Origin of the sequence: uncultured Paracoccus sp. (assembly GCF_937873615.1) — a bacterium.
Taxonomy (GTDB): domain Bacteria; phylum Pseudomonadota; class Alphaproteobacteria; order Rhodobacterales; family Rhodobacteraceae; genus Paracoccus.
Map to the genome: position 1 here is coordinate 221,181 of NZ_CALMYP010000015.1, position 43,256 is coordinate 264,436.

Annotated in this window: 42 protein-coding genes and 1 pseudogene (1 of these 43 only partly in view); 35 read left to right on the forward strand and 8 right to left on the reverse strand. The window is 66.1% G+C overall.

The genetic code is table 11. The annotated features are described in order from the left end of the window. The 8 genes from Q0330_RS04625 to maiA form a co-directional block, all read left to right on the forward strand. Positions 1-354: the final stretch of a TRAP transporter large permease gene (locus tag Q0330_RS04625; protein ID WP_299475129.1), read on the forward strand. The gene continues 927 nt to the left of window position 1, outside the view; the window shows 354 of its 1,281 coding nt (coding positions 928-1,281); its start codon lies beyond the left edge, outside the window; its stop codon occupies positions 352-354. A gap of 12 nt (positions 355-366) precedes the next feature. Next, positions 367-1,134: an SDR family NAD(P)-dependent oxidoreductase gene (locus Q0330_RS04630; RefSeq protein WP_299475134.1), complete on the forward strand. Its 768-nt coding sequence runs from the start codon at positions 367-369 to the stop codon at positions 1,132-1,134. 11 nt (positions 1,135-1,145) lie between these two features. Next, positions 1,146-1,916 carry a crotonase/enoyl-CoA hydratase family protein gene (locus Q0330_RS04635; RefSeq protein WP_299475137.1) on the forward strand — a complete coding sequence of 257 codons (771 nt, stop codon included), beginning with the start codon at positions 1,146-1,148 and terminating at the stop codon, positions 1,914-1,916. 25 nt (positions 1,917-1,941) lie between these two features. Then, positions 1,942-3,825 carry a feruloyl-CoA synthase gene (locus Q0330_RS04640; RefSeq protein ID WP_299475140.1) on the forward strand — a complete coding sequence of 628 codons (1,884 nt, stop codon included), beginning with the start codon at positions 1,942-1,944 and terminating at the stop codon, positions 3,823-3,825. A gap of 10 nt (positions 3,826-3,835) precedes the next feature. After that, positions 3,836-4,708, forward strand: a complete 873-nt coding sequence (locus tag Q0330_RS04645) for an amidohydrolase family protein (RefSeq protein ID WP_299475143.1) — start codon at positions 3,836-3,838, stop codon at positions 4,706-4,708. A 53-nt stretch (positions 4,709-4,761) separates the two neighbouring features. Then, on the forward strand, positions 4,762-6,405 hold the full coding sequence (locus tag Q0330_RS04650) for a tannase/feruloyl esterase family alpha/beta hydrolase (RefSeq protein WP_299475146.1): 1,644 nt from the start codon (positions 4,762-4,764) through the stop codon (positions 6,403-6,405). A 2-nt stretch (positions 6,406-6,407) separates the two neighbouring features. Then, the gene (locus Q0330_RS04655; RefSeq protein ID WP_299475149.1) at positions 6,408-7,886 is read left to right on the forward strand and encodes an acyl-CoA dehydrogenase family protein; all 1,479 of its coding nucleotides are present in this window, start codon (positions 6,408-6,410) and stop codon (positions 7,884-7,886) included. Positions 7,887-8,010: 124 nt separating this feature from the next. Then, on the forward strand, positions 8,011-8,649 hold the full coding sequence (maiA, locus tag Q0330_RS04660; protein WP_299475152.1) for a maleylacetoacetate isomerase: 639 nt from the start codon (positions 8,011-8,013) through the stop codon (positions 8,647-8,649). A 6-nt stretch (positions 8,650-8,655) separates the two neighbouring features. Here maiA and pcaQ read toward each other — a convergent pair whose 3' ends face one another. Beyond that, a complete protein-coding gene (gene pcaQ / locus Q0330_RS04665) occupies positions 8,656-9,573 on the reverse strand; it encodes a pca operon transcription factor PcaQ (RefSeq protein WP_299475155.1) in 918 nt (305 codons plus the stop codon). A gap of 92 nt (positions 9,574-9,665) precedes the next feature. Here pcaQ and pobA point away from each other — a divergent pair, with 92 nt between their 5' ends. From pobA to Q0330_RS04705, 8 genes are read left to right on the forward strand one after another with little or no spacing between them, the layout of a single operon-like run. Next, positions 9,666-10,835: a 4-hydroxybenzoate 3-monooxygenase gene (gene pobA, locus Q0330_RS04670; RefSeq protein WP_299475158.1), complete on the forward strand. Its 1,170-nt coding sequence runs from the start codon at positions 9,666-9,668 to the stop codon at positions 10,833-10,835. Further along, positions 10,835-11,623, forward strand: a complete 789-nt coding sequence (gene pcaD, locus Q0330_RS04675) for a 3-oxoadipate enol-lactonase (RefSeq protein ID WP_299475161.1) — start codon at positions 10,835-10,837, stop codon at positions 11,621-11,623. The genes pobA and pcaD overlap by 1 nt, the downstream gene beginning before the upstream one ends. Next, positions 11,616-11,996, forward strand: coding sequence for a 4-carboxymuconolactone decarboxylase (gene pcaC, locus Q0330_RS04680; RefSeq protein WP_299475164.1), 381 nt, complete (start codon positions 11,616-11,618; stop codon positions 11,994-11,996). The genes pcaD and pcaC overlap by 8 nt, the downstream gene beginning before the upstream one ends. Beyond that, positions 11,993-12,715: a protocatechuate 3,4-dioxygenase subunit beta gene (gene pcaH, locus Q0330_RS04685; protein ID WP_299475167.1), complete on the forward strand. Its 723-nt coding sequence runs from the start codon at positions 11,993-11,995 to the stop codon at positions 12,713-12,715. The genes pcaC and pcaH overlap by 4 nt, the downstream gene beginning before the upstream one ends. Position 12,716: 1 nt before the next feature. Beyond that, positions 12,717-13,409, forward strand: a complete 693-nt coding sequence (locus Q0330_RS04690; protein ID WP_299475170.1) for a protocatechuate 3,4-dioxygenase subunit alpha — start codon at positions 12,717-12,719, stop codon at positions 13,407-13,409. Continuing rightward, positions 13,402-14,241 (forward strand): 3-keto-5-aminohexanoate cleavage protein, encoded by an 840-nt coding sequence (locus Q0330_RS04695; RefSeq protein WP_299475173.1) that lies wholly within the window; start codon positions 13,402-13,404, stop codon positions 14,239-14,241. The genes Q0330_RS04690 and Q0330_RS04695 overlap by 8 nt, the downstream gene beginning before the upstream one ends. Next, positions 14,241-15,542: a lyase family protein gene (locus Q0330_RS04700; RefSeq protein ID WP_299475177.1), complete on the forward strand. Its 1,302-nt coding sequence runs from the start codon at positions 14,241-14,243 to the stop codon at positions 15,540-15,542. The genes Q0330_RS04695 and Q0330_RS04700 overlap by 1 nt, the downstream gene beginning before the upstream one ends. Continuing rightward, entirely contained in the window at positions 15,539-16,273 is a 735-nt protein-coding gene (locus Q0330_RS04705) for a sulfite exporter TauE/SafE family protein (RefSeq protein ID WP_299475180.1), read from the forward strand. Before Q0330_RS04700 ends, Q0330_RS04705 begins: the two co-directional genes overlap by 4 nt. Positions 16,274-16,276: 3 nt before the next feature. Here Q0330_RS04705 and Q0330_RS04710 read toward each other — a convergent pair whose 3' ends face one another. From Q0330_RS04710 to Q0330_RS04740, 7 genes are all read right to left on the reverse strand, one after another. After that, positions 16,277-18,352 carry a 3-hydroxyacyl-CoA dehydrogenase NAD-binding domain-containing protein gene (locus tag Q0330_RS04710; RefSeq protein WP_299475182.1) on the reverse strand — a complete coding sequence of 692 codons (2,076 nt, stop codon included), beginning with the start codon at positions 18,350-18,352 and terminating at the stop codon, positions 16,277-16,279. Positions 18,353-18,460: 108 nt separating this feature from the next. Next, entirely contained in the window at positions 18,461-19,189 is a 729-nt protein-coding gene (locus tag Q0330_RS04715) for a copper homeostasis protein CutC (RefSeq protein WP_299475185.1), read from the reverse strand. Continuing rightward, positions 19,186-20,454: an MFS transporter gene (locus tag Q0330_RS04720; RefSeq protein WP_299475188.1), complete on the reverse strand. Its 1,269-nt coding sequence runs from the start codon at positions 20,452-20,454 to the stop codon at positions 19,186-19,188. The genes Q0330_RS04715 and Q0330_RS04720 overlap by 4 nt, the downstream gene beginning before the upstream one ends. Beyond that, on the reverse strand, positions 20,451-21,899 hold the full coding sequence (locus Q0330_RS04725) for a M81 family metallopeptidase (RefSeq protein ID WP_299475191.1): 1,449 nt from the start codon (positions 21,897-21,899) through the stop codon (positions 20,451-20,453). The genes Q0330_RS04720 and Q0330_RS04725 overlap by 4 nt, the downstream gene beginning before the upstream one ends. Before the next feature lie 18 nt (positions 21,900-21,917). Further along, positions 21,918-23,822: a family 20 glycosylhydrolase gene (locus Q0330_RS04730; protein ID WP_299475194.1), complete on the reverse strand. Its 1,905-nt coding sequence runs from the start codon at positions 23,820-23,822 to the stop codon at positions 21,918-21,920. An 18-nt stretch (positions 23,823-23,840) separates the two neighbouring features. After that, positions 23,841-24,611 (reverse strand): SDR family oxidoreductase, encoded by a 771-nt coding sequence (locus Q0330_RS04735; protein ID WP_299475197.1) that lies wholly within the window; start codon positions 24,609-24,611, stop codon positions 23,841-23,843. A gap of 41 nt (positions 24,612-24,652) precedes the next feature. Next, complete coding sequence (locus Q0330_RS04740; RefSeq protein ID WP_299475200.1) at positions 24,653-25,600, reverse strand: MurR/RpiR family transcriptional regulator; 948 nt, start codon at positions 25,598-25,600, stop codon at positions 24,653-24,655. A gap of 113 nt (positions 25,601-25,713) precedes the next feature. Between Q0330_RS04740 and Q0330_RS04745 the strand changes: the two genes are divergently transcribed. The 19 genes and pseudogenes from Q0330_RS04745 to Q0330_RS04835 form a co-directional block, all read left to right on the forward strand. Further along, on the forward strand, positions 25,714-26,217 hold the full coding sequence (locus tag Q0330_RS04745; protein WP_299475203.1) for a hypothetical protein: 504 nt from the start codon (positions 25,714-25,716) through the stop codon (positions 26,215-26,217). After that, positions 26,217-27,710, forward strand: a complete 1,494-nt coding sequence (locus tag Q0330_RS04750) for a M81 family metallopeptidase (RefSeq protein ID WP_299475206.1) — start codon at positions 26,217-26,219, stop codon at positions 27,708-27,710. The genes Q0330_RS04745 and Q0330_RS04750 overlap by 1 nt, the downstream gene beginning before the upstream one ends. Further along, entirely contained in the window at positions 27,707-28,795 is a 1,089-nt protein-coding gene (locus tag Q0330_RS04755) for a D-TA family PLP-dependent enzyme (protein ID WP_299475209.1), read from the forward strand. Before Q0330_RS04750 ends, Q0330_RS04755 begins: the two co-directional genes overlap by 4 nt. A gap of 122 nt (positions 28,796-28,917) precedes the next feature. Beyond that, positions 28,918-30,078 carry a Gfo/Idh/MocA family oxidoreductase gene (locus Q0330_RS04760; protein ID WP_299475212.1) on the forward strand — a complete coding sequence of 387 codons (1,161 nt, stop codon included), beginning with the start codon at positions 28,918-28,920 and terminating at the stop codon, positions 30,076-30,078. Then, the gene (locus Q0330_RS04765; protein ID WP_299475215.1) at positions 30,075-30,959 is read left to right on the forward strand and encodes a sugar ABC transporter permease; all 885 of its coding nucleotides are present in this window, start codon (positions 30,075-30,077) and stop codon (positions 30,957-30,959) included. The genes Q0330_RS04760 and Q0330_RS04765 overlap by 4 nt, the downstream gene beginning before the upstream one ends. 9 nt (positions 30,960-30,968) lie before the next feature. Beyond that, positions 30,969-31,841 carry a carbohydrate ABC transporter permease gene (locus Q0330_RS04770; protein WP_299475218.1) on the forward strand — a complete coding sequence of 291 codons (873 nt, stop codon included), beginning with the start codon at positions 30,969-30,971 and terminating at the stop codon, positions 31,839-31,841. A 22-nt stretch (positions 31,842-31,863) separates the two neighbouring features. Further along, positions 31,864-33,081: an extracellular solute-binding protein gene (locus Q0330_RS04775; RefSeq protein ID WP_299475221.1), complete on the forward strand. Its 1,218-nt coding sequence runs from the start codon at positions 31,864-31,866 to the stop codon at positions 33,079-33,081. A gap of 64 nt (positions 33,082-33,145) precedes the next feature. Further along, positions 33,146-34,276 (forward strand): sn-glycerol-3-phosphate ABC transporter ATP-binding protein UgpC, encoded by a 1,131-nt coding sequence (ugpC, locus tag Q0330_RS04780; RefSeq protein WP_299475224.1) that lies wholly within the window; start codon positions 33,146-33,148, stop codon positions 34,274-34,276. A gap of 143 nt (positions 34,277-34,419) precedes the next feature. Then, a complete protein-coding gene (locus tag Q0330_RS04785) occupies positions 34,420-35,220 on the forward strand; it encodes an urease accessory protein UreD (protein WP_366518302.1) in 801 nt (266 codons plus the stop codon). Positions 35,221-35,229: 9 nt separating this feature from the next. Continuing rightward, positions 35,230-35,532 (forward strand): urease subunit gamma, encoded by a 303-nt coding sequence (locus tag Q0330_RS04790; RefSeq protein WP_299475231.1) that lies wholly within the window; start codon positions 35,230-35,232, stop codon positions 35,530-35,532. 8 nt (positions 35,533-35,540) lie between these two features. Further along, on the forward strand, positions 35,541-35,723 hold the full coding sequence (locus Q0330_RS04795) for a hypothetical protein (protein WP_299475234.1): 183 nt from the start codon (positions 35,541-35,543) through the stop codon (positions 35,721-35,723). Continuing rightward, a complete protein-coding gene (locus tag Q0330_RS04800) occupies positions 35,720-36,025 on the forward strand; it encodes an urease subunit beta (protein ID WP_299475237.1) in 306 nt (101 codons plus the stop codon). The genes Q0330_RS04795 and Q0330_RS04800 overlap by 4 nt, the downstream gene beginning before the upstream one ends. Further along, positions 36,025-37,728 carry an urease subunit alpha gene (gene ureC / locus Q0330_RS04805; RefSeq protein WP_299475241.1) on the forward strand — a complete coding sequence of 568 codons (1,704 nt, stop codon included), beginning with the start codon at positions 36,025-36,027 and terminating at the stop codon, positions 37,726-37,728. The genes Q0330_RS04800 and ureC overlap by 1 nt, the downstream gene beginning before the upstream one ends. Positions 37,729-37,739: 11 nt before the next feature. Further along, the gene (locus Q0330_RS04810) at positions 37,740-38,207 is read left to right on the forward strand and encodes an urease accessory protein UreE (RefSeq protein WP_299475244.1); all 468 of its coding nucleotides are present in this window, start codon (positions 37,740-37,742) and stop codon (positions 38,205-38,207) included. Then, the gene (locus Q0330_RS04815) at positions 38,179-38,838 is read left to right on the forward strand and encodes an urease accessory UreF family protein (RefSeq protein ID WP_299475247.1); all 660 of its coding nucleotides are present in this window, start codon (positions 38,179-38,181) and stop codon (positions 38,836-38,838) included. The genes Q0330_RS04810 and Q0330_RS04815 overlap by 29 nt, the downstream gene beginning before the upstream one ends. Then, positions 38,835-39,452, forward strand: coding sequence for an urease accessory protein UreG (gene ureG / locus Q0330_RS04820; RefSeq protein ID WP_299475250.1), 618 nt, complete (start codon positions 38,835-38,837; stop codon positions 39,450-39,452). The genes Q0330_RS04815 and ureG overlap by 4 nt, the downstream gene beginning before the upstream one ends. A gap of 285 nt (positions 39,453-39,737) precedes the next feature. Further along, positions 39,738-41,021 (forward strand): urea ABC transporter substrate-binding protein, encoded by a 1,284-nt coding sequence (urtA, locus tag Q0330_RS04825; protein ID WP_299475253.1) that lies wholly within the window; start codon positions 39,738-39,740, stop codon positions 41,019-41,021. 56 nt (positions 41,022-41,077) lie between these two features. Beyond that, positions 41,078-42,979, forward strand: a complete 1,902-nt coding sequence (gene urtB / locus Q0330_RS04830; protein ID WP_299475256.1) for an urea ABC transporter permease subunit UrtB — start codon at positions 41,078-41,080, stop codon at positions 42,977-42,979. A gap of 3 nt (positions 42,980-42,982) precedes the next feature. Then, positions 42,983-43,256, forward strand: a pseudogene (locus Q0330_RS04835) (urea ABC transporter permease subunit UrtC); the annotation flags it as partial.

Below are 43,256 nucleotides of genomic sequence, written 5' to 3' on the forward strand. Positions count from 1 at the left end.
CAATTCGTCGAGGGGCTGGGCCTGAACAGCTTCATGCTGCTGCTGCTGATCACGCTGATCTACCTGGCCATGGGCATGTTTCTGGAACCCATCGGGGCGCTGCTGCTGACGCTGCCGCTGTTCCTGCCGCTGATCCAGGCGCATGGGATCGACGTGATCTGGTTCGGCCTGCTGGTCGCCAAGCTGCTGGAGATCGGCATGATCACCCCGCCTGTCGGCCTCAACGTCTTCGTCATCCATTCCGTCGCGCGCGATTATGTCCGGCTGGAGCAGGTCTTTGCGGGGATCATCCCCTTCCTGCTGGCCGATTTCGCGCTCGTTCTTACCATGCTGCTGACCCGCGGCCTTTTCTGAGGAGCCTCTGCCATGAAGATCGACAAGCAGATTGCAATCGTCACCGGGGCCGGCAGCGGCCTGGGCGAGGCGACGGCACGCCGGCTGGCCGCGCAGGGCGCGAAGGTGGCGGTGCTGGATCGCAGCCTCGATGCCGCGAAGGCGGTCGCGGGCGGGATCGGCGGGCTGGCGCTTGGCGCCGATGTCACCGACCAGCAGGCCATCGCGCAGGCCTTTGCCGAGATCGAGGCCGAACTGGGCGCTGCCCCCCGCATCGCCGTCAATTGCGCCGGCGTCGGCACCGCCGGGCGCATCCTGCCGCGCGAGGGCGACCTGAACATCGACGCCTTCGAACGCACGGTGAAGATCAACCTGATCGGCACCTATACGGTCATGGCCCATGCCGCGCGCGGCATGGCGGCGCAGGACCCGCTGGACGCCGACGGCGCGCGCGGCGTGATCGTCAACACCGCCTCCATCGCCTATCAGGACGGCCAGATCGGGCAGGCGGCCTATGCCGCGTCCAAGGGCGGCGTCGCCTCGATGACCTTGCCGGCGGCGCGCGAACTGGCCCGTGTCGGCATCCGCGTGATGACCGTGGCCCCGGGCCTGTTCGAGACCTCGATGTCGGCTGGGCTGACGCCCGAATTCAAGAAATCGCTGGAAGCCAGCCTGCCCTTCCCCTCGCGCATGGGCTTGCCCGACGAATTCGCCATGCTGGTTCAGCAGATCGTCGAGAACCCGGTCCTGAATGGCGAGGTGATCCGTATCGACTGCGCCGTGCGCATGGCCCCGAAATAAGGAAAAGCAAGATGACCAAGGGCAAATATACCGAAGGCCGGATCGACGGCCGCATCGCCGAGCTGGAACTGATCCGCGAGGAAAAGCGCAACGCCATGTCCGATGGGCTGATGGCCGAGATCGAGGCCTTCTATGCCGCGCTTCCGTCCGATGTGCGCGTGGTGATCCTGCACGGGCGGGGCGGGCATTACTGTTCCGGGCTGGACCTGGCCGAGCATGTCTCGCGCAGCGCCGAGGAAGGCGTCTACCATTCACGCAACTGGCAGCGGGTCATGGACATGATCCAATATGGCGGCACCGTCACCGTCAGCGCCATGACCGGCGCGGTGATCGGCGGCGGGCTTGAACTGGCCTCCTCGACCCATGTGCGCATCGCCGAGCCGTCGGTGATCTTCCAGCTGCCCGAGGGCCGGCGCGGCATCTTCGTCGGCGGCGGTGCCTCGGTCCGGGTGGGCCGGATCATCGGCCCCGACCGCATGGTCGAGATGATGCTGACCGGGCGCAAATACAATGCCGAGGAAGGGCTGCGCCTCGGCCTTGCCCATTACGCCGTGGGCGAGGGCGAGGCCCTGCCCAAGGCCCGTGAACTGGCCGCGACCATCGCCGATAACGCGCCGATGTCGAACTATTTCATGGTCCAGGCCCTGCCGCGCATCCATGACATGTCGCGCTCGGACGGGTTCTTCGCCGAAAGCCTGGCCGCCGCGCTTGTCCAGACCACGCCGGATGCGGCGGAAGGGCTGAACGCGTTCCTTGAAAAACGTCAGCCGGTCTTCCGCTGACCTCGCGCCCCGAAGGGAGATGACGATGACCGATATCCCGCCCCTGACCCCCGACAATATCGAAGAGCGTGCCGCCTGGGCGCGCGCCCATACCGCGACCGAATGGGTGCCCCATGACACGTTGCGAGAGGATCGGGCCGATGGCACCATCATCCTGCGCGCCGCGCAGCCGATGGACGAGGTTGCGCCCAATACCGGGCATTGGCTGCATCTCTGGGCCGAACGCACGCCCGACAGCGTGGCCCTGTCCGAACGCGCCGATCCGGCGGCGGCGGGCGGGGACTGGCGCAATGTGACTTATGCCGCGCTGCTGGCCCATGTCCGGGCGGTGGCCTCGGGGCTGCTGGCGCGCGGGTTGGGGCAGGGCGACACCATCGCCTTCATGTCCGGCAACAGCGTCGATCACCTGATCCTGTCCTTGGCCGCGCAATATGTGGGCGTCCCGGTGGTGCCGCTGGCCGAGCAGTATTCGCTGATCGAGGAAGCCCATGGCCGGCTGGTCTTCGTGCTGGAGAAGGTGCATCCGAAACTGGCCTTCGTGGACGATGCGGGCCGCTATGCCGCCGCCCTGCGCCTGCCCGAGCTTGCCGGGGTCGAGATCGTCGCCAGCCGGACCGAAGGCGCGCCGCGCGAGGTGACCGCCTTCGCCGATCTGCTTGCCACCGCCGATCAACCCGATCTGGACAAGGTCCATGCCGGCGTCGGGCCGGAGACCCTTGCGAAGATCCTGTTCACGTCCGGTTCCTCCAGCGAGCCCAAGGGCGTGCTGACCACCCATGGCATGATGTGCGCCAATCAGGCCCAGCACAGCCCGATCATGCCCTATCTGCGCAGCCACCCGCCGCGCGTCACCGACTGGCTGCCCTGGAACCATGTCTTCGGCGGCAGCGCCAATGTGAACATGATCCTCTCGAACGGCGGCACGCTGACCATCGACCTCGGCAAGCCGACCGCCCGGGGCTTTGCCACCACGCTTGCGAACCGGCGCGAGCATCCGGGCACTTTGGCGTTCAACGTCCCCGTGGGCTTCGCCATGCTGACCGAGGCCGCCGCCGAAGATGCCGAGATCCGCGCCAAGCTGTTCAGCGAGTTGGACCTGATCTTCTATGCCGGCGCCTCGCTGCCGCAGGAGGTCTGGCTGCGCCTCGAACGCTTCTGCATCGAGGAACGCGGGGGCCTGCCGATGATGGCCTCAAGCTGGGGGCTGACCGAGACCGCGCCGGCCTGCGTCATGGTCCATGAACCCATCGGGCGCTCCGGCGTGATCGGGGTGCCGATGCCGGGGGTCGAAGTCAAGCTGATCCCCGATGATGACATGCGCTGCGAGATCCGGGTGAAGGGGCCGAACGTCACCAAGGGCTATTTCAACGACCCCGAAAAGACCGCCGCCGCCTTCGATGAGGAAGGCTTCTTCATCACCGGCGACGCGGTGCGTTTCGTGAATCCCAAGGACGCCTCGCGCGGGCTGATCTTCGACGGCCGCGTGTCCGAGGATTTCAAACTGCTGACCGGCACCTGGGTGCAGGCCGGCACGCTGAGGATGCAGGTGCTGGACCGGCTAAAGGGGCTGGTGCAGGACGTGGTCGTCTGCGGTCACGACCGGGGCGAGGTCGGGCTGTTCATCTTCCCGATCCCGCGCAGCGTCTCGGACGCCACCCAGTCGCAGGGCGCGCTGATCGAGCCGCATCTGGCCGCGAGGATCGAGACCGAGTTGCGCGACATGAACGCCGCCGTCACCGGATCGGCCAAGCGCATCACCCGCGCCATGATGCTGGCCGAGCCGCCCTCGCTGGCCGATCACGAGGTTACCGACAAGGGCTCGCTCAACGTCAAGAAGATCCTGACCCGCCGCGCCGATCTGCTGGAACGGCTTTATGACAACGAAGACCCGGCGCTGATCCGCGTCTGAGGAGGTAAACATGGTCGATTTTTCCAAAGTCCGCGCCATCGACATCCACACCCATGCCGAGGAACCCTGCGGCTGCCATGCCGATGACGGCTATGACGATCTGCAGACGACGATGGCCAGCTATTTCGGCGCGCCCTGGCAGCATCCGCCGACCATCCCGCAGACCGCCGCCCATTACCGCGAACAGAACATCGCCGCCGTCATCTTCCCCGTCGATGCCGAGCGCGAGACCGGCTATCGCCGCTATTCCAATGACGAGGTGCTGGAACTGGTGAAGAAGAACGACGACGTTCTGATCCCCTTCGCCTCGATCGACCCCTGGAAGGGCAAGATGGCGGTCCGCGAGGCCCGGCGCCTGATCGAGGAACACGGCGTCAAGGGCTTCAAGTTCCACCCGACCATGCAGGGCTTCTACCCGAACGACCGCATGGCTTACCCGTTCTATGAGGTGCTGGCCGAACACAAGTCGGTGGCGCTGTTCCATACCGGCCAGACCGGGGTCGGCTCGGGGATGCACGCCGGCAACGGGATGCGGCTGAAATATTCCAACCCGATGTATCTCGACGATGTCGCGGTGGATTTCCCCGACATGAACATCATCGCCGCGCATCCTTCCTTCCCCTGGCAGGAAGAGGCGCTTTCCGTCGCGCAGCACAAGCCCAATGTCTATATCGACCTGTCGGGCTGGTCGCCGAAATACTTCCCGCCGATCCTGCTGCGCTATGCCAACACCATGCTGAAGAAGAAGATGCTCTTCGGGTCGGACTGGCCGATGATCTCGCCGGAAAAATGGCTGGATGCCTTCGACAAGGCCGATTTCCGCGACGAGGTGCGTCCGCTGATCCTGAAGGAAAATGCCATGCGCCTGCTTGGCGTGGCCTGATTTCGTTACCTGATTTCGCGGCGCGAGGAGGCGCTGCCATAGGAGGAATTGCCATGAAATCCGTTCTCTACAGCAGCGCGGCGCTGTTCTTCGCCGCACCTGCCTTCGCGCTCAGCTGCGACGGGCTGACGCCCGAAGCGCTCGGGCTGGAGGGCGTGACTTTCACCGAGGTCGCCGCGGTGCCGGCGGGCGAAGACAGCCCGGCCGCGCAATGCCGCATCAGGGGCCGCATGGCCGAACGCAGCGGCAGCGATGGCCGCGACTATGCGCTGTCCTTCGAGCTTGCCTTGCCCGAGGACTGGAACGGCGATTTCGTCCACCAGTTCAACGGCGGCAACGATGGCGTGGTAAAGCCCGCCACCGGGGCGCTGGAATCCGGCACCGGCGATCAGTCGCCGCTGGCGCGCGGCTTTGCCGTCATCAGCAGCGATGCCGGCCATGACGGGGCGCTGTTCAAGGATCGCGGCCTCGCCGGCGGTTCTGCCTTCGGGCAGGATTTCGAGGCCCGGCAGATGTATGGCTACAAGGCCGTGGCCACCCTGCAACCCGTGGCGGAACAGATGGTCGAGGGGTTCTATGAACAGCCCATCGCCCATCGCTATGGCATCGGCTGCTCCAATGGCGGGCGTCACGCCATGGTCGCGGCCTCGCGGATGCCGGACACGTTCGACGGGCTGCTGATCGGCGCGCCCGGCTTCCACCTGCCGCGCGCCGCCGTCCAGCACGCGCTCGATGCCCAGAGTTTCGCCGCCGTGAACGCCGATATCCGCAAGGCTTTCGCGCCCGAGGATCTGCGGCTGGTCGCGGATGGCATCCTTGCCGCCTGCGACGGGCTCGACGGGCTGCAGGACGGTCTGGTGAACGACACCGCCGCCTGTCAGACGGCTTTCGACGTGATCGCGCTGCAATGCGCAGAGGGGCAGAATTCGGCCTGCCTCTCGCCCGGGCAGGTCACTGCCTTGCAGACCATCCATGCCGGGCCGAAAGGGGCCGAGGGCCAGCAGCTTTATGCCGACTGGGCCTGGGATCCGGGCATGGCCGGGGCTGACTGGCGCTTCTGGAAGCTGGAAAGCACCGTCCCGCCGTGGGAGAACATGCCAATCATCGCGGTGATGGGCGCCTCCTCGCTGGCGCAGGCCTTCACGGTGCCGCCGACCGAGGTGGGGGGAACGCCGCAGGACCTGCTGCAATTCCTGCTCGATTTCGACATCGCCACGCAGGCGGGCGAAATCGACGCCACCAGCGACGCCTTCCCGGAATCGCCGATGCAGGTCATGGCCCCGCCCGGCTCTGACAACCCGGAACTGACCGAATTCCGCGATGCGGGCGGCAAGATGATGATCTATCACGGCGTCGCCGACCCGGTCTTTTCGGTCAATGACACCGCCAACTGGTTCGCGAAGCTGAACGCGAATAACGGCGGCGATGCCGGTTTCGCCCGCTTCTACCCGGTGCCGGGCATGAACCATTGCCATGACGGGCCGGGCGCCGACGCTTTCGACCTGCTCACCCCGCTGGTCGCCTGGGTCGAGGACGGAACCGAGCCCGGCCTCGTCACCGCCACCGTCCGCGCCGATAACGAGGATGCGCCCGAGGCTCTGCGGGGTGCCACCCGTCCGCTTTGCGCCGCCCCGCAGGTGGCGCGCTTCAAGGATGGCGATGCGGCAAGCGCTGCCAGCTTCGCCTGCGAGGAGTGACCATGACCGAGTTCCACGCGCCCGTTGACGATATCCTGCAGTCGCTGAACCTTGCCGGGCGCGACCTGCCCGGCTGGGACGGCGAGACGGCAGCCGAGATCGTCGGCCATTTCGCCAGCTTTGCCGAGGGCGTTCTGGCGCCCCTGGACGAGATCGGCGACCGTCAGGGTTGCCGGCTGGAAAACGGCCGGGTGCGGATGCCGGACGGCTTCGGCGACGGCTTCCGCCAGCTTGCCGAAGGCGGTTGGCAGGGGCTGCGCGTGCCCGAGGAATTCGACGGCATGGGGCTCGATGCGATGATTGCGGCGGCGGTGTCCGAGATCTTCTCGGGCGCGAACCACTCCCTGCAGATGGTGACCAATCTGGTCCCCGGCGCGGTCGAGGTGCTGCTGCATTTCGGCAGCGACGAGCAGAAAGCGCGTTATATTCCCGCGCTTGCCGGGGGCGAGTTGCTGGCGACCATGGCCCTGACCGAGCCGGGCGCGGGATCGGACCTTTCGGCGATCCGCACCCGCGCCGTGCAGGATGGCGGGGGTTGGCGGATCGAGGGCGAGAAGATCTTCATCTCCGGCGGCGATCAGGACATGTCGGCGGGGATCCTGCATCTGGTTCTGGCGCGTTCCGGCCCTGCCGATAGCGGGGTGCGGGGGCTGTCGCTGTTTCTGTGCCCCTCCGATCTGGACGGCGCGCGCAACGCCGTCACCGTCACACGCATCGAGGAAAAGATGGGCCTGCACGCCTCGCCCACCTGCCAGTTGGCCTTCGACGGAGCGCAGGCGGACCTGATCGGAGAGGAAGGCGGCGGGCTGAAGGCGATGTTCACGCTGATGAACCATGCCCGCATCGACGTGGCCCTGCAGGGCGTGGCCCATGCGGCACGGGCCGCCGATCTTGCGCGTCGTTATGCGGCCGAACGGGTGCAGGGCCGTGGGGCGGATGGCCAGCCCGTCACCATCGACCAACACCCGGACGTGGCCCGCATGATCGCCGAATGCGACCGCATCGCCCGGGCTGGCCGGCATCTGTGCCACCTGACCCAAGCGGCGATCGAGCGCGGGGATGCGCGCGATTTCGTCGATTTCATGACCCCGATCTGCAAATATGCCTGCACCGAGGGCGGCATCCGTGCCGCCGATCTGGCGATACAGGTGCTGGGCGGTTACGGCTATCTGCAGGAATACCGGGCTGAGCAGAACTGGCGCGACGCCCGCATCTGCTCGATCTACGAAGGCGCGAACGGCATCCACGCCCGGATGACCGCGACCCGTGGCCTGTCGCTGAATGGCGGTGCGGGCGCGCGGGCCTTCGCGGCCTTCCTGCGCGAAAGCGACGCCGCGATGGTCGATGCGGCAGCGGCGTGGGAGGCTGAGGCCGCGCGCCTTGCCGCCCTGTCCGATCCGCTGCCCGAGGCCCATGCCTTCATGGAGATGACCAGCGATCTGGCGCTGCGGGCGAGCGCGGCGCGCCTTGCTGCCGGCTGAGCGGTCTTGATCTGATCGGGTCCGGCGGCGCAGATTGTCCGAAAAAGGATGCTGCCATGACCCGGACCACACCCCCAGACCACGCCGCCAACGAGGCGGTCAATCCGCACCCCAGGGGGCAGGCATGAGGTTTTACGGCTATTTCCGCTCGTCCTCGGCCTATCGCTGCCGGATCGCCTTCAACCTGAAGGGCATCCGCCCCGAGACCGAATTCGTCAATTTGCGCGACGGTGTGCAGCGTCTCGAATCGTTCCGGCGGATGAACCCGCAGGGTCTGGTGCCGGCGCTGGATACGGGCGAGGGGGTGCTGACCCAGTCGCTTGCCATCGTCGAATGGCTGGATGAAACCCACCCCGCGCCGCCATTGCTGCCGCCCGATGCCATTGCCCGCGCCCATGTCCGCGCCTTCGCCCAGATCATCGCCTGCGAAATTCACCCGCTGCATAACCTGCGCGTGCTGAACCATATCAAGCAGGCTTACGGTCAGGATCAGGATGGGGCGGATGCCTGGTGCCGGCGCTGGATCGGCGAGGGGCTGGCGGCCTGCGAGGCGATTGCCGCCGCCCGCACCCATGCTGGCGCCTTCACCTTCGGCGATACGCCCGGGCTTGCCGATATCTGCCTGATCCCGCAGATGTTTGCCGCCGACCGTTTCGGACTGGACCTGCAACCCTTCGGCCGGTTGCGAGAGATCCGCGCCGCCTGCGACGCGCTTCCCGCCTTTGCCGAGGCACATCCCGCGAAGCAGCCCGATGCGGTCTGAGGCCGTTCAGGCAAGGCCGAGCCTTGTCACCGCTTCGCCCGCCGCGCGGGCGAAAAGCCGCATCTCGGGCGTTTCACGGTCCGAGGTACGGCGCATCAGCCCGACCGGCCCCTCGGTGCCCTGCGCATCGAAAGGCAGCCGGACCAGCCGTCCATCGGCAATCTCGTTTCCGACCACGCCCGAGGAAATCACCCAGACCGCATCGCTGCGTGCCGTATGGACTCGACCGAAAGCGCCCGAGACGGTCTCGATCCGGCGCAGGGGGATGGGGATGCCTTCTGCGATCAGCCAACGTTCGACGAAAGGCCGGATCGCGGCCCATGGCGGCGGGAAGATCACGGTGAATTCCTCGGTCAGGCGCTGCAATGAGGGGTTTTCCAGGATCGGATGGCCGGGGCGGGTGACGAAGACCACATCCTCCAGATAAAGCTGCGCGAAGCTGAGGCCGCGCATCGTATCCGGCGCCCCGAGCCGGCCCAGCACCAGATCGAGGCTGCCGGCGCGAAGCTGGTCGGTCAGGTGCTCGTGCGAGCCGTCGGCGATGGTCAGCAGCAGGTCCGGCGCGAGGTCTTCCAGCACCGTGACCAGTTCCGGTAGCAGCCGCGCCGCGACCGAGGGCAGCGCCCCCACCCGCAGCCTTGGCACCGATTGGCGCAACTGGTCCGAGGCCCCGTCGAGCCCGCGTTCCAGCGCGCCGAGGCCGGCCTGCGCGAAATCGAACAGCACCTCGCCCTGCGGTGTCAGATCCACCCCGCCGCGTCCGCGCGTCAGCAGGCAGCTGCCGAGGATCTCCTCCAGTTCCGCCAATGTGCGTGAAATCGCCGGCTGGGTCAGGTTCAGCCGCTCTGCCGCGCGTTTCAGGCTGCGCGCCTTGGTGATTTCGACGAAGGCCTCGATATGGCGGAGCTTGATTCTGCGATCCATTACTTACCTGTTTTGGTAATCATATGGCGCATAATCTCAATTTTCATGCCGATTTCCATATGCAATCCTGCATGGGAGGGAGGAGTTTTCACATGCGCACACAAGTCGTCATCATTGGCGGCGGTCCGTCCGGGCTGCTTCTCGGTCAGCTTCTGCACAAGCAGGGGATCGAGGCGGTCGTGCTGGAACGCAAGACCCGCGATTATGTTCTGGGCCGGATCCGTGCCGGCGTGCTGGAAACCGGCCTTGTCCGGCTGATGGAGGAGGCCGGCGTTGCCGATCGCCTGCACAAGGAAGGCTATGTCCATGACGGCACCCAGGTCGCCTTCGGTGGCGAGATGTTCCATGTCGATTTCAAGGCCCTGACCGGAACCCCGGTCATCGTCTATGGCCAGACCGAGGTGACGCGCGATCTTTACGATGCGCGCGAGGCCGCAGGCGCCCCGACCGAATTCGAGGTCGATCATGTCGCCATCCACGATGCCGATACCGATGCGCCTTATGTGACCTATGAACAGCACGGCCAGCAGAAGCGCATAGATTGCGATTTCGTTGCCGGCTGCGACGGGTTCCACGGTGTCAGCCGCAATACCATCCCGCTGGGCGTGCGCCGCGAATACGAGAAAACCTATCCCTTCGGCTGGCTTGGCGTCCTGTCGGAAACCCCGCCCGTCCATGACGAGTTGATCTATGCCAATTCTGAACGCGGCTTCGCGCTGTGCTCCATGCGCAACGAGAATCTGTCGCGCTATTACATCCAATGCGCGCTGTCCGATCATGTTGAGGACTGGACCGACACCGCCTTCTGGGAAGAGTTGAAGCGCCGCATTCCCGAAGACATCGCCGCGAAGCTGATTACCGGCCCGACCATCGAGAAATCCATCGCCCCCCTGCGCAGTTTCGTGACCGAGCCGATGCGTTGGGGCCGGCTGTTCCTGTGTGGCGATGCCGCCCATATCGTGCCGCCGACCGGGGCCAAGGGCCTGAACACGGCGGCGAGCGACGTGCATTACCTCTATCACGGGCTGGTCCAGTTCTATCGCGACAAGGACAGCGAGGGCATCGACCGCTATTCCGAAAGGGCGCTGCTTCGGGTCTGGAAAGCCGAACGTTTCAGCTGGTGGTTCAGCGGGCTTTTGCACCGTTACCCGGATATGAGCCCCTTCGATCTGAAGATGCAGGCCGCCGATATCGCCTTCCTGCGCGACAATGAAAGCCAGCAGCGCGCCTTCGCCGAAAACTATGTGGGATTGCCTTACTGATGCAGATCATCGACACAAACGGGATCGGGCTGCATGTCGCCGATCAGGGGCCGAAAGACGGCAAGCCGGTGGTTTTCGCCAATTCGCTGGGGACCGATCTCAGGCTGTGGGACGCGCTTTTGCCGCTGCTGCCCTCGGGCCTGCGTCTGGTGCGTTACGACAAGCGCGGCCACGGGCTGAGCGCCAATCCGGCGGGACCCTATACCGTTGAGCAACTGGCGGACGATGCCGCCGGGTTGATCGGCGCGCTCGGGCTGAAGGATGTGGTCTTTGTCGGCCTGTCCATCGGCGGGCTGATCGGGCAGGCACTGGTGCTGCGGCACCCGGACCTGCTGAAGGCGCTGGTGATCTCGAACAGTGCCGCCAAGATTGGCACCGATCAGATGTGGAACGACCGCGTCAATGCGATCCGCGAATTCGGGCTGCAGGTCGTGGCCGCGCCGACCATGGAACGCTGGTTCTCGCCCGCCTTCCGCGCCACGCCCGATCTGGCCCTGTGGCAGCGCATGTTGGAACGTCAGCCGGCCGATGGCTATATCGCCTGCTGCCAGGCCATCGCTGCCGCCGACCTGCGCAAGCAGGTGCCAGGTCTGAAACTTCCGGTGCAGATGATCGCCGGCAGCCTCGACGGCTCGACCCCGCCGGAACTGGTCCGGGCCTCGGGGCAGCTTATCCCGGGCGCGGGTTATTCCGAAATCGACGGCGCTGGCCATCTGCCCTGCGTCGAGGCCGCGCCGGCCTATGCGAAGATTCTCAATGCATTCCTGAAGGAGGTCGGACATGTCTGATCGTTACGATGCCGGCATGAAGGTCCGGCGCGAGGTTCTGGGCGATGCCCATGTCGACCGGGCCGAGGCCCAGAAGACCGAATTCGACCTGCCCTTCCAGGAAATGATCACCGAAGGTGCCTGGGGCACGGTCTGGGCGAGCGACGGGATTTCCCGCCGCGAACGCTCCATGCTGACGCTGGCGCTTCTGGCCGCCACCGGCAATTTCGAAGAAATTCCCATGCATATCCGTGCCACCGCCCGCACCGGTGCCACCAAGCGCGACGTGTTGGAAGCGTTCCAGCATGTGGCGATCTATGCAGGGGTCCCCCGCGCGAACCATGCCCTGAAACTGGCGAAGCAAACCTATACCGAAATGGAGGGTAGCCAATGAAACCTGCAGAATTCTATCAACGCGACCGCCACCGGCATCCGCCGGCACTGACACCCGATTACAAGACCTCGGTGGCCCGCTCGCCGCGCTACAGCATGATTTCGCTGCAGCAGTCGGTCTCGGAAATCACCGGGCCGGTCTTCGGTCATAACGATATCGACCCGATCGACAACGATCTCATCAAGAACTACGCCAAGGACGGCGATCCGGTTGGCGAGCGGATCATCGTCCATGGCCGGGTTCTGGACGAGAATGCGCGCCCGGTGCCGAACACGCTGGTCGAGGTCTGGCAGGCCAATGCCGGTGGTCGTTACCGGCACAAGAAGGACACCTATCTGGCCCCCATCGACCCGAATTTCGGCGGCTGCGGGCGGACCATCACCGATGAGAACGGCTATTACTTCTTCCGCACCGTCAAGCCCGGCGCCTATCCCTGGCGCAACTGGGTGAACAACTGGCGCCCGGCGCATATCCATGTCTCGGTCTTCGGCTCGGGCTTCTGCCAGCGGTTGATCACCCAGCTTTATTTCGAGGGCGACCCGCTGATCCCGCTTTGTCCGATCGTGGCGACGATCCCGGACCCGGATGCGGTTCAGCAGCTGATCGCGAAGCTGGACATGAACGCCTCGGTGCCGCTCGACTGCATCGCCTACAAGTTCGACATCGTGCTGCGGGGTCGCCGCTCGACCCTGTTCGAAAACCGGCTGGAGGGGAACTGAGATGACACAGAAACTCGATTACCTGAAGGAATCGCCCTCGCAGACCGCCGGGCCTTACGTCCATATCGGGCTGGCGCCGGGGGCTGCGGGCTTCGACATCTACAAGCAGGAACTCGGCTGGGACATTGCCGGCCACAAGGCCAAGGGTCAGCGGATCCGGGTCGAAGGCGTCGTCATCGACGGCATGGGCAGCCCGGTGAAGGACGTGCTGCTGGAAGCCTGGCAGGCCAATTCGGAAGGCCATTACGCCCATCCCGAAGGCGGCGGCAAGGTCGAGGACGGCTTTCGCGGCTGGGGCCGGGTCATCACCAATTTCGAGACCGGCGAATGGGGTTTCGACACGGTGAAGCCGGGCGCAGTTCATGCGCGGGTCAAGCTGGGTTCGGGCGTGGCAGAAAAGGTCGCCTCAAGCGATCCCGACTGGCAGGGCCGCATGGACAGCCATGCCCCCATGGCACCGCATATCAACCTGTGGATCGTCGCGCGCGGGATCAATATCGGGCTGAATACGCGCATGTATTTCGAGGACGAGACCGAAGCGAATGCCGTCGACCCGGTGCTGAACCTGATCGAATGGGAAAATCGTCGCGGCACCCTGCTTGCAAAACGGGCCGGAGAACGCGACGGTGTACCGGTCTATCGCTTCGAAATCCGCCTGCAAGGCGACAATGAGACGGTCTTTTTCGATGTCTGAACAAAATCCCTGCATCATCTGCGTGGCCATCACCGGGTCACTTCCCACCAAGGAAAACAACCCGGCGGTGCCGATCACCCTGGCCGAGCAGATCGAAAGCACGCAAGAAGCCTTCGAGGCCGGCGCCAGCATCGCGCATTGCCATGTGCGCGACGACGAGGGCAAGCCGACCTCGGACCCCGAGCGTTTCGCGGCGCTGAAGGAGGGGCTGGAAAAGCACTGCCCCGGCATGATCGTGCAGCTTTCGACGGGCGGACGCTCGGGTGCGGGGAATGCGAGGGGCGGCATGCTGCCCCTTGCGCCTGATATGGCCAGCCTTTCGGTCGGGTCGAACAATTTCCCGACCCGCGTCTATGAAAATCCGCCGGATCTGGTGGATTGGCTGGCATCCGAAATGCTGAAATACGACGTGAAGCCGGAAATCGAGGCTTTCGATCTGTCGCATATCCTGCAGGCGGCGGCGATGCACAAGGCGGGCAAGATCAAGGATACGCCTTATGTGCAATTCGTCATGGGCGTGAAGAACGCCATGCCGGTCGACCGCGATGTGTTCGATTATTACATCCACACCGTCAAGCGGCTGTTCGGCGACGATGTCGCCTGGTGCGCGGCCGGGATCGGGCCGAACCAGATCGTGCTGAACGAATGGGCGATCTCCTCGGGCGGCCATGCCCGCACCGGGTTGGAGGATAACGTCCGTCTCGACAAGGATCGGTTGGCCCCGTCCAACGCCGCGCTGGTGAAGCGTGCGGTCGAGCTTTGCGAGAAATACGAGCGCCCGGTCGCCAGCTTCGCGCAGGCGCGCCAGATCCTCGGGCTTCGGGCCGCCTGATGGTCTCTGCCCTGTTCGCGAGGCTTCTGGGCGACGCCGAAATGGCGGCGCTGATGGGGGATGAGGCGGCGATCTCGGCCATGCTGCGGGCCGAGGCGGCGCTGTCGCGCGCGCAGGGCAGGCTGGGCATCATCCCGAAGGATGCGGCGGCGGCGATTGCCAAAGCCGCTGAGACCCTGCGGCCCGAACCTGATGGGCTGGCGGCGGGCGTGGCGCGTGCCGGCATCGCCGCGCAGCCGGTGATCGGCGCGCTGAAGACGGCGGCGGGCGATCATGCGGTTTGGGTGCATTTCGGCGCCACCTCGCAGGATATCGTCGATACCGGGCTGATGATCCAGCTGTCGCAGGCGCTGGCGCTGCTGCGCTCGCGCCTGTCGGATATGTCGGATCTGCTGGCCGCGAAGGCCCACGAATATGCCGATCTGCCGATCCCGGCCCATACCCGTTTCCAGATCGCCGCGCCGACCACACTCGGCGCCAAGATCGCCATCTGGCGCGCGCCGCTGCTGCGGCAATTGCAGCGGCTGGACGAATTGCTGCCGTGCCTGCTGAATGTCTCGCTTTACGGCGCGGCCGGGACATCTGCCGCCTTGGGCGAGCAGGCCGGCGCGATCCGGCAGGCCATGGCGGCGGAGCTGGAACTGGGCGCGCCCGAAACGCCTTGGCACAGCACGCGCGACATGATCGCCGAACTCGGCGGCTGGCTGTCGCTGACCACCGGCGCGCTTGGCAAGATCGGCGCCGATCTGGTGCTGTTGGGACAATCGGAACTGGCGCAGGTCAGCGCCGGGACCGGGGGCGCGTCTTCGACCATGCCGCAGAAATCGAACCCGGTGGCGGCGGAAACGCTGGTCACGCTGGCGCGGCTGAACGCGGGCGATCTGGGGGCGCTGCATCAGGCCATGGTTCACGCTTACGAGCGTGACGGTTCGGTGCTGGAGATGGAATGGGCGCTGCTGCCGGCGATGCTGGAACGCACGGCGGCGGGTCTGGCCATCGGGCAGGACCTCGCCCGGACGCTCCGTGCCAATCCGGCCCAGATCGAGGCCGCGTTTGCCGCCGACCGTGGCATGATGCTGGCCGAAGCGGCGGGTTTCCTGCTGGCGCGAGAGATGCCGCGCCCGCAGGCCCTTAAGATCGTGGCCGAGGCGCTTGCCGCCATGCAGGCCGATACCTCGCTGACGCTGGCCGAGGCGCTGCAACCGCTGGCCCCCGGGCACGACTGGGCCGCGCTGCTGGCGCCCGAGCGTAATCTCGGGCAGGCGCCGCAGATTGCCCGCGCGGTGGCCCCGCAAGCATGACCGAGGCGCTGTTGATTGCCTTCGTGGCATTCCTGCTCGGCGGCATTCTGAAAGGTGCCATCGGGGCCGGCACGCCGGTGGTGGTGATCCCGATCATGTCGATCTATTTCGACGTGCCCTATGCGGTCGCTGTCTTCGCGCTGCCGGCGCTTGCGTCGAATATCTGGCAGGGCTGGCGCTATCGGCACAACCTGCAGGATCGGACCTTCGTCTGGCGGCTGGTCGTTTCGGCGGCGGTGGGCGCGTTTATCGGCACGGCGCTGCTGGCCTCGCTGCCCTCGGACTGGCTGTCGCTGACCGTAGCAGCATTGGCGCTGATCTATGTCGGCTTTCGGCTGATGAAACCGGACTGGTCGCTGAATTACGGCATCGCCCGCGCGCTTGCCGTGCCGGCGGGCTTCGTGTCGGGGATATTGCAGGGAGCGGCGGGGATTTCGGCCCCGGTCTCGGTCACCTATCTGCACGCCATCCATATGCCGCGAGAGCGGTTCATTCCGACCATTTCGGCCATGTTCGCGGCCATGTCCATCGTCCAGCTTCCCTCGCTGGCGGGGATGGGGGTGATGACCTGGCAGGTCTTCGCGATCAGCATTGTGGCCTGCCTGCCGTTGTTCATGGGCATGCCCATCGGCGCGGCCCTGGTGCGACGGGTCGGTGCGAAACTGTTCGACAGGCTCATCATGGCGATGCTGCTGGTCATCGCCATGATGCTGATTGCCAAGGCGGTCTGAGCCTCAGTTCAGATCGGCAAAACCCTTGCCCTCGCTGACCAGCGTGCGGATCAGCGCCGGCACGGCCCAGCTTTTGGGATCCTCTGCGGCAAGGGCCTCGTATTCCGCCAACAATGCCGGCAGGCCCCATTCATCGGCCAGCCGCATCGGTCCGCCGCGCCAACGCGGGAAGCCGTAGCCATGGACCAGAACCAGATCGACATCGGCAGGCCGGTTGGCGATGCCTTCTGCGACGATATCGGCGCCCTCGGCGATCATCGACAGGGCGAGGCGGCGGGCGATTTCCGCGGCGCTGAAATCGCGGCGTGTCACCCCGGCTTCCGAGGAGGCGCGGCGGACCTCGTCATCGACCGCCTCTGACGCCACCGGCTTGCCGTCCTGATAGTCATACCAGCCCGCGCCGGTCTTGCGGCCAAGCCGCTTCAGGTCTTCGACCATGCGGTCGGCGACGGGGACGTAACGGCCCTTGAAAATCTCGCCCGCGTCGCGCTTGCGCTTGCGGTTGGCATAGGCGATGTCGAGGCCGGACAGATCCTGCACCGCGTAGGGCCCCATGGCCATGCCAAAGCCGGTCGCGGCCTTGTCCACCTGTGCCGGCAGCGCCCCTTCCAGCAGGGTCACATCCGCCGTCTGGCGATAGCGGGTCAGGATGCGGTTGCCGATGAAGCCGTCGCAAACCCCTGCCTCGACCGCGATCTTGTTCAGCCGTTTGGTCAGGGCGAAGGCGGTGGCGAGGGTCTGCTTCGACGTGCCCTCGGCCCGGATCACCTCGACCAGCTTCATCAGATGGGCGGGCGCAAAGAAATGCAGGCCAAGAAAGCGCGAGGGGTTCGAGACCACCTCGGCGATCCGGTTCACGTCGAGATAGGAGGTATTGGTGGCAAGGATCGTATCTTCCGGCAGCCCCGCCGCCAGCCGTGTGAACAGCGCGCGCTTCACGTCGAGATTTTCGAACACCGCCTCGATCACCATGTCGACCGGGGGCAGGGGCGTGTCGGCGCCGCTGATGAAATGGAAGGTTTCGGACTTGCGGCGAATGGATTCGGCGGCGTCCAGCTTGCCGCGACTGACCGCCTCGTCGAACAGCTTCTGCACATTGGCGCGGGCGCGGGTCTCGGCCTCGGCATCGTTTTCCAGCAGGGTGATCTCGATCCCGGCTGAGTTCAGCGCATAGGCGATGGCCGCCCCCATGGTGCCGCCGCCCGCGACCAGCACATGATCGACGGGCGCGGGGTCGAGCTTCTTCAACTCGGCTGAGGCACCGGCCCCGCGTTCGGCAAAGAAGATGTGACGCAGCGCGCGGGCCTGTTCGCCGGCGCGCAGGTCAAGGAAAGCGGCACGCTCTGCCGCCATGCCCTCGGGCAGGGGCAGGGTCGCGGCATGTTCCATCAGCTCGATGGCTTTCAGCGGTGCGATCTGGCCGCGCATCCGCTTTTTCGCCGTGTCGCGGGCGGCTTGCGCGGCCTCGGGTGCTGCGGCAGGGGCGGGCAGGTCGGCGATGGCGGGGCCGAGATTGGACAGGTCCAAGGCAAGTGCCGCGTCCAGCGGATCCTCGGCCAGTGCATCGACCATCCCCTGTGCGAGCGCCGCCTTGCCCTTCAGCACCGCCCCGGTCGAGATCAGCGGCAGCGCCTTGTCCAGCCCGATCAGGCGCGGCAGGCGCTGCGTCCCGCCAGAGCCGGGCACCACGCCAAGCGTCACTTCCGGCAGGCCGATCATGGCCGCAGGCGCGGCGATGCGATAACGGCAGGCAAGCGCGATCTCATAGCCGCCACCAAGTGCCGCGCCATTGATCGCGGCGATGGCGGGCAGTTCTGCCAGCGCGTTCAGCACGTCGGGTAACTGTGGATCCAGCGCCGGGCCGTCGAATTCCTTCGCATCGGCCCCGGCGACGAAGCTGCGCCCGGCCCCGGTCACGACCACCCGCTCGATCCGGCCAGCCTCAAGCGCCGCCTTCGCCTCGGCGCAGGCGGCCAGAAGGCTGGCGCGCACCGCCTGCGAGATCACGTTCACCGGCGGGTTGTCCACGGTCAGAATCAGGGCATTGCCACGATATTCGCGGCTCACAGGGTCGGTCATGGAAGGGCCTTTCAACGCGTCTTTACGGGCAGAGGGACTTTGTCAGGCGAGATATAGCAGATCGCCCGCATCGGGCCACCATGTTGGCGCAAACGGTGCGGGGTCACCCTAGCCGATGGCGTCGAGCGCCGCGCGAAGGGCGCGAATCCGGGCGGCACTGGTCATGCGCGCGCCGGGCGGCTGGAAGCCAAATTCCGCGACCTGCGGCAGGTCAGGCGATGGCGCGTTGACCGAGGCCGAGGCATGGATCTCGCGCAGCGGCAGTTGGGTGGCAAAAAGCGCGGCATTGGCCTCGGACACGCCGCCGCCGGGCATGACACTGACCAATGGCGCGGCGTCGGCCATCTGCGCCAGCCGCTCGATCCCCGCCAGTGCGGTTGCTGCCCCGCCCGAGGACAGCACCCGGCGGATGCCCAGATCGGCGGCAAGGCGCATGGCTTCAACGGGGTCCGGCGCTAGGTCGATGGCGCGGTGCAGCGTCACCTCCATCCCCTCGGCGGCGCGGATCAGGTCGGCCAGCATCTCGGCATGAAGGCGACCGTCGTGATGCGAGGCGCCGATGACGATACCGGCCAGCCCGGCGCTGCGGGCGGCTGCGATCTCGGCCCGCATGGCGGTCAGTTCATCCCGGCTCCAGACGAAATCGCCGGCGCGGGGGCGGATCATCGCCATGGCGGGCAGGGGCGATGCGGCGGCCAGTTCCATCAACCCGGCCGAAGGGGTCAGCCCACCAAGGGCGAGCGCGGCGCAAAGCTCGATCCGGTCGGCCCCGCCTGCGGCGGCGGCGCGGATGCCTGCGGCATCGTCGACGCAGATCTCCAGTGCGATCCCGGTCATGCCTGCCCTCGTCGTATCAGCAGGCCCGCGCCCAGAAGCCCGGCCAGCCCGCTGAGGATTGCCGCCGCCGGATAGCCCTGCAGGCCGGCGCCGATGGCGAAGATGCCGGCACCGATGGCGCCGCCCAGGAACATGTTGACCGCGATCAGCGAGGCCGACAAGCCGGGCCGGTCGCTGATCAGGTCGAGAAGATAGGAAATCGGGATCGAGATGATGCCGGCGGCCCCCACCCCTGCCAGCAGGCTGGCGGCGAAGACATGCATCGGCTCTGTCGCCAGTGCCAACCCGATCAGATAGCCCAGATAGATCGCGGTTGCCGCCGCCAGTGCCGTGGTCAGCGACAGGCGGCGCAGCGACCAGGTCCAGGCGAACATGAAGACGACTTCCAGCAGCGCGACCATGCCGATGGCGACACCGACATCCTCGGGCGTGCCGCCGGCCTGTCCGGTCACGATCAGCGGCAGCACCGCGCCGTTCACATGCAGGACCTGGCTGATCAGCGCCACGCCGATCACCGGGACCAGCAAGCGCGGGCGCAGGACCTGCAACATGTCGCCGAAGACCGATCCGGGCAGGCGGACCTGCACCGGCCGGTCGGTGCGGCCCGAACTGGGCGCGACCGGCGAGGTGCCGGTGCCGCCGATCGGGGGATCCGCCTCAGCCTCGGGCGCGGGCCGGTCGGGGTCGAGCCAGAAACCCACCGTGCCCATGCAGGCAAGTGCCGCCAGCGCCGCGATCAGATAGGCCGCGATCATGCTGCTTTGTCCGGCCAGCAGCGCGCCGACCGCGCCCGGCACCAGCACCCATGACAGCGAGATCGCCATGCGCATCACCGCGTTGACGATCTGCGTTTCGGCGGCGTCGAACAGGTGCGACTGCGCGCGGACATTGCCGAACAGCATCGAGTTGGTGGCGTGAAACAGCGCCAGCGGACCGATGGCCGCCAGTCCGAAGACGAAGGCCGAAGGTGCCGCCCAGACCATGCCGTAGCCCAGGACGCCGAAGCCCGAGACCAGGATCAGCGGCAGGCGATAGCTGTGGAACCGGTCCGAAAGCGCGCCGATGGCGATGGCCATGACGACATTGGTGATCGAGGCGATCAGCGCGATGGCGGCATAGCCCTGATCCGACAGGCCAAGCTCTCGGATGCCGATGACCGATTGATAGGGCGAGGTCGCGGCCCCCGCCAGCCCGTAAAGAAAGATCGCGGCGGCCGAGACCCGCACCACCTTGTGCCGGCGCAGGATGGTTATCCACGGGTTCATTCGGGGGCGCGGCCTTGCGGAAAGCGGGCCGAGGGCTCGGCCTTCGCTGTGAAGGTCGTGTCCGGTGCATAGGGCAGGGCGCGCTGCGGGCGGTGGCGGTTTTCCAGCCGGGCGATGTCCTGATTGACCGCGCCATCGGTCAGCGCCATCAGGTTCGGATTGGCGAGCGGCGCGAGCTCCGGCGAGAGATATCCCGATTTCACCACCACCAGCCGCGCCTTGGCCGGATCAAGGCCCAGCCGGGTGAAATCGGCGATGTCGTGATAAGGCCGTCGCCGCGCCGCCAGCACCACCCGAATCCCGCCGATTCGAACCACCGCCTGCCGTTCCGCCGGATCGCCGGGGTCGAGCAGCCGTTCCACCTCGGCCTGTGCCGTGACCGAAACCCCCGCCGGATCGAGGCTGGCACCGATGCGCAACTCCAGCCGCGCGCCTTTGCCGGCGTGGAAGCAGGCGGAGGTGGCCGGCGCGTCGGTGATGCCGGCAAGGATTGCGTCCTGCCAGCCCTGCCCGATCAGTGCTGCCAGCACATCGGCGCGGTCGCCCACGCCGCCGCCCGTGGGGTTGTCGCCGCTATCGGCGAGGATCACGGGGTGGGTCGGGGAGGTCTGTGCCAATGCCAGCATCTCGTCCAGCGATCCGGTGACGGGGCCGAAGCGGAAGGCGTCGCGGGCGGCCCAGAAATCGGCGGCGATACGTTCTGCTGCGGCACTGGCTGCGGCGCGGTCGGTGCCGGTGACGATGGCGGCGGCGGTGGCGCGCGGCTCGTCCGCCCAGACATAGCCGATCATCAGATCGCTGCGCCAGACGCCCGGCCCTTCCAGCGCAGGCAGCGCCGCGTAAAGCCCGCGCGCCGGTTCATCGACGGTCGAGGAACGCTCTCCCGGCAAGAGCAGCGGCACCGGCACGCGGACCACGCCGGGCCGGGTGCCGCTGCGAAGCGCGCGCAGCAGCATGGTGAAAGCAGCCTCCATCGTCTCGGCCACGTCGATATGGGGCGCGGTGCGATAGGCGGCGAAGATGTCGATGGCGTCGACGATCGGCTGCGAGACATTGCCATGCAGATCGTAGCTGACCGCAATCGGCAGCTCGGGGCCGATCAGATCGCGGACGGCACCGATCCAGTCGGCCTCGGCATCGAACATGCCTTCGACCTTCATCGCGCCATGCATGGCCAGATAGACCCCGTCGACCGGCAATGCGGCGCGCAGCCTGTCCAGAAACTCGGCCTTCAGCGCGTCATAGCAGGCGCGCCCGACCGGCCCGCTGGGCACGGCACGGGCATGGAGCAGCGGCGCGATCTCGGCATCGTGGCGGGCAAGGAAGGCGAAATAGTCATGCGCCACCAGTTCCGCACCGCGCAGCACCCGGAAATCCCCCGGCCCCATGAGCGCGGGGGAATAGGTCGAGCATTCGGTATGAATTCCGCCGACAGCGATGCGCACGGGTCCGTCTCCTTCCGCTCAGAGGGTGGGATGCAGGCGCACCTGCGCCGCGAAACGCAGCCAGTCCTTGCCGGGTTTCTGCGTCCAGGCGGCTTCGGCGACGGCGGGCAGGCGCGGGAAGACCATGTCGTTGAACCAGGCCGTGGTGGTGAAATGCTCGCACCAGATGCAGGACTGGATGCCGCGCATCCGGGGTCGCAGGCGCTCGGGGAAATCGCCCTCGGCCTCGTAGCCATAGGTCTTTTCGGGCGGCACCGGCCCGGCCCAGCCGGCCCCGTTTTCCAGCCAGTCAGGGCCCTGGACCATGTCCATGTAATAGGCCTGACCCGGGGTCATGACCACGTCATAGCCCTGTCCGGCCAGTTCGATTCCGACCTCGGGGTTTTCCCAGGCCATCAGGACGGTGTCTTCGGTGTCGATGCCGCCGCCATGGGCAAGCTCGTTCCAGCCGACCATGACCTTGCCGCGCGCGCTCAGCATCGCCTTCACCCGGCGGGCGAACCAGCTTTGCATCTCGAACGTGCCCGACAGCCCCTCGCGCTGCATCAGGATCCGCGCCTGTGGCGAGGCGAGCCAGGCATTCTTTGCCACCTCGTCCCCGCCGATATGGAAATATCGCGACGGGAAGATCCCGGCCAGTTCGTCGATGATCGTCTCCAGCACCTCGAAGGTGGCGGGGATGCCGGGATTCCAGGAATTGTTGGGATAGCCCTGCACCGGGGCATAGCTGTGCGGCGGCTCGTCCGGGTCGACCAGGAAGGGCAGCGCGGCCAGCACGCAGGCGGCATGGCCGGGGGTCTCGATCTCGGGCATGACCTCTATCCCGAGGGCGCCCGCATGGGCGACGACGGCGCGCATCTGGTCCTGACTGTAGAACCCGCCCGAAGGTTCCGGCCCGTCGCCAAGCTGGGGCGGCATGCCGGGCAGGTCATGGCCGCGCGTGGCACCGGCGGCGGTCAGTTCGGGATAGGCGCGGATCTCGGCCCGCCAGCCCTCGTCATCGGTCAGATGCCAGTGGAACAGGTTCATCCTGTACCAGGCGAGGATGTCGATGACCCGCGTGACCTCCTCAAAGCGCCAGAAATGGCGCGAGACATCGAGGTGACTGCCGCGCCAGCCGTAACGCGGCGCGTCCTCGATCGCGCCCGAGGGCGGGAAGCGGAAATCCGGGTCGGTGAAGGCGCCGTGCAGCATCTGCGCCAGTGCGATCAGCCCGTAACGGCGCCCGGCCTCGGTGCTGGCGCTGAGCGTGATGTCAGCGCCGAAATCCAGCCGATAGCCTTCGGCTGGAAGGGCCGGATCCCCGGCAAAGGCAAGCGCGCGGCTGCCCGGCGCGGGCGAGAGTTGGAACAGCTTGCGCGCCGCCGGGAACAGCCGCGCATGCAGCGCATCGACCGAAAGCATCAGCCGCCGGTCGGCCAGCGAGGTTCCCTCGGCTGCATGCAGCATGACCGGGGCCGGGCCGGGCGTGGCCTCGATCCGGTTCGGCCAGGGCAGCAGCGCGAAGGGCAGGGTCAGCCGCCCCTGCGGCAGGCGGGGCGGCGGCGGGGCGGGGGTCTCGTGGCCTTGAACCAGATCGCCGATCTGGATCGGCTGATGCTCGCCCGTGGCATGTGTGATCCAGGCGGTCTTGGCGGCGTCATTGCGGTGGAACGGCATCCGGAACAGGCCCGAGGCGCTGAAGCGCCAGCTTTCGCCCGGCGCCAGCCGCAGCCCTTCGGGCGGGGCGAATTCGTGAAAATTCGCCACCCGGCGCAGCAGGGTTGCACCGACGATTTCATGCTCGGGCATGATCCGGGTGATGGTGGTGATCGACAGGGTGAAATCCGTCAGCGCCTCCTCGCCGAGGTTGTGGAGCGTGACGGTCCAGCAGCCATCGGGGGCGGGCACAGGCGTCCAGGCGTTTTCGAGGAACAAGACCATGATGGGATCCTTCGGGTCCTAATAGTCGCGCGACTGGGTGAAGGTGCGCGCCAGTGCGGGAATGCCGGCGGTCAGCCCGCAATCGACGGGCAGAAGGGTGCCGGTGATCGCGGCCGCCAAGGGCGAGGCCAGGAAGCCCACCGTCTCGGCCACGTCCACGGGGTTGACGATGCGACCAAGGGGATAATGCGCGGCGGCTTCCTCGAACACTGCCGGATTGGCCTCGGCGCGGGCCTGCCAGGCGCGGGTGCGCACGGTGCCGGGGGCGATGGCATTGCAGCGCAGCCCGTAGCGGCCATATTCGACCGCGATCAGCCGGGTCAGGTGGATCATGCCGGCCTTGGCCGCCGAATAGGCAGGGTGCCCGAAGACCGACATGCCATTGACCGAGGCGATATTGACCACCGCCGAGGGCTGCGCCGTCAACTGATCGGCAAGCGCCTGAAAGACGTAATAGGCCGCATCGAGATTGAGCGAGATATCCGCCCGCCAGCTTTCCGGCCCGGTGGCGTGAAGGCTGGGACCAAGCGCCGCGCCGGCATTGTTGACCAGCGTCACCGCCTGCCCGGCGGCGCGGACCTGATCGGCCAGCCTCGCGCAGCTGTCCGGGTCGGTCACATCGACCTGAACCGCCAGCGCCTTCGGGCCCAGTTCCCCGGCCACCGCTTCCGCGCCGGCCAGATCGCGGTCGGCCAGCACCACCCGGTCGTGATCGCCCAGAAGCCGGCGGGCAATGGCCTGGCCGATATCCCCGGCGGCGCCGGTCACGATGGCAACGTGTTCTGGCATCATATCCTCTTGTCAGTTGTTGGTCTTGTTGGTGTGCGTCGTCAGTCGCCCAGAATCTGGCGGTCGTCGCCATCGCGATGGCGGATCAACTGCTGCTTGATCCCGCGCAGCAGCCTGGCCGAGCGGTCGCGGTCGGCATAGGCGACCAGATTGGCGATGATGTCGATGACGGCCAGGAAGGCATAGCGGGTCGAGGTCGCGCGGAAGATATTGCGCCCCTCGGGCAGGTCGATGGCGATCACCACATCGGCGGCCTGGGCCACGGGCGATCCTGCCTGGGTCAGGGCGACGGTCCGGATGCCGCGCTCGCGCAGCAGTTGGAAGCAGCGGCGAAGCTCGACATTGCGGCCGCTGAACGAGGATCCGAAGACCACCGCCCCCGGTTCCGCTGCGGCGGCCTGCATCAGGTTCAGCCCGTGATCGGTCGAGGCGGTGATCCGGCAGCCCAGCCGGAACAGGCGGTTCTGCAACTCGTTCACGATCATCGAGGAATTGCCGCCGGCACCGAAGGCATAGATCATCGGGGCATCGGCCAGCAGTCCCGCCGCCTTGGCGACCGCGTCCAGATCCAGCCCGCGATGGGCTTCGAACAGCGCGTTCTGGGCCTTGGTCACGATATCCTCGGCGATCTCGGCGGGGGTCGTGGTCGGGGTCTCCGGGTTCAGATAGCGCAGCCCGACATAGGCGCTTTTCGCCAGTTGCACCTTGAAATCGGAGAACGAGGCGCAACCCAGCCTGCGGCAGAAGCGCGTCACCGTGGGCGGCGAGACCCCGGCGCGTTCGGCGATCTCGGTGATCGAGGCGCCGGTGGCGAAATCCACATCCTTCAGGATTTCCTGCGCGAGCTTGCGTTCCAGCGCCGAGACCAGCCCTTCCTCGCTGACCAGCGTGGCGATGATGTCGGGCGCGCCGGTGCTGTCGGTCCGGGCCTGACCGTCCGAATGCTGCCGCGCGGCGCTGCGCGGATCGGGGCTTTGGGAATTGGGCATGGCCAGTCCAGAAATTTGTTTTCTCTTGTTCTTGACATTTAGCCATGATGATCGCGAATATGCCAGTCAAATCTGCCGTAGCAGAAATTAATTTTCATATGAGGTGCCCGGACGTGAGCCTGCGCGATCCTTTCCAGAATCCCTTCCCGGCTGACGATCCGGATCGCCGCAGCATCTGGGAGATGCTGGTGCCGCGCGATATCGAGGCGTTCCTGAGCGCCGACTGGCAGATGGTGGCCGGCGATTTCATCGCGCCCGGCTTTACCGGAATCAGCGGCAATCACCAGCCCGATCCGCAGGGCTATACGCTGGCCTTCCCGACGCTGGAGGCCTATCGCGACGAATGGCTGCGTCAGGCGCGCGCATTCGGGGCCGACCGCGATGCCGGTGCCTTTGCCGGCGATCCCCGTCAGGGCATTTTCGCCGCCACCCGGCTGGAGGAGATCGAGATCACCGGCGACGCGGCGCTTGTGCGCAAGAAATTCGACGGCGCGCTGGACAAGGCCGATGGCAGCCGCGACCGGATGAACTGGCAGACGCTCTATATCTGTCGCCGCGATGCCGGGCACTGGAAGATCGCCGGTTTCGTGGGTTACCTGCCCTACAGGGCCGCGTGATGGTGCGGCGGGTCTTCGTCGCGGCGCTGGCGACCGAGACGAACACGTTTTCGCCCATCGTCATCGACCGGCAGGGATTCGAGGGCTCGCTTTACGCCCCGCCCGGCCAGCATCCGGCCACGCCGACGCTGTGCACCGCGCCGATCACGGTCGGGCGCAGGGTCTGCGCCGACAAGGGCTGGACATTGATCGAGGGCACCGCCGCCTGGGCCGACCCCGCCGGTCTGGTCGCGCGTGGTGCCTACGAATCGCTGCGCGACGAGATTCTGGATCAATTGCGCGCGGCGCTGCCGCTCGATGCCGTGGTGCTGGGTCTGCACGGTGCCATGGTCGCGCAGGGATATCTGGACCCCGAGGGCGATCTTCTGAGCCGTGTCCGCGAGATCATCGGCCCCGATGTGCTGCTTTGCGCCAGCCTCGATCCGCATAGCCATCTGACCGCGAAGCGGGTCGCGGCGGCGGATTTCTTCGTCGCCTTCAAGGAATTCCCGCATACCGATTTCGTCGAGCGGGCCGAAGACCTGTGGCGGATCGCGGTCGATACGCTGGAAGGCCGGGTGCGACCGGTCATGTCGGTGCATGATTGCCGGATGATTGATGTCTTTCCGACCTCGCGCCAGCCGATGCGCGGTTTCGTCGACGAGATGATGCGGATCGAGGCCGAGGCGCCGGGCGTGCTGTCGCTGTCGGCGATCCATGGGTTCATGGCCGGCGATGTGCCCGAGATGGGCACGAAGATGATCGCCGTGACCGATGGCGATGCGGCACTCGGTCGGGAACTGGCCCGGACCCTGGGCGAGCGGCTTTACGCCAATCGCGGCCGCCACATCATGCCCGCCATCGACGAAAGACAGGCGGTGGCGCAGGCCATGGCCGCGCCAGGCGGGCCGGTGGTGATCGCAGATATGTGGGACAATCCCGGCGGCGGCACGGCGGGCGATGCCACGGTCCTGCTGCGGGAATTGATGCGACAGGGCGCGCGCGGCGTGGCCATCGGCACGATCTGGGACCCGATTGCCACCCGGCTTTGCATCGTCGCGGGCGAGGGGGCGGAACTGCCCCTGCGCTTCGGCGCGAAATCCGCGCCCCTGACCGGCGATCCCGTCGATGCGGTGGTACGCGTCCAGCAGGTCGCGCCCGAGGCCGAGATGCGCTTCGGCGAAAGCGTGGTGCCTTTCGGCCCCGCCGTGCGCGTGGCGCTTCTGGATGGCGCGGGTGCCGAGACCGGGATCGAGGTGATCCTGAACACCATCCGCGCGCAAAGCTATGATCCGTCGCTGTTCTCGGCACTTGGGATCGACCCGCTCGGCCAGAAGATTCTGGTGATCAAGTCGACCAATCATTTCTATGCCGCGTTCTCGAAGATCGCGTCGCAGATCATCTATTGCTCGGCCGGGAAGCCCTATCCGAACGACCCGGCGACGACGCCCTATCGCCATGTTCGCCGCGACATCTGGCCCCGCAATGCCGCCCCCGCAGGAGACCGAGAATGAGCTTTCCCTGGCCCGACCCCGGCACACCCTTGGCCGAGGTGCCGACGCCCATGCCGGTCCTTGACGAGGATCGGCTGGCCGCCAATATCGCCCGCGCGCAGGATTACATGGCGCAGCACGGGCTGAACTTCCGGCCCCATATCAAGACCCACAAGCTGGCCTCGGTCGCGCGCCAGCAGCTTGCCGCAGGCGCAATCGGGCTGAACTGCCAGAAACTGACCGAGGCCGAGGCATTCGCCGAAGCCGGCTTCGACGATATCCTGATCACCTATAATATCCTCGGCCCGGCGCGGCTGGCGCGGCTGAAGGCGCTGAATGGCCGGATCGGCGGGCTGAAGGTCTGCGCCGACAGTGCCGGGACGGTGGCGGGCTATGCCGATGCCTTCGACACGGAACGCCCTCTTTCGGTGCTGGTCGAATGCGATACCGGCGGCGGGCGTTGCGGTGTGCAGAACCCGCAGCAGGCGGCGGAACTGGCGCGGATGATCGCGTCCCGCCCGGGCCTGCACTTCGCCGGGCTGCTGACCTATCCCGCGCCCGGCGGGGCTGTGGCGGTGCAGGCCTTTCTGACCGAGACGATGGCGCTGCTGGCGGCTGACGGCATCGACTGCCCGATCCGCTCGAACGGGGGCAGCCCGGACCTGTGGAATGCGCATCTGGTCACCGCCGCGACCGAGCATCGCGCCGGCACTTACGTCTATAACGACCGCGCCATGCTGCGGGCCGGGGAATGCGGGTCCGAAAATCTGGCGATGCAGGTGCTGGCAACGGTGGTGTCGCGCCCGACGCCTGGCCGCGCGGTGCTGGATGCGGGGTCGAAGGCGCTGACCTCGGATCTGCTCGGTTTCACCGATCACGGGTTGATCGAATCGCTGCCCGGCGCCCGCATCCGCTCGCTGTCCGAGGAACATGCCGTTGTCGATCTGTCTGACTGCAACGGCCCATTGCCGGCGGTCGGTGCGCAGGTCGGGATCGTGCCGAATCACTGCTGCGTGGTCTCGAATCTCTTCGACCGGGTGGTGTTCCACAGGGGCGGCATCGTCACCCGGGTTGAGCCGCTTCTGGCCCGTGGCACGGTCTGGTGATGAAAAACACGGCGCAGAACGTGAAAATATGTTACATATAGCGCCAAAAGATCCGAATTTTCTTGACCTGATATGGGAAAATTTGGTTTTGTGAGAAAAATAATTTCTTCAAAGAGGGTGGAATGAAGGTTGGCATCATCGGGCTTGGCTATCGGCTTGGCTACCTTGGGCATGTGTTCAAGGAGATGGATCCCGATTTCGAGATCCTCGGCTATTTCGATCCCGACCCCGCCGGATTGCCCACGCTTCAGGAACATGGCATCTCGCCCGGCACCCGCCATGCCTCGGCTGAGGAGCTGGTGAAGGCGGGTGGCTACGATCTGCTGATGATCGGCTCGCCCAACCATCTGCATCTCGATCATATCCGGCTGGGACTGGAGGCCGGCGACAAGATCTTCTCGGAAAAGCCCATCGTCGCCACCATCGACCAGACGGTCGAACTGGCGCGGCTGATGGCGCGCTACGGCCATGACCGGCTGCTGGTCGGGCTGGTCCTGCGCTATGCGCCGCTTTATCGCGATCTGCTGGCGGCGCGGGACGAGGGCCGGCTTGGCAAGATCGTCTCGGTCGAGGCGGCGGAACATATCTTCCCCTATCACGGTGCCTTCTTCATGCGCGACTGGCGGCGCTATGAAAAATGGTCCGGCAGTTTCATGCTGGAGAAATGCTGCCACGATCTCGACCTCTATAACGGGCTGATCGGGGCGCGGCCTGCCCGCGTCGCCAGCTTCGGCGGGCGCAAGACCTTCGTGCCGGAAAACGATCCGCGCCGCGACGGCATCAACGACATGAGCCTGTTCCACCGCAAGCCGACGGGCTGGAACGGCACTGACAAGGTCTTCGACAGCGATGCCGATATCATCGACTATCAGGTCGCCATCGTCGAATACGTGAATGGCGTCGGCATGAATTTCCACACCAATCTGAACGCCCCCGACCAGTTCCGCCGCTTCGCCGTCTTCGGCACCAAAGGTCAGGCCGAGGGCGATTTCATCCGCGGTTTCCTGAACGTCACCGATGTGATGACCGAATCCCGCGTGGTCGAGCGTGAATACAAGGCGACGGCGCTGTCGCAGCATTACGGCGCTGACGAGAAGATGGCCGCCGAGGTGGTCGATCACGTCATGCGCGGCGGCCCGCTGCCGGTCTCGCCCCTCGATGCGCTGGAGGCGGGGATTCTCGCGCTCGCCATGGACGACGCCCGCCGTCAGGGCCGGGTGGTCGATCTCGCCCCGGTCTGGGACCGCTATGACGAGGCGCTGATCCGAAAGGCGGCGGTATGACCAGTTCGCGTTCCGCCTGGATCTTCGCCTGGGCGCTGCTGGCGCCGGCGATCCTCTATGTGCTGATCATCGTCGCCTGGCCGCTGATCGAGACCTTCCGGCTGTCTTTCACCGATGCCTCGCTGCGCAAAGTGGTGAATTATGTCGGCTGGCGGAATTACGAGAAGATCTTCAACGAGACCTTCCTGACCGTTATCACCCGCACCTTCATCTGGACCTTCTTCTCGGTGCTGCTGAAAATGGTGATCGGCATGTGCGGGGCGGTGCTGCTAAACGCGGCGGTGCCGGGACGCAACCTGTTCCGCATCCTGACCATGCCGCCATGGATCGTGCCCATGGCCATCGGCATCTTCATGTGGGGCTGGATGTATAACGGCCAGTTCGGGATGATCTCGGGCCTGTTGCAGCGTTTCGGGCTGGTCGACGGGCCGGTGGCCTTCCTGGCCTATGGGCGCAGCGCCTTCTGGGCCACCATCGTCACCGATGTCTGGATCGGCGTGCCCATGGTCACGATCTATTTCCTGGCCGCGATGCAGGCGATCCCGAAGGACCTTTACGAGGCCGCCTGGACCGATGGCGCGAGCCGCTGGACGCGTTTCCGCCGCATCACCCTGCCGCTGATGTCGCCGGCGATCATCACCATGTCGATGCTGTCCCTGATCGCCACCTTCAACAGCTTCGACATCATCTGGATCCTGACACAGGGCGGCCCGTCCGGGCAGACCACGACGATGATCATCGACACCTATCAGGTGGCAATCGGATCCAAGAAATACGGCGAAGGCGCGGCGCGGGCGGTGGTGATCTGCATCTTCCTGTCGCTGTTCTGCCTGGCCTATTTCCGCGTCACCCGGCGGTTGCAGGGCGTGGACAAGGCATAGGGGGCAAGCATGGCCAGATTCCGCAACGACGACACGCCGATGATCGACCGCTACCGCTGGTGGGAGGTGATCGCCATCTATGCCGGCATCTTCGTCTTCCTGTTCTTCCTACTGTCGCCCTTTATCGAGGGGTTCCTGGTCAGTCTGAAACCGCTCTCGCAGCTGTTTTCGACGCCTTACAGCTTCTGGCCGGAAAACGGCTCCTTCGCTGCCTATTTCACCATGTGGGAGAGCGTGCCGGGCTTTGCGCGCTATATCTTCAACTCCTTCCTGATCTCCAGCCTGGCGACGATCATCGTGCTTCTGCTGGTCGTGCCCGCCGCCTATGCCTTCGCGCGGTTCAGCTTCCGGGGCATGGGGCTGGTGCTGGGGGCGTTTCTGGCGGTCAGCATGTTCTCGGGCGCGGTGCTGCTGATCCCGCTTTTCCGGCTGATGCGGGTGCTGGGGCTTCTGAACACCTATTGGGCGATGATCGTGCCGGGCGCGGCCTTCCTGATTCCGGCGGCGATCTGGCTGTTGCGCACCTACATGATGCGCATCCCGCGAGAGCTGAACGAGGCCGCCTATATGGACGGGGCCAGTCAGTTCTATACCTTCCGCCGGGTGATCCTGCCGATTGCGCGGCCCGGCATCATCGTCGTCGCCATCATGACCTTCATCGGCGCCTATTCGCAGCAGTTCATCTTCGCGCTGACCTTCAACTCCAAGACCGAATACATGCCGCTGCCGATCGGGCTTTACGCCTATTTCGGCAAGCAGGAGGTCATCTGGAACGAGCTCATGGCAGCCAGCTTCGTGGGCATCGCCCCGGCGCTGATCCTGATCTTCTTCCTGCAACGCTATCTCGTCGGCGGGCTGACCGCCGGCGCGGTGAAACAATAACCACCAACCGGGAGACTGAAACGTGACCACCCTATTCCGCACGAGCCTGATCGGCCTCGCCCTGGCGGGCACCACCGCCCTGCCGTCGCTGGCCGCAGATATCAGCTGGATCTATTGCGGCGACCGCATCGACCCGGCGCACGAAAAATACATCGCCGAATGGAATGCCGCCAATCCCGACTATCCGGTCGTCCCGGAAGTGGTCGGCTGGGCGCAGTGCCAGGACAAGGCGACGACGCTCGCTGCCGCCGGCAGCCCGGCGGGCATGGCCTATGTCGGCTCGCGCACGCTGAAGGAATTCGCGCTGAGCGACCTGATCGTCGAAGTCCCGATGACCGACGAGGAAAAGGCAGCCTATTACCCCAATATCGTCGATACGGTGACCTTCGAAGGCACCCAATGGGGCGTGCCGATCGCGTTTTCGACCAAGGCGCTCTACTGGAACAAGGACCTGTTCGCGGAAGCCGGCCTCGATCCCGAGAAGCCGCCGACCACCTGGGCCGAGGAAATCGAATACGCCAAGACCATCAAGGAAAAGACCGGCAAGGCCGGCTATGGTCTGCCCGCCAAGACCTTCGACAATACCATGCACCAGTTCCTGCATTGGGTTTACACCAATAACGGCAAGGTCATCGACGCCGAGGGCAATATCGTCATGGACAGCCCCGAGGTGCTGGCCGCGCTTCAGGCCTATAAGGACATCACCCCCTATTCGGTCGAAGGCGCCACCGCCTATGAGCAGAACGAGATCCGGGCGATCTTCCTCGACAAGCAGGTCGGCATGATCCAGGCCGCTGTCAGTACCGCCTTCCTGCTGAACGACACCGATATCAACTGGGGTGTGACCGACCTGCCGCTCGGCCCGAATGCCGCAGGAAAGGGCACGCTGCTGATCACCGACAGCCTCGCAGTGTTCAAGGGTTCCGGGGTCGAGGAAAAGGCCGTCGAATTCGCCAAATACATCACCCAGCCGAAGATCCAGGAGGAATACGAGGCGGGCGGTCTGGCCGGTCTGACGCCGCTGCGGCCCTCGACCGCGGTCGATACGATGGTCGCCGCCGATCCCTATTGGCAGCCCTTCATCGACGGCATCGAATTCGGCGGGCCGGAGCCGCTCTTCACCGATTATCGCGGTCTTCAGAACGTGATGATCGAGATGGTGCAATCCGTCGTCACCGGCTCGGCCGAGCCGCAGGCGGCGCTGACCAAGGCCGCAGGCGCGCTCGAAGAATACAAGTGAGACAGCCGAAGGCCCGGTCGCGTCGTGCGGCCGGGCCATTGGCACGACAGGGAAGGAACGCACCTTGGGTCAGTTGACGCTTAAGGACATCGTGAAGAAATTCGGCACCATCGAGGTCGTCAAGCGCGTCTCGCTGGAGGTCGAGGAGGGCGAGTTCATCGTCTTCGTCGGTCCATCGGGCTGCGGCAAGTCGACCCTGCTGCGCATGATTGCCGGGCTCGAACATACCACATCCGGCGATATCGTGATCGACGGGCGGCGGGTGAACGATCTGGCCCCGGTCAAGCGCGGCATCGCCATGGTCTTCCAGTCCTATGCGCTTTACCCGCATATGTCGGTGTTCGAAAATATCGCCTTCCCGCTGCGCGTCGAGAAGGCGCCCGAAGCCGAGATCCGCGAGAAGGTCGAATCCGCCGCCAAGATCCTGCATCTCGATCAGCGACTGCAACAGAAACCGGGGATGCTGTCGGGCGGTCAGCGCCAGCGTGTCGCCATTGGCCGCGCCATCGTCCGCGAGCCCGAGATTTTCCTGTTCGACGAACCCTTGTCCAACCTCGACGCCGCGTTGCGCGCCGATATGCGGATCGAACTCACGCGCCTGCACAAGCAGCTTGGCGCGACCATGATCTATGTCACCCATGACCAGATCGAGGCGATGACCATGGCCGACCGCATCGTCGTTCTTCATGCCGGCTATATCGCCCAGGTCGGCGCGCCGCTGGAACTGTATCACAAGCCGCAGAACACCTTTGTCGCCGGCTTCATCGGCAATCCGCGCATGAACATGCTGCCGGTGACCTGCACCGCTGTCGGCGATGCCGGGGTCGAGGTCGAATTCAATGGCCAGAAGGTGCTGATCCCGGTCGCGGGCCGCGACGGGCTGATCGGCGCGCCGCTCTCGCTCGGTATCCGCCCCGAACATGTCGAGATCGGCCCGGGCGAGATCGCCATGACCATCACCCCCGCCGTGGTCGAGCGCCTTGGCCAGCAGACCATCGGCTATGCCCCCCTTGCCGGGCAGGAGGAGAATTTCTGCGTCGTCCTGCCCGGCTCTCGCGGGATCGCCGAGGAAACCGCGCTGGAGGTCAGCTTCTCTGCCGGCGACTGCCACCTTTTCGATGCCGAGGGTCAGGCGCTGGAACGCAAGGTCGATCTGGCCACGCTGAACGCGCCGCCGATGCCGCTGACCGCGTGACCGCATCGCGCCAGTCGCGATCTGATCAAAACTTGAACAAGTTGCGCAATTTGCGCACAGGTCACACGCCTGCCGCCCTGAATCTGCTCGATTCGGGGCGGCATGGCCTCAACGGCGGGCAGTTGCGCTTCTAGGCTCGGGCCATGCTTGACGCCGCCATGATGCAACGCAGCGCGGGCGTGGCGCATGTCGCCATGGATCGCGGAAGGCTGACCGGATTGTCCCAATCCGGCAGCGCCAAGGCCATGCTGCCGCGTTGCCATGGCGCCGCGCCGCAACTGGTCTTCCTGAACACCTCCGGCGGGCTGACGGCGGGGGACAGGCTGGAATACGGCGTCACCCTTGCCCCGGATACCCATGCCATCGCCACCACCCAGACCGCCGAGCGCGCCTATCGCGCCGAGGGCGGCATGGCCGAGGCGCGGGTATCGCTGCGCGTCGGTGCGGGCGGCTCGCTCGACTGGTTGCCGCAGGAAACCATTCTCTTCGACGGCGCGGCTTTGGCGCGTGAAACCGAGGTGGAGTTGCAGGGCGACGCCGCCTTTCTGGGACTGGAAACCGTGGTGCTGGGTCGCGCGGCGATGGGCGAAACCCTGCGACAGGTGTGGTTTCAGGACCGCCGCCGGATCCGCCGCGACGGGCGGCTGGAACTTCTGGACCCGTTCCGGCTGGATGGCCTGGTGCTGACCCGCGCCGACAGCCCGGCGCTGCTGGACAATGCCCGTGCCTTCGCCGTCCTGATCCTGTCCGCACCCCATGCCGAGGATCGGCTGGACGCGCTGCGCGGTGCCCTTGAACCGGGTGTCGAAACCGCCGCCTCGGCCCTGCCCGGGCGGGTCGTCCTGCGCGCCCATGCCGCCGATGCCTGGCCGCTGCGCCGCCAGATGGCGCGGCTGATCGAGATCTTGCGACCGGGCGGGCTGCCCCGCGTCTGGCAGTCATAGGAGAGACGGATGAACCTGACCCCCCGCGAAAAGGACAAGCTGCTGGTCAGCCTCGCCGCCATGGTGGCGCGCGGGCGGCTGGAACGCGGCGTCAAGCTGAACCACCCCGAGGCCATCGCGCTGATCACCGATTACGTCGTCGAGGGCGCCCGCGATGGCCGCAGCGTCGCCGATCTGATGTCGGCGGGCGCGGGCGTCATCAGTGCCGAGCAATGCATGGCGGGCGTGCCCTCCATGATCGAGACCGTGCAGGTCGAGGCCACATTCCCCGACGGCACCAAGCTGGTCACCGTCCACCACCCGATCCGATAGGAGCATCCATGTCCCGATTTCCCGCCATTGCCGCCGCGCTGACGCTGCTGCCCTTGACCGCGCAGGCCCATCAGGGCGATCACAGCCATGTCGCGCCGACCCACGGGCTGACCTCGGTCGATCACCTCTCGGTGCTGGTGCTGTTGGGGGTGGTCGTGGCGCTTCTGGCCTTTGTCTGGGCGCGCCGATGATCCCCGGTGAAATCATCCCCGCCGAGGGCGCGATCACCCTGAATGCGGGCCGCGCCGCGATCGCGCTGATGGTCGCCAATACCGGCGACCGCCCGGTGCAGGTCGGCAGTCACTACCACTTCGCCGAGACCAATCCCGGCCTGAGCTTCGACCGGGCGGCGGCGCGCGGCATGCGCCTGGACATCGCCGCCGGCACCGCCATCCGCTTCGAACCCGGGCAAAGCCGCGAGGTCCGGCTGATCCCGCTCTCCGGCGCGCGCGAGGTCTGGGGGTTCAACCGGCACGTTATGGGGGCGCTCTGATGCCCATGCAGATTTCCCGTGCCGCCTATGCCGACATGTTCGGCCCGACCATCGGCGACCGCCTTCGCCTTGGCGATACCGATCTGATTATCGAGGTCGAGCGCGACCTGACCACCTATGGCGAGGAGGTGAAGTTCGGCGGCGGCAAGGTCATTCGCGACGGCATGGGCCAAAGCCAGATCACCCGCGAAGGCGGGGCGATGGACACGGTGCTGACCAATGCGCTGATCCTCGACCATTCGGGGATCTACAAGGCGGATATTGGCCTGAAGGACGGCCGCATTGCCGCCATCGGCAAGGCCGGCAACCCGGATACCCAGCCCGGCGTCGACATCATCATCGGCCCGGGGACCGAGATCATCGCTGCCGAGGGCCGCATCGTCACCGCCGGCGGCATCGACTGCCATATCCATTTCATCTGCCCCCAGCAGGTCGAGGATGCGCTGCATTCCGGCGTGACCACCATGATCGGCGGCGGTACCGGCCCGGCGCATGGGACACTCGCCACCACCTGCACGCCGGGGCCGTGGCATATCCGCCGGATGCTGGAAGCCGCCGACAGCCTGCCGATGAATATCGGCCTTGCCGGCAAGGGCAATGCCTCCCGCCCCGAGGGGCTGGTGGAACAGATCCGCGCCGGGGCCTGCGCGCTCAAGCTGCACGAGGATTGGGGCACCACGCCCGGTGCCATCGATTGCTGCCTGACCGTGGCCGAGGGCATGGATGTACAGGTGATGATCCACACCGACACGCTGAACGAATCCGGCTTTGTCGAGAATACGCTGAAAGCCATCGCCGGGCGCACCATCCACGCCTATCACACCGAGGGCGCGGGTGGCGGCCATGCCCCCGACATCATCCGCGTGGTCGGCAGCCAGAACGTCATTCCATCGTCAACCAACCCGACGCGGCCCTATACGGCCAATACGATCGAGGAGCATCTGGACATGCTCATGGTCTGCCACCATCTCGACCGGGCGATCCCGGAGGATGTGGCCTTCGCCGAATCCCGCATCCGGCGAGAGACCATTGCGGCCGAGGATATCCTGCACGATCTGGGGGCGTTCAGCATCATCTCGTCCGACAGTCAGGCCATGGGGCGCGTGGGCGAGGTGATTACCCGGACCTGGCAGACCGCGCACAAGATGAAGGTCCAACGCGGAAGGCTGGAGGGCGAGGCGGGCGAAAACGACAATCTGCGCGCAAGGCGTTACGTGGCGAAATACACCATCAACCCGGCGGTGGCGCATGGGATCAGCGCCCATGCCGGCAGCGTGGAGGTCGGCAAGCGCGCCGATCTGGTGATCTGGTCGCCGGCCTTTTTCGGCGCCAAGCCGGAAATGAGCCTGATCGGCGGGCAGATCGTCATGGCGCAGATGGGCGATCCCAATGCCTCGATCCCGACGCCCCAGCCGATGTACTCGCGCCCGATGTTCGGCGCGCTTGGTCGGGCGGCCGGGTCGGCTGCTGTGCATTTCGTCAGCGCGGCGGGGCTCGAATCCGGTGCGACCGACGGTCTTGCGAAGCAGGCGGTGGCCGTCACGGGCACGCGCGGCATCGGCAAGCGCGACATGCGCCTGAACGACGCCACCCCCGAAATCGAGGTCGGTCCCGAGACCTATGAGGTCCGCGCGGATGGCCAATTGCTCACCTGCGAGCCGGCGACGGAATTGCCGCTCGCGCAACGTTATTTCCTGTATTGAAGGAGGGTTCGATGAATTTTCTCGCCAATGGGGACCAGTTGGGCGTGGCCGTGGCCGTGCTGCCGGCGGATCATGGCCGCAAGGTGGTGGGCCGCGTCGTGCTGGATTACGACGCCCGCTGCCTGCGTCGCAAAAGGCTGGCGACCGAAGGGGGGGCCGACTTCATGGTCGATCTGCCACAGACGGTCAGCCTCGATCCTGGCGCGGCCTTCGCGCTTGCTGACGGCACCGCCATCGAGGTCGCCGAGGCGCATGAGCCGGTGCTGCGCATCGAAGGCGACCTGCCGCGCCTCGCCTGGCATATCGGCAACCGCCATTGCCCTTGCGAAATGGCCGAGGATCACCTGACCATCCGCGCCGATCCGGTGCTGGAGGATATGCTTCGCAAACTTGGAGCGAAGATTGCAAAGGGCTTCGCGCCCTTCCGTCCCGAAGGCGGGGCTTACGGACATGGACGGACCTTCGGCCATTCCCACTGAGGCCGCGCGGCTTCTGGCCGTGCAGCTTCTGTCCCCGGCCTTCCCGACCGGGGCATTCGCCTATGCGCAGGGGCTGGAATACGCGATGGATCGCGGAGCGGTCGGCGATGGCGCGGCGCTGGCAGGCTGGCTGGCCGATGTGCTGGAATATGGCGCCGGCTGGTCCGACGCGGTGATCCTGTCGCTGGCCTTGCGTCCGGGCGCCGATCACGCGGCGCTGGATGAACTGGCCCGCGCGCTGTGCCTGACCTCGGAACGGCTGACCGAGACATTGGAACAGGGCGCGGCCTTCGCGAGGGTCGCGGCCCCGCTGACCGGTGCCGAGGCCGCGCCCGCCGCCCTGCCGGTCGCGGTCGGGCGGGCGCTGGCGGGGCTCGGCCTGCCGCGCGCCGAAATCATAGGGCTTTACCTGCACGGGCAGGCGCTGAACCTCATTCAGGCGGCGGTGCGCTTCATGCCGCTGGGGCAGGCCGAGGGGCAGCGCATCCTTGCCAGCCTGTCGCCGGTGATCCTGCGGCTTGCCGCGGGGGCAGCGGAGGCGGGCGAAGACGATCTGGGCGGCTGCGCCATCGGTGCGGAAATGGCGCAGGCGCGACATGAAACCATGACAGTCAGGATATTCAGAACATGACCAACGGCCCCCTGCGCGTCGGCATTGGCGGCCCCGTCGGCGCCGGCAAGACCACGCTGACCATCGAGCTTGCCCGCCTGCTGGCCCCGCGCCTGTCGATGGCGGTGGTGACGAACGACATCTATACCCGCGAGGATGCCGAGGCGCTGATGCGCGCACAGGTCCTGCCGCAGGACCGCGTGCGCGGGGTCGAGACCGGCGGCTGCCCGCATACCGCCATCCGCGAGGATGCCAGCATCAACCTCGCCGCCATTGCCGATCTGAACGCGGCGCTGCCGGATCTGGAACTGGTGCTGATCGAATCGGGCGGCGACAATCTGGCCGCGACCTTCAGCCCTGAACTGGCCGATCTGACGATTTATGTCATCGACACCGCCGCCGGGCAGGATATTCCGCGCAAGAAGGGGCCGGGGCTGGTGCGGTCCGACCTGCTGGTTGTGAACAAGACCGATCTTGCGCCGCATGTCGGCGTCGATGCGGAACTGCTTGAGCGCGATGCAAAAACCGCGCGCGGCTCGCGCCCGGTGGTGATGGCTGCATTGCGGCAGGGCAAAGGCGCGGAAGATGTCGCGGAATTCATCATCCGCGAGGGAGGATTGTCCCCGCGCGCCTGATCCCGGCCCGGAATTGCCGCGCATTTGGGCAGTCCCGGCCCGTTCTGGCCGAATAAGCGCCAATTGTCGGCATCGACGCCCGGAAATGCGCCGCGAAGATTGCCTGAAACCCCGGCAGCGGATTTTCTGCAGATGCGAACGGCCCCGAGCGGTCGGAAGTGTGCGACGGCAACCGCCTGGAAAACGACGCCGCCGCACGGGTGCAACGAAGTTGCCGCATGAGATTAGCACCGCACCCGGTCGCCGGGAAGCGGGCAGCTTATTGCGGCCCGAAAGGGAAATGACATGCAGGGAATGAAGGTTTTTCTGGCCAGCAGCGCGCTTGGCCTGGTGCTGGCGGGAACCGCCTGGGCGCAGGATGACACGATCAAGATCGGCGTTCTGCATTCGCTGTCCGGCACGATGGCGATTTCCGAAACCACGCTCAAGGACACGGTCCTGATGATGGTGGAACAGCAGAATGCCAAGGGCGGCGTGCTGGGCAAGCAGATCGAGGCGGTGGTCGTCGATCCGGCCTCGGACTGGCCGCTTTTCGCGGAGAAGGCGCGCGAACTGATCAGCGATCAGGGCGTCGATGCGATCTTCGGCTGCTGGACTTCCGTCAGCCGCAAATCCGTCCTGCCGGTGATCGAGGAGTTGAACGGCCTGCTGTTCTATCCGGTGCAATATGAGGGCGAGGAATCCTCGAAGAACGTCATCTATACCGGCGCCGCCCCGAACCAGCAGGCGATCCCCGCGGTGGATTACATGCGCGACGAACTCGGCGTCGAGAAATGGGCGCTTCTGGGGACGGATTACGTCTATCCGCGCACCACGAACACCATTCTGGAAGCCTATCTGAAGGATAACGGCACCGCGCAGGAAGACATCTTCGTCAACTACACGCCCTTCGGGCATTCCGACTGGTCGAAGATCGTGGCCGATGTCGTGGCGCTCGGGAAGGACGGCAAGAAGGTCGGGGTGGTCTCGACCATCAATGGCGATGCCAATGTCGGCTTCTACAAGGAACTGGCCGCCGCCGGCGTCAGCGCCGACGATATCCCGGTCATGGCCTTCTCGGTCGGCGAGGAAGAGCTGTCGGGTCTGGATACCGCGAACCTGGTCGGGCATCTGGCCGCCTGGAACTATTTCGAATCCGCCGAGACGCCGGAAAATGCCGCCTTCATCGAGGAATGGCACAAGTTCACCGGCAACGATGCCCGCGTGACCAATGACCCGATGGAAGCCACCATGATCGGCTTCAACGCCTGGGTCGCGGCGGTCGAGAAGGCCGGCTCGACCGAGACCGACGCCGTGCTTGACGCCATCGTCGGGGTCGAGGTGCCGAACCTGACCGGCACCATGGCGCAGGTTCTGCCGAACCACCACCTGACCAAGCCGGTCCTGATCGGCGAGATCCGCGATGACGGCCAGTTCGATATCGTCAGCGAGACCGATCCGGTGCCGGGCGATGCCTGGACCGACTTCCTGCCCGACAGCGCCGTTCTGGACGCCGACTGGCCGGGCAAGGAATGCGGCATGTTCAACACCCAGACGAACAGCTGCGTCCAGATCCAGTCGAATTACTGACCGGCCGGGGGCGGCCCTGGCGCCGCCCCTGTCCCGCAGGAACGGAAAGGGCCGATATGCGCCGGATATTTCTTTGCCTTCTTCTCATGATCGCCGCGCCCGTCTGGGCGCAGGATCTGGGCACAGTGCTGGAGGCCAATCGCGACCGGATCGAAAAGCCCTCGCGCCAGACCATCGGCCCGGTGATCGCCGAGATCGCCGCCAGCGGTGAAGGCGCGGTGGCTTTTCTGGAGGCATGGGGCGACCGCCGTATCGGCGTGGCCGATGACGGTCGCCTTGCGATCATCGACGGCGACAGCGCCACGGATGCGGTGACCGGCGCGGCCATTGCCGGCGAGGTGAAGGCACTCAGGCCGAATTCCGGCGTGCGCAGTCTGATTGCGGCGGCACTGGTGCCGGCGCAACTGGCCGATCCCGATATCTCGCGCCGCCGGGCGGCGCTGGATGCGCTTGGCCGTGACGCGACGGCGGAACATCTGCCGGCCCTGCGCGCCGCGCTCGACGATCCCGATCCCGGCCTTGCCGCCCGCAAGGCGCGGCTGGAACGGCTGCTGACCATCCGTTTCGACCCCGACCCGGCGGCCCGCGTGGCGGCCATCGAGAGCTTCTCGGGCGACACGAGCGCCGATCTTCAGGCGGCGCTGAACCCGCTTCTGTCCACCACCCGCATCGCTGCGACCGCATTGCCGCCCGGCGCCAATATCGCCCGCGAGCTCGATATCGGCGATGACCTGACCCGTATCGAAGCCTATCGCCTGCTGGTCGATGAGGGGCTGGCCCCGCCACGGCTGAGCGATGAGGAACAGAAAGCCGCCCTTGCCGCGAACCTGGATGACTGGCAGGTCGGTGGCGTGCCCGCAGCCAATCTCGACAGCCCGGACGCCCGCGACCGCGCCTATCGCGCGCTTGCCGCCGAAGGCAAGGTCCGCCCCGCCGCCAGTGCCGAGGATGTCGATGCAGCGCTTGCCGCCCATGTCTTCGCCGATATCTACACCGAACCTTCAGCCGAAGTGACGAATGCCGCCCGCGCCACGCTGAACGGCCTGATGTTCCGCGAACGGGCGCAGCAGGGTGCCGATATCGCGCTGGATGCGCTGTCCTTGGCCTCGATCTATTTCCTGGCCGCCATCGGGCTGGCCATCACCTTCGGGGTGATGGGGGTCATCAACATGGCCCATGGCGAGTTCATCATGATGGGCGCCTATACCGGCTATGTCGTGCAGGGCTTCATCGCCAACAAGACGGTTTCGCTGGTGGTGGCGCTGCCGGCGGCGTTTCTGGTCACGGCGCTGGCGGGGATCGTGCTGTACCGGCTGGTCATCCGCCATCTGGCGAAGCGCCCGCTGGAGACGCTTCTGGCGACCTTCGGCGTTTCCATCGCCCTACAGCAACTGGCCAAGAACATCTTCGGCACCCAGGCCCGGCCGCTGACCGCGCCGGATTGGCTGGGTGGCTCCATCGGCTTTGGCGAGATCGTCTCGATCTCGACCATCCGCGTTGCCATCTTCGTGCTGGCGCTGCTGTTTCTGGCGCTGTTCCTGTTCATCACCAAGCGCACCCGCATGGGGCTGAACATGCGCGCGGTCACCCAGAACCCGGGCATGGCAGCCAGCATGGGCGTCAATCCCGACCGGGTGGCGATGCTGACCTTCGGCCTCGGCTCCGGGATTGCCGGGATTGCCGGCGTGGCCATCGGGCTTTTCGCCAAGGTCACGTCAGAGCTTGGCAGCGATTATATCGTCCAAAGCTTTATGACCGTGGTCGTGGGCGGCGTCGGCAATATCTGGGGCACGCTGGCCGGGGCCGCCATGATCGGCGGGCTGCAAAAGGGGATCGAGGTCCTGAACCCGGCCAATACGCTGGCCGCGCAGACCTGGATGATCCTTTTCATCATCATTTTCATCCAGTTCCGGCCACGCGGCATCTTCCCGACCCGCGGCCGCTTCGTCGAGGGCTGAGCCATGTCGATCCGCAAATATCCGTCCGTCCTGATCTTTCTGGCGATCCTGTCGGTCTTCACCATCGCGGTGACCGCCATGTCGCAGGCTTACGGGACCGGCGATATCCCGACCTCGACCATCAAGCTGTTCGGCAAGACGCTGTGCCTGGCGCTGGCGGCCCTGGCGATGGATCTGGTCTGGGGCTATGCCGGGATCCTCAGCCTCGGTCACATGGCTTTCTTCGCGCTTGGCGGCTACATGATCGGCATGTGGCTGATGTATGCCCGGACCGAGG

Coding starts and splice junctions, on each gene's coding strand:
- Q0330_RS04630 (WP_299475134.1), top strand. CDS start 367: ATGAAGATCGACAAGCAGATTGCAATCGTCACCGGGGCCGGCAGCGGC.
- Q0330_RS04635 (WP_299475137.1), top strand. CDS start 1,146: ATGACCAAGGGCAAATATACCGAAGGCCGGATCGACGGCCGCATCGCC.
- Q0330_RS04640 (WP_299475140.1), top strand. CDS start 1,942: ATGACCGATATCCCGCCCCTGACCCCCGACAATATCGAAGAGCGTGCC.
- Q0330_RS04645 (WP_299475143.1), top strand. CDS start 3,836: ATGGTCGATTTTTCCAAAGTCCGCGCCATCGACATCCACACCCATGCC.
- Q0330_RS04650 (WP_299475146.1), top strand. CDS start 4,762: ATGAAATCCGTTCTCTACAGCAGCGCGGCGCTGTTCTTCGCCGCACCT.
- Q0330_RS04655 (WP_299475149.1), top strand. CDS start 6,408: ATGACCGAGTTCCACGCGCCCGTTGACGATATCCTGCAGTCGCTGAAC.
- maiA (WP_299475152.1), top strand. CDS start 8,011: ATGAGGTTTTACGGCTATTTCCGCTCGTCCTCGGCCTATCGCTGCCGG.
- pcaQ (WP_299475155.1), bottom strand. CDS start 9,573: ATGGATCGCAGAATCAAGCTCCGCCATATCGAGGCCTTCGTCGAAATC.
- pobA (WP_299475158.1), top strand. CDS start 9,666: ATGCGCACACAAGTCGTCATCATTGGCGGCGGTCCGTCCGGGCTGCTT.
- pcaD (WP_299475161.1), top strand. CDS start 10,835: ATGCAGATCATCGACACAAACGGGATCGGGCTGCATGTCGCCGATCAG.
- pcaC (WP_299475164.1), top strand. CDS start 11,616: ATGTCTGATCGTTACGATGCCGGCATGAAGGTCCGGCGCGAGGTTCTG.
- pcaH (WP_299475167.1), top strand. CDS start 11,993: ATGAAACCTGCAGAATTCTATCAACGCGACCGCCACCGGCATCCGCCG.
- Q0330_RS04690 (WP_299475170.1), top strand. CDS start 12,717: ATGACACAGAAACTCGATTACCTGAAGGAATCGCCCTCGCAGACCGCC.
- Q0330_RS04695 (WP_299475173.1), top strand. CDS start 13,402: ATGTCTGAACAAAATCCCTGCATCATCTGCGTGGCCATCACCGGGTCA.
- Q0330_RS04700 (WP_299475177.1), top strand. CDS start 14,241: ATGGTCTCTGCCCTGTTCGCGAGGCTTCTGGGCGACGCCGAAATGGCG.
- Q0330_RS04705 (WP_299475180.1), top strand. CDS start 15,539: ATGACCGAGGCGCTGTTGATTGCCTTCGTGGCATTCCTGCTCGGCGGC.
- Q0330_RS04710 (WP_299475182.1), bottom strand. CDS start 18,352: ATGACCGACCCTGTGAGCCGCGAATATCGTGGCAATGCCCTGATTCTG.
- Q0330_RS04715 (WP_299475185.1), bottom strand. CDS start 19,189: ATGACCGGGATCGCACTGGAGATCTGCGTCGACGATGCCGCAGGCATC.
- Q0330_RS04720 (WP_299475188.1), bottom strand. CDS start 20,454: ATGAACCCGTGGATAACCATCCTGCGCCGGCACAAGGTGGTGCGGGTC.
- Q0330_RS04730 (WP_299475194.1), bottom strand. CDS start 23,822: ATGGTCTTGTTCCTCGAAAACGCCTGGACGCCTGTGCCCGCCCCCGAT.
- Q0330_RS04735 (WP_299475197.1), bottom strand. CDS start 24,611: ATGCCAGAACACGTTGCCATCGTGACCGGCGCCGCCGGGGATATCGGC.
- Q0330_RS04740 (WP_299475200.1), bottom strand. CDS start 25,600: ATGCCCAATTCCCAAAGCCCCGATCCGCGCAGCGCCGCGCGGCAGCAT.
- Q0330_RS04750 (WP_299475206.1), top strand. CDS start 26,217: ATGGTGCGGCGGGTCTTCGTCGCGGCGCTGGCGACCGAGACGAACACG.
- Q0330_RS04755 (WP_299475209.1), top strand. CDS start 27,707: ATGAGCTTTCCCTGGCCCGACCCCGGCACACCCTTGGCCGAGGTGCCG.
- Q0330_RS04760 (WP_299475212.1), top strand. CDS start 28,918: ATGAAGGTTGGCATCATCGGGCTTGGCTATCGGCTTGGCTACCTTGGG.
- Q0330_RS04765 (WP_299475215.1), top strand. CDS start 30,075: ATGACCAGTTCGCGTTCCGCCTGGATCTTCGCCTGGGCGCTGCTGGCG.
- Q0330_RS04770 (WP_299475218.1), top strand. CDS start 30,969: ATGGCCAGATTCCGCAACGACGACACGCCGATGATCGACCGCTACCGC.
- Q0330_RS04785 (WP_366518302.1), top strand. CDS start 34,420: ATGCTTGACGCCGCCATGATGCAACGCAGCGCGGGCGTGGCGCATGTC.
- Q0330_RS04790 (WP_299475231.1), top strand. CDS start 35,230: ATGAACCTGACCCCCCGCGAAAAGGACAAGCTGCTGGTCAGCCTCGCC.
- Q0330_RS04795 (WP_299475234.1), top strand. CDS start 35,541: ATGTCCCGATTTCCCGCCATTGCCGCCGCGCTGACGCTGCTGCCCTTG.
- Q0330_RS04800 (WP_299475237.1), top strand. CDS start 35,720: ATGATCCCCGGTGAAATCATCCCCGCCGAGGGCGCGATCACCCTGAAT.
- ureC (WP_299475241.1), top strand. CDS start 36,025: ATGCCCATGCAGATTTCCCGTGCCGCCTATGCCGACATGTTCGGCCCG.
- Q0330_RS04810 (WP_299475244.1), top strand. CDS start 37,740: ATGAATTTTCTCGCCAATGGGGACCAGTTGGGCGTGGCCGTGGCCGTG.
- Q0330_RS04815 (WP_299475247.1), top strand. CDS start 38,179: ATGGACGGACCTTCGGCCATTCCCACTGAGGCCGCGCGGCTTCTGGCC.
- ureG (WP_299475250.1), top strand. CDS start 38,835: ATGACCAACGGCCCCCTGCGCGTCGGCATTGGCGGCCCCGTCGGCGCC.
- urtA (WP_299475253.1), top strand. CDS start 39,738: ATGCAGGGAATGAAGGTTTTTCTGGCCAGCAGCGCGCTTGGCCTGGTG.
- urtB (WP_299475256.1), top strand. CDS start 41,078: ATGCGCCGGATATTTCTTTGCCTTCTTCTCATGATCGCCGCGCCCGTC.